The sequence below is a fragment of the Sorangium sp. So ce119 genome (assembly GCF_051524405.1).
In the GTDB taxonomy this organism is placed as follows: Bacteria; Myxococcota_A; Polyangia; order Polyangiales; family Polyangiaceae; genus Sorangium; species Sorangium cellulosum_G.
The window spans coordinates 11691045-11732089 of sequence record NZ_CP150310.1 but is presented as its reverse complement, the minus strand read 5'-3'; the positions used below and the strand labels follow the sequence as shown (position 1 = coordinate 11732089).

The window sequence follows — 41045 nt, the reverse complement described above, 5'->3', positions numbered from 1 at the left end:
CGCTGCTCTGAAGTCCGCTCCACGAAAATAGGTTTCGGGGGCGACCGCAAGAACCGTCGCCCCCAACTTATCCACAGGTCTCACAGCGAGGACTCGCCTCTAACCCCTGGAGATCTCTATGTTATTCTGAATGTAATCGAAGGGCGCGTCGACTTTTCAACAGTCCGCCCACGGCCGCTTCGCCCTCGGGAATTCGTCCGCGAGCCTCCAGGGAATGCGGGTGAGAAATACGGCCCCACTGGACTGGCGCTCGGCTCGGCTCCTGCCAAGCACGCCGATCGAGGTGGGGGTGCAACCGTCGCGTCGAGGTCCATTGCATTGGAAGACAGATCGGCACAGCCGTCCCCCATACCGCCTCACAGAGCTCGGTAGCCCGCAGCGCCCCTTGCGGGGCCACCCTTTGGAGGACTCGGTGCGGCGTCGGACCGCCCCGAGGACGAATCCGAGGTAGCACCGGGTGAGTCCGGGCGTCTATCCCCAACTGCGAAACCTGAACCAAGTATCGGTTTTCATTGGCATAAATTCAGTCCATTGCGCACTGCGAAACCGGCTTCGCGTCATCCGCGCTCAGACCCCCGGACACCAGGCACGAAAACTCCCGACGCCAATCGGTGATTTTCACGACGCGCCCTCGATTCCAGAGCAAAACCCGCTCATCTCGGCGTCAAGGGCTAAGTTGGCCTATTTTCCAGCTTTTTTTGAAACGCGAAGGTCGTCCAGTACACAGCGATCGGGTCGAGCCGATTTCATGATCCGAGAATTTGCCCCCAGGGTCGCGGTCTGCGGTATGGCGAGGCGATGCCGTCGAGGATCCGGTTGACAGAGGGGGCACTCCTGGCGCAGCAGCCGGAGCGGTCGCGCCGGGCGGCGACGACCTCCGCGCGCGCCAGGGTCCTGGCGGCGGCGGCCGCGCTCTCGCTGACCGCGTCCGCGGGGCCCGCGGCGGCCGAGCCGTCGTCGCTGCCGCCGCAGCTCGCCTACGCCTACGGCGAGAACGAGACGCCCCGCGCCGCGGCCTTCGGCGGCGCGCTGCGCGCCCTCGGGAACGGGACGTCGGCCGTCTTCCTGAACCCGTCCGCGATGGTGGAGACCCGCGTCTACCACCTCCAGGGGCTCTTCCAGGGGAGCCCGGAGGCGGGCCGGCACACGTACGGCGGCGTCGTCGTCGACTCGGTCACGGGCAAGCTCGCGGGGGCGATCTCCTTCGTCGGGGGCTTCGTCGACGCCGAGGGGATCGACCGGCAGTCCCTCGATGCCCGGGTCGGCCTCGCCTACCCCATCACCGAGCGCCTCTTCGTCGGGCTCACCGGCCGCTACGCCAAGATCACGCAGGACGGGACGCCCATCTCGGGAGGCCTCCACGACAGCAAGGGGGAAGACCCGGTCTCGGGCGGCCTGATCGAGAGGGAAGATGGGAACATCGTCGGCCGGCACTCCTTCGTCAACGAGTTCACGTTCGACGCCGCGGTCACCGTCAAGCCGACGGACAACCTGTACATCGCGGCCGTCGGGCAGAACCTCTCGTACCCGGACCACGGGCTGCTCCCCACGACGATCGGCGGCGGCGTCGGGTTCGGCACCCCGGACTTCTCGATCGAGGTCGACGGGCTCGTCGATCTCAACTCCTACCGCGACACCACGTACCGCCTCATGGCCGGCGGCGAGTACCTCGTCGCCGATCACTTCCCGCTCCGCGCCGGATACCGCTTCGACCAGGGCGCGGACCAGCACGCGCTGTCGCTCGGCGTCGCCTACGTGGGCACCCAGTTCTCGGTCGAGGGCGCCGTGCGCCGTGCGCTCGCCGGCGGCGGGCCCACCACGTTCGTGGTCGGGCTCTCGTACCACCTCGAGTCGAGCGGGCTGACCCGCGCGTCGTCCGACGGGCTCTAGCCTCATCTCCCCGGGGCGCCGCCCCGCTCCGCGGCCGCCCGGGTGCCACGGCGCGTCCGGCACGGAAGCGTCGAGGCCCGCCTCCCCCTTCTCGCCGCGGCGCGCCTGCTCTAGGTCGGCCCTGCGTGCTGTGCCTGACCCTACCGACCGATCCACGCTGGGCTGACGTGGCGCTCGCCGACCTGCCGGCGCTCCTGACCGACCACGCCCACTGCGAGATGAAGGCCGCGTCGAACGCGCTGTCGCTCGCCGCGCGCTGGCCGTCGATCCCGCGCCTCGCGAGGGCGCTCGTCGATCTCGCCGAGGAGGAGCTCCGGCACTTCCGCGCGCTCCTCGACGTGATCGAGCAGCGCGGCCTCGCGCTCGGCAAGCCGGAGACCGACGCCTACGCCAGCGAGCTGCGCAAGGCGGCGTCCAGCACCTGCGCGCGCAACGCGCGGGCCGCGCTCATCGATCGGCTGCTCGTCGGCGCGATCATCGAGGCCCGCTCCTGCGAGCGCTTCCGGCTGCTCGCCGACGGGCTCGCGGCGCGCGAGCACGAGCTCGCCCCGCTCTACGAGGAGCTCTTCGCGTCGGAGGCCCGGCACTACCGGACCCTCGTCGACCTCGCCGTCGAGGTCGCCGGCGACGAGGACGCGACGCGCGGGCGGCTCGCCGAGCTCGCGCGCGCCGAGGGCGAGATCGCACAGCGGCTCGGGACGGCCGCCGCGGTGCACGGGTAGGTGCGCATGGACGTCGATCTGATCCGCCTCGATCGGGAGGTTGCCCGCGCGGCGCGCGCGTGGCGCGCGGCGCTCGACGACCTCACCCGGCGCGGCCCGACCCCGTCCGCCGTGGACCAGGACAGCGCGACCGCGGCGGAGGCGAGGGCCCGGCTCGAGAACCCGCTCGATCCGTTCCGGCGCGTCAGCGCGCGGACGACCTACCTCGAGCTCACCGGCAAGACCCCGAGCCTCGGCGCGGAGCTCGGGTACGCGGGCGAGCCGGAGGCCCCCGCGCCGGACCCGACCGGCCTCGCGGCCCCGCTCGCCGACTGGGTGCACACGCTCACGCTGGAGCGGGTCGTCTGGGCCGACCGCGTCCGGCTCGCCACGGCGTGGCACGCCGCATCGATCCTGATCGACGTGCCCGAGCCGGCGCGGATGTCGCCCCACGAGGCGCGGCTCAGGCTGCTCGCCGACCCGACCGACGCCGGACGGCAGACCTTCGCCGAGGTGCTCGCCCGCGGCGCCGGAGCGGTCGCCGACGCCGCGCGCATCCTCGTCGAGCGGCGGCACGAGGCGGCGCGCCTGCTCGACGAGGCGCGCCTCGCCGCCGTCGAGATCCCCTGCGATCCTCCGGGCGCCGCGCTCGGCGCCGCCGAGGCGCTGCTGCACCGGACCGAGCCGATGCTGCGGCCGGAGGCGACCTGGCACGGCGCGCTCGGCCGGGCCGTGGGGCGGGACGCCGCGTCGGGGTGGCCGGCGCGGCTCGGCCCGCGGTGGATCGAGGAGCTGTTCCGCGCGACGAAGCTCACCGAGGGCCTCGCGATCGATCTGGGACCGCTGCCGCACCCGCTCGGCGCGGCCTCGTTCGCGCGCGCGCTCGCCCGCTTCGGCGCGGCGCTGTCGCGCGCCTCCGCGCGCGGGCCGTTCGCGCTCGCCCACGCGCCCGCCGATCTCCGGCGCGCGCGCCGCGCCGCGCTGTTCGGCGGCCTCGTCGCCGATCCCGTGTTCTGCGGCCGCGCGCTCGGGCTCGGCCGAGGCCGCGCGCTCGATCAGGCGCGCGCGACCGCGCAGAGCCTCCTGCTCTCGCTGCGCCTCGACGCCGCGACCGTGTCGCTCGTGGGTCATGCCGGCCAGGACGGAGGCGGGCACGTGCTGCTCCGGGCCGCGCGCGATCGCAGGGATCGGTTCGAGGAGGTGACGGCGCGCGCGCTCGGCGCGCCGATCCCGGGGACGCTCGCCGGGGTCGTCCCGGCGCTCGAGCCCGACATCGCCGTCCGGCTCGCCGGGGCGCTGCTCGCGGCGCGCGATCGGCGCGATCTGATCGAGCGCTTCGACGAGGACTGGTTCCGCAATCCGCGCGCGGCCGAGGCCCTGCGCGACGAGGACAGCGCGCCGCGCTCGCCCGCGTCGAGGCGCGCCAGCGCCGACGACCTCGAGGCAGGCCTCGGTGAGATGATGCGCTCGCTCGCGAGCTTGTAGCGCCCCCGCCACGGCGAGCGCGGCGCCCCCTGAACGAGCGCGGCGCGGCGCGGAGAGGCGAGCCCGACCGCCCTGCCGAGATCCCTTCCAGCTTCGACTGACACGTGCTAGTGCCCGCGCGACGAAAACGCCCTCCCCAGGGGGCGCGCGGCAGCGAGCGGCTCCCGCTGCTCCGCCCTCGTCGCCGAACAAGCACCCGTGAATCCGAACGCCATGCACCCCCTTCTCGCGTCCGGCGCCATCGCCGTCGACTTCGATCTGACGTTCCTGGCGCAGGTCGTCCTGTTCTCGACGTTCATCGTCGTGCTCAAGCCGCTGCTGTTCGATCCGCTGCTCCGCGTCTTCGAGGAGCGCGAGCGGCGCACCGACGGCGCCAAGCGGGAGGCGCGCGAGATGGACGAGCGCGCAGGCGAGCTGCTCACCCGCTACGAGGCCGAGATCGAGCAGGTCCGGCGCGAGGCGGGGATCGAGCGGGAGCGCCTCCGCGCCGAGACCATGAAGGTCGAGGCGCAGATCATGGCCGAGGCCCGGGCCGAGACCGCCCGCATCCTCGAGGACGGCAAGGCGAAGATCGCGGCCGAGGTCGCCCGCATGCGCGGCGAGCTCGCCGCCGCCCAGCCCGCGCTCGCGGCGGAGATCGCCGCCAGCATGCTCGGCCGCGAGGTGCGCCAGTGAAGAAGCCGCTCCGCCGCTCCTCGATCGCCCTCGGCCTGACCGCGGCGCTCGTCACCGGCACCGCGCTGGCGCAACAGCCTGCCGCGCAGCCCGCGCCTGCCGCGCAGCCCGCGATGCCGCCGGGGCACCCGCCTGTCGGCGCCGCCCAGCCCGGTCAGCCCGGCGCCGCCCAGCCGGGCGCGCAGATGCCCGCCCGCCGCGACGTGCAGCCCGGCCGGCCGCTCGGGCCGGGCGGCCGCCAGCTCCCGCCGGGCCACGGGCCCCGGCCGCAGGGCGGCCAGCTCGGCCGCGCGCGCCCCGCGCCGCCGCCGCCGGAGACCACCGAGCACGCGTCGCACGGGGAGGAGCACTGCCCCGGCCACGGCCCGACCGACCCGCCGCCGCACGTCAACTGGTGGCAGGGCCTGATCGGCGTGAACAACGAGGCGGCCGCGAAGGGCGGCATCAACTCGCTGCTCTGGCGCTACCACAACGACAAGAACCCCTGCGACCCGAAGAACCAGCCGCCGCCGTTCCTGGCCTCGGTCCTGAACTTCGGGCTCCTCGCCTTCATCATCGTCCGCTTCGGGAGGAAGCCGATCGCCGAGGCGCTGAAGAAGCGCAAGCAGACGATCACGCAGGAGCTCGACAACGCCTCGCGCCTCAAGCGGGAGGCCGAGCGGCGGCTCGACGAGTATGAGGACAAGCTCACGCGGCTCGAGGAGACGCTCGCGGAGCTCAAGGCCGAGCACGCGGCGCAGGCCGAGCTCGAGAAGGCCCACGTGCTCGCCGAGGCGGAGCAGCGCCGCGTCCGGATGCGGCGCGACGCCGAGTTCCGCATCGAGCAGGAGCTCAAGGCGGCGCGCGCCATGCTCCTCCAGGAGGCGGTGCAGAACGCCGTCACCGCCGCCGAGGAGCTGCTGCGGCAGCGCGTCGGCCGGGACGACCTCGACCGGGTCAACGAAGAGTACCTGAAGGCCATCCCCGCGGCCGTCTCCGCCGGCGCCGCCCGCGGAGCCCAGACCACCGGAGCAGCGACATGAGCTACGAGGCCGTCGCCCGACGCTACGGGCGCGCGATCTTCGAGATCGGCAAGGAGACCGGGACCCTGGCGAACCTCTCCAGGGAGATCGGGGACGCGAGCGCGATGTACTCGGCGAGCGAGGAGCTCCGCCTGGTGCTCGACAACCCGCTCATCCCCGAGGCCCAGCGCGATGAGATGCTCGGCGAGCTCGGCGCCCGCGCCGGCTTCTCGGAGGTGACGAGGAACACGCTGCTGCTGCTCGCGCGGCGCCGGCGGCTCGCGGCGTTGCCCGAGATCGCCCGGCAGCTCGCGCTCCTCGTCGATCAGGACCAGAACGTCGCGCGGGCCGTGGTCACGAGCGCGGGCCCGCTGAGCGACGGTTACCTCGACCGCCTCCGGGCCGAGCTCGAGAGGTCGACCGGCAGGAAGATCTCGATCATCCACAAGCAGGATCCCTCGCTCATCGCCGGTGTGGTCACGCAGATCGGCGATCAGGTGATCGACGGCAGCCTCCGGACGCGGCTGTCGGCCTTCCGCGAGAACCTGCTCCGAACCTGAGGGGACGCGACCCCGCCCCCCTGTTTCACGAGTGGTCGGGGCGCAGCGCGCGCTGCCCCCTCGACCTTGACGACGTAGATTTCGAAGCCCAAGCGTCTCCCGACAGAGGACTCCGCATGCAGCTCCGCGCCGAAGAGATCTCTCAGATCATCAAGAAGCAAATCCAGAACATCGACAAGGCCGCTCAGGTCACCGAGACGGGCACCGTGCTCACCGTGGGCGACGGCATCGCCCGCGTGCACGGCCTGAGCCGCGCCATGGCCGGCGAGCTCGTTGAGTTCACCGGCTCGGAGGGGTCGAGCCTGATGGGGCTCGTGCTGAACCTCGAGCAGGACAACGTGGGCGCCGCCATCTTCGGCGATACGAGCGTCATCAAGGAGGGTGACGCCGTGAAGCGCACCGGGCGCATCATGGAGGTGCCCGTCGGCGAGGCGACCCTCGGGCGCGTCGTCAACGCGCTCGGCATGCCGATCGACGGCAAGGGGCCGATCGAGTCGAAGGAGCGGCGCCGCGTCGAGGTGAAGGCGCCCGGCATCATCCAGCGCCAGCCGGTCACCGAGCCGATGCAGACCGGCATCAAGGCGATCGACGCGATGATCCCGGTCGGCCGCGGCCAGCGCGAGCTCATCATCGGCGACCGGCAGGTCGGCAAGACCGCCGTCGCCGTCGACGCGATCCTCAACCAGAAGGGCAAGGGCGTCATCTGCGTCTACGTCGCCATCGGCCAGAAGCTGTCGACGGTGCGCCAGGTCGTCGACCGGCTCGATGCGCACGGCGCGCTGGAGTACACGATCATCGTCGCCGCGACGGCGAGCGAGACCGCGCCGCTCCAGTTCATCGCGCCGTACACCGGCGTGACCATCGGCGAGTACTTCCGCGACAGCGGGCGCCACGCGCTGTGCATCTACGACGACCTGTCGAAGCAGGCGGTCGCGTACCGCCAGCTCTCGCTGCTGCTCCGCCGCCCGCCGGGCCGCGAGGCGTACCCGGGCGACGTCTTCTACCTCCACTCCCGGCTCCTCGAGCGCGCCGCGAAGATGGCCGACATCTTCTACGTCGTGGCGAAGGGGACGAAGATCGAGGGCGGCGACCCCGCGTACCGCGGCGTCGACGGCAAGGCGCACGTCGGGGCGCACGGGATGCACTCCGCGAAGGACTCGCTCTGGAAGACGGTCGATGCGGCCCTCTTCGAGAAGCTCGAGCAGGCGCGCAAGGAAGAGAAGAAGGACGAGATCAAGAAGCTCGAGCAGCAGCTCTCGGACAAGGGGAAGGCGAGCGACTACGAGATCGTCCGTGACCCGAAGTCGGGCGGCTCGCTCACGGCGCTGCCGGTCATCGAGACGCAGGCCGGCGACGTGTCGGCGTACATCCCGACGAACGTCATCAGCATCACGGACGGGCAGATCTTCCTCGAGGCCGACCTCTTCTACTCCGGCGTCCGCCCGGCCATCAACGTCGGCATCTCGGTCAGCCGCGTCGGCGGCAACGCGCAGATCAAGGCGATGAAGTCGATCGCCGGCACGCTCCGCCTCGACCTCGCGCAGTACCGCGCGATGGCGGCGTTCTCGCAGTTCGCCTCGGACCTCGACGCGAAGACCCGCGCGCAGCTCGAGCGCGGCGCGCGCCTCACCGAGATCCTGAAGCAGGGCCAGTACGTGCCGCTCGCCGTCGAGAAGCAGATCCTCATCATCTACGCCGGCACGCAGGGCCTGCTCGACGACCTGCCGGTGAGCTCGCTCGCGCGCTTCGAGGACGAGCTCTACAAGTTCATCGAGGGCAAGCACGCGCAGATCTTCGCGGACATCCGGGAGAAGAAGGCCCTCGACGACGACCTCAAGTCCCGCATGACCAAGGCGATCGAGGCGTACAAGAAGCGGTTCGTGGTGGAGCAGGGCGGCGCCTCGACCGCCAGCGCGGCGGCGACCGACGAGGACGCGGACGACGAGGAGCCGGCGCCCAAGGCGAAGTCGAAGAACGGCAAGAGCGCCTCGAAGGCCAAGGAAAAGTAGGCAGCCGTGCCCAGCCTCAAGTCCATTCGCAAGCGGATCTCGAGCGTCAAGTCGACGCAGAAGATCACCCGCGCCATGAAGATGGTCGCGGGCGCCAAGCTCAACAAGGCGCAGCAGCGCATCACCGAGCTCCGGCCCTACGCCGTCAAGGTGCAGGAGGTGCTCTGGGAGATCACGCGCGACGCGGCCGCGGCGCCTTCGGCCGACGCGCCCGCGGCGGAGAGGATCGGGGCGGAGGGCGAGGCGGCCGTGATGACCGGGGGCGAGACGCCGGCGCACCCGCTGCTCGTGACCCGCCCGGAGCGGCGCGTGCTGCTCCTCGTGCTCACGAGCGACCGCGGCCTCTGCGGCGCCTTCAACACGAACATCAACAAGCGCGCCGAGCGCGAGTGGAAGAGCCGGACCGAGGCCGGTCAGGAGGTCCACCTCGCGATCATCGGCCGCAAGGGGCGCGACTACTTCAACCGCCGCAACGCCCCGATCCGCGAGTACCTGTCCGGGGTCTGGGACAAGCTCGGCCTCGAGACGGCCCAGGCGGTCGGCGCGAAGATCCTCGCCCCGTTCAACAAGGACGAGATCGACGCGATCTACCTCGTCTACAACGAGTTCAAGAGCGCGATCACGCAGACCGTCGTCGTCGAGCGGCTCCTGCCCGCCGGCGCGCCGGCGCGGAGCGAGGCAGACGAGGGCGACCGCGCCGGACAGGCCGCGGAGTTCCTGTTCGAGCCGGACCGGGGAGCGCTCCTGGAGCGGCTCGTCCCGATGTACGTGGACATCTCGGTGCTCCGCGCGCTCCACGAGTCGATGGCGAGCGAGCTCGGCGCGAAGCTCACGGCGATGGATGCCGCGAACAAGAACGCCAAGGAGATGATCGACAGCCTGACGCTCGAGTACAACAAGGCGCGGCAGGCGGCGATCACCAAGGAGCTGATGGAGATCATCGGCGGCAGCGAGGCGCTCAAGGAGTAGCGCCGCGCGCCGGCAGCCCTGCCGGATCTCCGACCGCTGCCTCGAACCGGTCGCCCGTGGCGATCGGTTCGAGCGCGGGCTTTGCATCTTCCACCCCATCGACCGCTCGCCGGCTGCCCAGCGCTGGCCGCGCTTCGTGCGGCCAGCACTGGCGAAGCCGGACGGGCGACCCCATGGTCCCGTTCCCGTGCTCCAGCCCATCAACGCCGACCATCCGGAACCACGCAAGATCGCGCGAGCCGTCGACCTCATGCAGAAGGGCGAGGTCATCGGCTACCCGACCGATACCGTCTACGGGCTCGGGTGCGATCTGATGAACAAGCAGGCGATCGAGCGGATCTACCAGATCAAGGGGATGCGCCAGAACAAGAACCTCGCGTTCATCTGCCCTGATCTGAGCGACATCGCGCGCTACGCCATCGTCGAGAACCAGGCGTACCGCATCCTCAAGCGCTTCCTGCCGGGGCCGTACACGTTCATCCTCCCGGCCACGCGCGAGGTGCCGAAGTACGTGCACCTCAAGCAGAAGACGGTCGGCATCCGGGTGCCGAACCACCCGGTGGCTATCGCGCTGGTCCGCGCGCTCGGGCGGCCGCTCATCAGCACGACCGCCGCGCCGCCCGGGGAGGATCCGATCATCGATCCCGGGGAGATCGACGACCGGTTCCCGGGGCTCGCGCTCGTCCTCGACGCGGGGACCGGCGGGGGCGTGCCGACGACCGTGATCGACCTGAGCCAGGGCGACATCCAGGTCGTCCGCCAGGGCGCAGGGCCGACGGACGAGCTCGTCTGAGATGACGTCGCGCTCCGCTGCGCCTGCCAGCGGTGGACGCAGCGGAGCGCCGGCGGCTCACGCCTCCTCGGCGCGCGCGGGATCGGCTTCCCGCCCGCCGGGCACCTCGATCACGCTGTAGGCGATCGCCTCCCGGTCGAGCCGCTCCCGGAACGTGGCGAACGCGAGTTGGCTGCGATCGCCGCCGACGAAGCGGCGGCCGAGCCGCGCCGCGGCGACGAGCGTGGTGCCGCTGCCGCACATGAGATCCGCGACGGTGGCGCCGGGCGCGGACGAGGCGCGGACGATCCGCTCGAGCAGCTTCTCCGGCTTCTGCGTCGGATAGCCGGTGGCCTCGCGGCGCAGCGGGGTGTTGGCGACCATCCCCGGGATGTCGGTCCACACGCTCCCGAGCCGGCGGCCCTCGTCGGCGTAGTACCGGTACGCCTTGCCGCCGAGGATCCGCTCGCGGTAGAGGCGGCCGTCCTCGTCGCGGTGCTTGAAGTGCATGGCGAGGCTGGTCTCGGCGTAGGGCTCACGGAGCGCCGGGTCCGAGGCGTTGTAGACGACCCGGCCGCGCTCGCTCGCCGCGCGCGCGTAGAGGAGGATCGTCTGGTGCGTGACCGAGAAGCCGCGCGCGCCCCGGCCGCCATTGCCAGGCGCCCAGATGATCTCGCCGAGGAACGCGCCGCGGCCGAAGAGGCGATCGCACGCGACCTTCGCGTCGTGGACCGCGCGGTGATCGAGGTGCAGGTAGAGCGTCGCGCCCTCGGCCATGCGATCGCGGATCGCCGCGAGGCGCGGCGCGAGCGTCGCGACGAGCGCGTCGGCGCTCGCGCGATCGTCGTACGCGTCGGGGCCGCTCTCCGGCCTGCGCCGGCCGCGCGCCTCGCCGCGCGCCGACCGCGCGGTCATCGTCGTCCCGACGCCGAACGGCGGGTCGAGGTAGACGAGATCGAAGCGCACCTCGGAGGGGAGCGCCGCGCAGACGTCGGCCGAGTCGCCCAGCGCGACGAGGTGGCTCACAGCGCGCTGTCGGGCGCCGCGACGCGGGGGCCCGCAGCGGCGCCGCCGGGCAGGAGGTCGTCGAGGATCGCGGCGGCGAGGTCGCTGTCCGCCGGCGCGACGAGCTGCGGCACCGCCGGGAGCCACGGCCAGTAGGGGCCGCCGCCGAGGCAGCCGGAGAGGAACGCGTCCGGCGTGCACGCGACGCGGAGGTGGAGGTGATCGGCGTGCGCCGTGCTGTCGCCCGGCTGGAGCAGCACGCTCTCGGCGTACCAGATGAGCTCCGGGTCCTCGTCGCGCGCGCGGGCATACTCGATGACCAGCGCCTCGAGCCAGCGGGCGAAGAAGAGCCACTGGACGTGCGCGTCGGGCGAGCGGACGAGCGATTTCACGAGGAGCCACGTCCGCTCGACGTCGAGGCGGACGTACTCCTGCGCGCCGGGGAGCGACGCCCCGCGCTCCGCGTCGCCGCCGTCGTCGATGCGCGCGAGCCCGTCCGGCCCGAACTCGATGAAGCCCGGCGAGCGCACCGGGCGGCCGTCCGGGGTCAGCGCGTAGAGCAGGAGATCCGCGTCGCGCCCCGTGCGGTGCGACCGGTGCCCGCGCGTCGCCCCGCCGAAGCGCGCGGAGAGATCGCCGACGAGGAGCGGCTCGCCGCCCGGGCGCGCGCGCGCGACCTCCGCCGCGGCGCGCTGGACGGCCGCGACGAGCCCCGCCGTCCCCCATCGGACGCCGTTGCTGCGGAGCAGGCGGTAGCCCTCGCCCTGCCTCGGGAGCTCGACCGCGTCGGTGATGACGCCGTGGTGCGGGACGCCGATCGAGCCGCGGAGCGCAGGGGCGAGCGGCGTGGGAGAAGAGCCGACGCAGGCCGCGCAGCACAGCGCGACGAGCCCCAGCAGGATCGTGGTGAGGAGGGTGCGGCTCGGCATGACAGGATCGGACGCGACGCCGCTCCCCCGCCGCGCCGGCCCGCTGGATGCCCGCGGCGACGGCCCGGCGTCGCTCCTGCCGCCGATAACCTCGCTGGCGCCGGAGGGAAAGTTCTCGTGGATGCCGTCGAGCTCGCCGTGGGCCGGCGCCCGCGTCAGCAGCGGGAGCGATGCGGTCGAGCCCGCCGCGCCCTGGCGCTCCCGCGCCGGCGACGGGAGATCGGCTGGACCAGCGCGCGCGGTCGCCACCCCCTGCCCTCACGGCGCGATCAGCGCTAACACCCCCCGCCCATGGAGCCCAACCACCGCGCCCCCCAGGGGAACTCGAGCGCGGATCGACGCTCACCGACGGCGGATCAACGCCCCCCGACGGCGGATCGACGCCCGCCGACCGAGGACGAGCCCGAGGGCGTCGCCTGGAAAGGGGCCCTCGCGGTCGCGCTCGTCGTGGGAGGCCTCGTGGTGTGGCGCGCCTGCTTCACCGCGCCCGAGGACGCCGAGAGCAGCGCCCCCGCGCCGTCCAGCGCGACGTCCGCGGCGCCCGCGCCGGGCGATCCGAGCGATCCAGCCGCGCCGGGACAGACGCCGCCGCGCTGCGCGCCCGCGGGCCCCGCGCCGTTCGTGATCGGCGACGCGCCGCCGGCGCCGGTCGCGAAGGACGCCGGGCCCGAGCAGGGCGCGGGGGGCGGCGCCGCTGACAGCGTCGAGGACCTCGCGCCGTTCGCGGTCGAGGTCGGCCGCGGGACGGCGTTCGCCGGCGGGTTCGCGGTGGGCGCGCAGCGGGAAGCGGAGGGCGGGACCATCGCGATGGTGGCCACGCTCTCGGCCGACGGCGCCCAGGGGAAGCTCGTGCGGCTCGCGCGATCGCGGGGCGACATGGATCCGCCGGTCGTCGCGGGCGCGGGCGGCGCGATCCTCGCCGCGATGCTCGAGCCGAACGCCGGCGGGCGCGCGATCAAGATCGCGAGGATCGAGGGAGAGCACGTCACCTGGGGCGCCGAGCTCGCCGAGGGGCGCGACGAGTCGCTCGCGCTCGACATCGCCGCGTCGGGCGAGCGCGCGGTCATCGTCTGGGACGACGTGACCCGCGACGGCAAGCGCTCGCGGATCATGCTCGCCTCCGCCGACGCGGGCTCGCTGCGCTCCGTCACCTCGGCCCGCCCCGTCTCCCAGCCGAGCACCGACGCCGAGCTGCCGCGCGTGATCGCCCGGCCCGGGGGCTACTGGCTCGCGTACATCGCGCGCGCCGAGGAGCCGGCGCGGCGGGCCGCGGCGGAGAAGGGCGACGACGCCGACGAGGACACCGCCGCGGCCGGCGAGACGATCGCCCACCAGTGGATCGAGGTGGTCCCCCTCGACGAGGCGGGCGCGCTCACCGCCACGCCGCGCGCGGTCACGCCGAAGGACGGGCACGTGCTCGCGTACGACCTGACGCTCGGCGAGGACGACGGCGTCATCCTCGCCTTCCGGGACGACGATACCCCGAGCGGCTCGATCGGAGGGCGCATCAGCGCCGTGCTGGTGCGGCTCGGCGGCGTCGGAGAGCCGCGCGTGCTCGTCGGCGATCGGGAGCAGGACGCCCCGCCCGAGGCGGCCCTCGGCGTGGGCGCCGGGGTGCCGGCGCTCCTCCGGGGCGCGGGCGCGCCGGGGCCGGGCGCGCACGACCCCGCCAGCGGCCGCGCGGGCGCCGTGTGGCTCGCGATCGCGAACGCCTCGGGCCCGACGCAGCTCGCGGCGCTCACCGCGCGGGGCGAGCTCCAGGGGGGGCTGCACGCGGAGCCGGCGCTCGGGCGTGGCGAGCCGATCGCGGCCTCCGCGGAGGCGCTGCTGGTGGCGCACCCGGCCGGCAAGGCGATGAAGCTCGACGTGCTGCGCTGCGCGCCGGCCACGCCCGGCAAGTAGGCCGGCCCCCGGTTCGAGGAGGTGCGCCGAGCACCGCATGAGGCGCGGCGCGGCGGGATGCATCGCGTGGCGCGAAAAAAGCCGTGAGCCTGCTCGCGCGCGGCTCGAGATGCGCGCGGCGTCGGTCGAGCAGGCACATGGACGTGGATTGAACGCGCGCGGGTGTGTAGCATCCGCGCCGGTGCACGGGGACGATCCGCAAGAAGGAGCGTCGCGCCGGCCTGGCTTGCCCAGCTTGTCCGGATCGCCGGACGAAGCTGGCTGGGAAGCCAACGCCGACAACGCTCAAATCGCGCGCGTGAGCGCGCAACCTCAGCCCGGCGCGAAGACGCTGCTCGTCGGCAGCGCAGGCGCGTCGAGGCTCGGCACGCCGAGCGCGAACGCGCCACCTGGCGACGAGGCGCCGCCGGCCGCGAACGCGCCGCCAGAGGGCGAAGCGCCGCCGGCCGCAAACGCGCCGGCGGCGACGACCCCGCTGCCGACGCCGCACGCGCCGCTGGCCGCGACCCCGCCGCCGCCGCCGACCGCGCCGGCGGCGACGACCCCGCTGCCGACGCCGCACGCGCCGCTGGCCGCGACCCCGCCGCCGCCGCCGACCTCGCTGCCGCCGCCCAACACGCCGCTCGGCGCGGGCCCGCTGCCGCCGTTGACCCCGCTGCCGCCGCCGAGCGTGCCGCCGCCGGGACCGAACCGGACCCCGACGCCGAGCGTGCCGCCCCCCGGCGGGGGTCCGAGCAGGCCGCCGCCGCTCATCCGCCGCAAGGACGGCAGCGTCGCGAGCGGGCCGCTGCCGCCGCCGCTGGCCCCGCCGTCGAGGCCTCCGCCGCCGCTGCCGCCGGGCGCGAAGGCGCCCGCGTCGACGCCGGGCCAGATCAGCGCGCCCGGCTCTGGCCAGGCCGCCGCGACCGCGCCCCGGGAAGAGCAGCCGCCGGTCCGCTCGCCGCGAGGCGCTCCCGCGCGCCCGCCGACCCCGAACCGCGCCGTGCCGCCTGCTCCGGGCTCCGGCGCGGGCGCAGGGAAGCCGGCGCCGAGCTCCCAGCCGGGCGTGCCCACGCTGGCCTCGCCGGCGGTCGCCGCCTTCAGCGCGACCGCGACGCCGATGCCCATCTCGGTCGACCCGACGGCGACGCCGATGCCCATCTCGGCCGAGCCGATCTCGTCGCCCACGCCCATCTCGGTCGAGTCGATCGAGCCGCTCGTGACGCCCGCGCCCGCCTCGGCCCCCCAGCCGTCGCCGCTGACGCCGCGCTCGGCCACGAGCGAGCCGAGAGTCCCCGCGCAGAGCCTGAAGGCCCCCGCGCAGAGCCCGCAGGCCCCGCAAGCCGTCGCGCCGAGCCCGCAGGCCGCGCAAGCCGTCGCGCAGAGCCCGCAGGCCGCGCAAGCCGTCGCGCAGAGCCCGCAGGCCCCCGCGCACAGCCAGCAAGCTCCCGCGCAGAGCCCGCCGATCGCGGCGCCCGACCTCGCCACGGAGCTCCAGCAGCGCGCCGAGCGGCTCAAGGCCAGCGACCCGGTCGGCGCGGCGCGCGCGCTCGTCGAGCTCGGCATCCACGAGGAGCGGGTGCTCAGGGACCCGACCGCCGCCCGCCGCTCCTACGAGCGCGCGCGGCAGCTCTCCCGCACGCTCGAGCCGGCGCTCTCGCGCGTCCATCGCCTGATCGACGCGCGCACCGAGCTCGCCCTCGCGTTCGAGGTCGTCGAGGACAAGCTCCGCGTCGCCGAGAGCGACGCCCTCCGGGCCGACCTGCTCGCCGAGCGGGCGCGCCTGCTCCAGGCGCTCGGGCGCACGCCGGAGAGCTGCGACGCCTTCACCGAGGCGCTGCGGCTCGTCCCGCTCCACGCCGCGTCGCTGCGCGGGCTCGAGATCGCCCTCCGCCGCGAGAGCGCGCGCAGCACCGAGCAGGCCGGGCGGGACCTCGCGGCGCACCTCGATCGGCTCGCCGACGCGTACGCCCCGGGGCGCGGTCGCCCGGACGGCGACGGCCAGCTCACCGCCTGGATCCACGTCGAGCGCGCCGCCGTGCTCGATCGCAAGCTCCACAAGCCCGAGCTCGCCCTCGCGTCGCTCGAGGGCGCGATCGCGTTCGACCCGGGGCCGGGCCCCGTGCGGGAGGCGCTCCGCCGCCACCTCGTGCACCACGACGGCATCGTCGGCCTCGTCGGCGCGCTCTCGCTGGAGGCCGAGCACGAGCGCGACGACGAGCGCGCGTCGCGGCTGCTCTACACGGCGGCGCGGCTGCTCATCGACAAGATCCGCTCCCCCGGGGACGCGGTGCCCCTGCTGACGCGCGCGTCGACGCGCGCCCCGGCCGGGTCGCCGACCGCGCGGCGCATCGTCGGCGAGCTGATCCGCCTCCTGGAGGCGAGCGGCGCGCTCGAGCAGGCCGCCAGCGTGCGCCAGAAGGAGCTCGCCCTCCTCACCGACCGGGAGGCGATCGTCTACGAGCACGTCCGCCTCGCGGAGATCCACGACACGCTCGGGAACTCGGAGCAGGCCTCCTTCCACGCGACGCGCGCGCTGGAGATCGAGCCCGAGGACAGCTCGACGCGGGAGCGGCTCGACCGCGCCCTCCAGCGCCTCGGCCACCACGAGGAGCGCGTGGAGGTGTGGACCGCCGTCGCCAACGCGAACCGGCCCACGCAGGTGCGCGTCGCGGCGCTGCTGCGCGCCGCGGACATCTCGGAGCACCACCTCAAGCAGCGGGACGAGGCGCTCGCCATCCTGCGCGCCGCGTGGGCGATCGACCCGGGCAACACCACCGTGTTCGACGCGCTCTCGGCCCTGCTCGCGCCGGCGCCGCAGTCGGTCGACGAGGAGGATCCGCGCGGCGTGCGCGAGCGGATCGACCTCTACACGCAGGCGGCCAGCGCGACGGAGGACCCGGCGCGCAAGGTCGGGCTGCTCGAGAAGCTCGTCTCCATCTGGGAGGACGAGCTCGCCCAGCCCGCCCGCGCCATCGAGGAGATCGAGAAGATCCTCGAGATCGACCCGGAGCGGCGCGCCGCGATCCTCGCGCTCCAGCGCAACGCCGCGCGCGCGAGCGACGCGCAGCGGCTCGCGCGCGCGCTCTGCGCCGAGGCCGAGCTCACGAGCAACCCGGCCCAGCAGCGCAGGCTGCTGCTGCGCGCCGCCGACATCACCGAGATCAGGCTCGGCGATCGCGACCGGGCCTCGGCGCTGGTCGATCGCGCGCTCGCGATCGATCCGGCCGATCCGGACGCGCTGCGCGCGCGCTTCCGCCTCGACGAGCGGTCCGGCCGCTACGAGGAGGCGCGCCGCGCGCTGCTCAAGCTCATCCAGCGCGACCCCGCGTCCGACGCGGCGTTCAGCCTCTGGATCGAGGTCGCGGCGCTCGACGAGCGGCGGCTCAAGCGGCCGCACAGCGCCGTCGAGTCGTACCGCGAGGCGGCCCGGCGGAGGCCCTCCCACCCCCAGCCGCGGATCGAGATCGCGCGGCTCCTCCGCGAGACCGGCAACTACGAGAAGCTCGTCGAGGTGCTGAGCTCGCTCGCCGACGAGACGCAGCGGCCCGAGGACCACGCGCGGCTGCTCTTCCAGGCGGCCGAGGTGCAGGAGCTCGCGCTCGGCCGCGATCAGGACGCGCTGCGCCTCCTCGCCCGCGCCGACGCCGCGCTCGCCTCGAGCCAGCCGGACCCGGCCGTCCTCGACGCGATGGAGCGCATCTACGTCCGCGCCGGCGGCGCCGGCTTCGGCGTGGGCCTCGGCGCGCCCGCCGCGCAGCGGCCGGCGACCGGCACGCGCCCCGCGTCCAGCCTGCCGGGGATGTCCCACTCGATGATCGCGAGCGAGCTCGCGGGGCTCTACGCGCGCTGGCTCGAGCGCAAGCCGCCGGCGCTCGTCGATCACGCGCTCCGGATCTCCCTCGCGCTCGTCCTCGCGGAGAGCAGCCCGCGCCACGCCGTCGAGATCCTGGAGGGGCTCGTCGCCGTGGTGCCGAACCACGTCCCCGCGCTCCGCATGCTCGAGCAGCTCTACCGGCTGCTCGAGGCCCCGACGTCGCTCGCGACGGTGCTGCGCGCCGAGGCCGACGTGTTCACCTCGGCCGTCGCGCGCGGCGGCGCCCTCTGGGAGATCGCGTCGCTCGAGGAGCAGCTCGGGCCGAGCGCCGCGCTCGAGGCGCTCGCGCGCATCGTCAAGGAGTCGCCGCGCGACGCGGCCGCGCACCTGGCGATCCTGCGCCTCGCCGGCAAGGTGGCCCCCTCCGATCCGGCCGCACCGCGGGGGCAGGCCCTCTTCACGAGCGCCGTCCGCGACAGCCGCGAGCTGACGAGCGACCCGATCGCGCGCGCCCTCTACAGCATCGAGGAGGCGCTGCTCGCCGAGGCGCAGGCCGACGCCGACCCCGCCGCCGCCCGCGCGGCCCTCGCCGGCTTCCGCGACGCCCTCGCGCTGTGGCCGGAGAGCCTGCTCGCGGCGCGCGGGCTCGATCGGCTCGCCCAGCGCGTCGGCGACAAGGCGAGCATGGTCACGGCCCAGCTCGCGCTCGCCAAGCTCGTCCTCGGGGAGCCCGCGCGCGCGACGCACCTCGTCCGCGCGGCGGAGCTCACGGCCGAGGACACCTCGCCCGAGGGCAACGCGCGCGCGCTCGAGCTGTACGAGAGCGCGCTCCGCGCCGATCCGAGCAGCGTCGCCGCGGCGCGCGCGCTCGCCCAGAAGCTCGCGGGCGACCCGCACCGGCTCGCCGACCGCCTCGGCGAGGCGCTCAACCGGGCGGCGAGCCGCGAGGCGATCACGCTGCTCGGCACGGAGATCGCCCGGTCGGTGCTGCAGCACCAGGGGCGCCCCGGCGCCATCGACCCCGGCGTGGGCATCGCGGCGATCCGGCGCGTCATCGACGCGACCCCGAACGACGCGGCGGCGCTGCTCCTCCTCGCCCGGCTGCTCACCGCGCAGCGCGTCTGGCTGGAGGCCCGCGACGCCCTGAAGCGCGCGGTCGCCGCGGCGACGGACGCCGAGACCAAGATCGCGGCGCAGTTCCTGATCGCCGACCTGTACGAGGGGCCGCTCGCGAACCCGGCGCTCGCGCAGGACGCGCTCCAGGCGGTCCTGTCGATCGACGCGCAGAACCGGCCCGCGCTGGAGCGGCTGCACAAGCTCGGCGTCGCGCGCGGCGATCACGCGCTCGCGCTGCGCGCGCTCGGGCGCCTCGTCGAGCTGTCGCCCGACCCGAACACCCGCGTCGACGCCGGCTTGCGCCTCGCCGACGCCTACCGCGACGCCGGCGACAGCGCGGGCATGGTGCGCACGCTCTGCGACGTGATCGTGAGCTCGCCGAGCGGCGACACGCGCGGCTGGACGGCGCTCGCCCGCCTCTACCGCGTCGACACGAGCGAGGGCGCGGCGGCCTACGCCAAGGCGCTCACGCAGCTCCTCGAGATCGCCGGCACCCGCCGCGTCGCGCTCGACCCGCGCTGGCTGACGACGCTCGGCCTGCTCGAGTCGACGCTGCTCATCCGGCCGCGCGACGGGCTCGCGCGCCTCCAGCAGGCCGTCGCGCTCCCGAACGCCCCGCCGGAGTCGCGCACCGCGCTCGGCCGCGGCCTCGAGGCCGCGGGGCGCAACTCGGAGGCGGTCCAGGTGCTGCGGGACGTGCTCACGTCCGACGCGGAGGTCCTCACGCGGCTCCCGGATCTCGGCCCCGCGCTCGCCGCGCTCGAGGCGGCGCTCGCCAAGGACGGGCGCGCCGAGGAGCGGGTCACCGTCGAGGAGGTCCGCGCCTGCCTCGGCGAGGTGTCGTCCGACCGCATGGCCCGGCTCAGGAGCCGGCGCGTGCCCTCCGAGGCGCCCTACGTCGGGGCGTTCGCCGGCCCCGAGATCGGCCGGCTGCTCGTCCCCGAGGCCCGGAGCTCCTGGATCGACGTGGCGCTCGCGATCGCGCCGATCGCCGCCAAGGCGGTCCGCTTCGAGCTGAGCAACCTGGGGGTCAGCTCGCGCGAGCGGCTCGGCCCGCGCGACAACCACCCGACGCGGCAGCTCGCTGAGCGCGTCGGCCGCTCGCTCGGCATCGAGGCGTTCGAGCTCTACCTCGTCCCCTCGTGGCAGGGCGCCGCGCGCGTCTTCCCGGGCGATCCGCCCGCGATCGTCGCGCCGACCTCGTTCACCGAGCTGCCGGAGCTCGAGCAGACGTTCGCGCTGGCCCGCCTCTTCGCGCGCGTCGCGGTCGGCTTCACCTTCCTCGACGAGATCCCGGCCGAGGCCACCGACGGCCTGCTGCTCGCGGCGATCCGCACGCTCGATCCCGGCTTCGGGTCGGGCGCGATCTCGCCCGCGCGCGAGCACGCCGCCCAGCAGATGCTCCCCGGCATCCAGCGGGCGATCGGGCGTCGCCAGCGCAAGCTGCTCGAGGAGATCGCGCCGAACGTCGCGGTGGCGTACGACGCGCGCGCGTTCGTCATCGGCCTGCGCCGGAGCGAGTACCGCATCGGCTACCTGCTGTCCGGCGACGCGCTCGCCGCGATCGACTACCTGCGCCGGTACGATCGCGACATCGCCCGCTCGACCGAGGAGCCGCGCCTGCTCCTGCAGCACCCGGTGTCCAACGAGCTCCTGCGCTACGCGCTCTCGGCCGAGGCCTTCGCCGAGCGCCGCCGCGCGGGCTCGATCTGGCCAGCAGTCTGAGCTGCGCTCACCCGCTTCGGATACGGGCCCACCTCGACGTTTTCGGTGCTCGGCGTACGTGAGTACGCCTGCGCGCCGAAAACGCCGATCTGGGCCCGTCTCCTGTGCGGGTGAACGCAGCTCGGCGCAGCTTGTGCGAGAACGATGTTTTCGCGTCGCGGCAACGACAGCGACGTACGGATGTCCCCGACACTGCTGCGACGCTCACATAATTGTTTGACCTGAGCGGTGTAGTAGCGCGCTAGACGCGCGGGGCGCCGGCTCGGCGGGCGGCGCGTGGTATCCTGTCTCCGCGTGACCAACACTCTGGTCCCGGGCGCCCTGGTGGCGAGTCGCTACCGGGTCGATCGCCAGCTGGCCGAAGGAGGCATGGGGGTCATCTGGGCCGCCACCCACCTCTCGAGCGGCGAGCGTGTGGCGCTGAAGCTGCTTCGTCCCGGCGCGACGGAGGACGCCTCCACCCGCCGGCGCCTCCTCCGGGAGGCGCGCGTGGCCGCCGCGGTCGATCACCCGAACGTGCCGGGCATCCACGACGTCCTGGAGCTCGACAACGGGACCCCGTTCCTCGTCATGGATCTGCTCGAGGGGGAGTCGCTCCGCGACAAGCTCCTGCGGGAGGCGCAGATACCGCTCCCCGAGCTGGCGCGCATCCTCCTGCCCGTCATCTCGGCGGTGGGCACCGCGCACGCCCTGGGCATCGTCCACCGCGACCTCAAGCCCGACAACATCTTCCTGCTCACGCCCGATGCGGCGGCGCCGCTGGCCGCGTCGACGGCGCCCGCGTCCGGCCCCCGCGCCGTCGACGCAGGCAGCGGCGCCGCGCCCGCGTCCTCCCCCGACGGGGCGCCTGCGGCGCCGTCGCCCGTCCGGGCGCCGCTGCACGACGAGGCCGCCCGGGTGCGGGTGCTCGACTTCGGCATCGCCAAGCTCACCGCGGCGCACGGCGAGACCGCGTGGACCTCGGGGCGCACCGGGACCGGCGAGATGCTCGGGACCCCCTACTACATGTCGCCCGAGCAGATCCTCGGCGAGCACGACGTGGATCACCGCGCCGACATCTGGTCGCTCGGCGTCATCCTCTACGAGTGTCTCACCTCGGTCCGGCCCAACGAGGCCGCGAGCATGGGCAAGGTGCTGAAGCGCATCCTGACGGGCGCGATGCGGCCGATCGGGGAGGTCGCGCCCGCGCTGCCCGCCGACGTCGCCGCGATGGTCGATCGCATGCTCAGCCCGGATCGCGCGCAGCGCCCGGCAGATCTCCGCGAGGTCGGCGCGCTGCTCGAGCGCTACGCGGACGTCGCGCTCCGCCCGTTCGGCCCGCCCGCGGCGCCGAGGGAGCCGGAGAGCGACGCGCTCTCCTTCGAGGCCCGCGCCGGCGACGCGCTCTCGGCCGGCGCCGCCGACCTGGACGGCGAGGCGTCGGTCGCGACGCTGCGCGCGGGCAGCCTCCTGCCGGCGCCCCCGTCGAGCGTCCCGCTGCCCGCGCGCCGCGCCCCGGCGTCCCCGCTGGAGGCGCCCGGCGCCGCGGCGGCGGACGCCGACGGCGCCGCCGCGGAGGGCGGCGAGGGAGCCGCCGCCCCGGCGGCGGGGGCGCGCGGCGCGAAGAGCGCAGGCGTCAAGCTCGCCGCCGCGCTGATCGTCGCCGCCGGAGCTGCCCTGTCGCTGCTCCGCTGCTCGACCTCCTCGGCGCAGGAGCCGCCGCACATCCTCCTCGTCGCCCCGGGCGCCAATGCGCCGGGCGACGCCGACGCTCCGCTCGATATCGAGGTGCAGAAGTCAACTCCGGACAGGCCGGAGATGCCTTGAGGGAACTGCCTGAAATACAGGCGTGAGGCCCCTCCTGACGCCTGTCGTGACGCGACGAGACGGTGTTCGGGTAACGTCGGATTCCTGTTGCGCCGCGCTCTTGAACAGGGTGAGTCTCTCTCACCCTAGGAGAGAGGCATGCCTACAGAAGTCATCGTCCGCATCCGTTCCCCTCGCGGGATCGTCGACCTGCCCGGCACGGTGGATACCGTCGGGCCGGCCGCGTCCGCTGCGTTCGAAGGGCGCAAGTCCACACCGGGAATTCGCCTGCTCGCGGTGGCGGTGAACGACAACGACTATGCCATCTCGCTCCAGGCGCCGGTGCCCGCGGAGCACCTCGCGGCGCTCCGGGAGCGCGAGGGCAAGGCGGTGCTCATCGTGTTTCCGGGGCGCACGCCGGTGCGCCGGCGGCTCAAGGCCGTCGCCGCCTCCACCTTCGAGGTCGAGCCGGATCAGGGCGTCGCGTCGCAGGCGGCGCCGATCGACCTGACCGCCGGGCGCCAGGGGGCCGCGCCGCTCTGGCTCTTGCCCGTCGGGGCGTTCAGCGCGAGCCCGGCCCTCGCCGCCGACGGGATCGCGGCCAGCGACGCCCTCGTCACCGCGGCCCGGTGGATCTCCTCGCGCCGGACGAGCACCTTCACGCAGCTCTTTCCGCCGAGCGCGTTCCACCCGGAGGAGCCGCTGCGCAAGGAGCGGCTCTCGGCGGGCCGGGGCATGGCGCTGCTGGAGCAGGCGCGCGCGGCGCTCGAGGCCGCGGCCGTCGGCGGCGACGAGGCGCGGCGCGATCCGACGGCGGCCGCGACGCTCCGCTCGTCGGCGCTGACCATCCTGTCGCACCTCATCGCGACGTCGCTCGACGACCGCAGCTTCGCGCCGGTCGCCGACCGCGCCGCCCAGGAGATCTTCGCGCTCATCGACAAGGAGGCGGGCGACGAGACGGCCCGGCCCGCGCTGCGCGCCCACGCGATCCAGCTCCTCCAGCTCCGCGCGCCGGGCCTCACGGCGGACCAGCAGGAGCGCGCGCGGGGGCTCGTGCGCGGCCTGCTCCGCGAGGCGCCGCCGTACGACGAGCTCACGGGGCCGTGGAATTTCGCCGTGTGCAGCGCCTCGGAGTTCCACGAGGGCGAGTGCCGCATCCTCGTGTCGGCCTACGAGTTCAAGGAGATAACGCCCCCGCCGGACACGCCCCCATCGCCGAGCGGCTGGAGCCCTTACCGCGTCTTCGAGGCGCCCTTCAAGACGCCCTCCGGCGAGCCCATCCGCATCTTTGCCCGCACGGCCACCCCGCGGGACGAGAACCTCGAGATGGGGGTGAAGTTCTTCATCGGGCTGCTCATCAACCGGCACGCCCAGCTCGGCTCGTTCGACCTCCGCGCGGCCGCGGTGAAGGTGCGGCAGGACGGCTACAAGCTGATGATGAACTCGCAGTGCGCCGGGCTCACCACGCGCTTCGCGATCTCTCAGATGTTCCCCGACGCGGACATCTATTCATCCTGGGACTCGACCTATTTCCGGGTCGGCCAGGGCGGCGCTGTCACCGCCTCCGAGGGGATCGATTGCTTCGTCGCCGCATTGCGCGGGATGAGCGAGCGCGCGTCGCACGCCGAGCTCGACGCGCGCATCCGGAAGGCGCAGTGGCACCACCCGCAGGCGCAGGTCCCCGGGTTCTCGCAGTTCGTCGGGCCCTCGCACCCGCTCGTCGTCGCCCGCTACTCCGACGTGAACCGGGACGGGCGCGCCGATTATTACGACGGCTTCCTCGACTTCCAGCTCACGGAGATCGCCGAGGACATCCAGGGCTCGATGACGCCGCGCGACCCGGGGGTGAGCGCGTCGCAGATCAGCGGCGACGCCGCGGCGGGGCTCAACTGGGCGGCGGGCAGCCTCAACCGCGTCGCGCAGTACTCGGAGATCTGGGCGGGGCTCGCGGGCCAGAGCGAGCTCTATTATGTCTTCCAGTCGGGGGGCTTCTTCAGCCACCGCGAGCCGCCGCACGACGTGCCCACCGGCAACGCCGTGCGGCAGGATCTCGGGCGGCTCCCGGCCGTCACCCGGTTTCACGAGAGCAAGGACGCGCCCGGCGGCCTGTCGGTCGACGTCATGTTCCACAGCCACCTGAGCCACGCGGCCCAGGAGCTGAAGCGCCTGCTCTGCGCGGCCGACGCCATGCGCCGCGCCTTCGATCTCGGCTATCTCGAGGGCGAGGACGCGCTGTCGACGCCGAGGGGCCAGCGCTGCGCCATGCTCCTCACGATGGCCGGTCTCCTGGAGTTCCCCGCGGATCAGAACTTCATCGACGGCCTGTGGTCGATGGCGCTCAAGGCGCTGCGGCTGCCGCAGATCTCCCGCAGCGCGGTGCGCGCCTGCATCACCGAAGAGGACCACGAGCTGTCGAACTACTACGGTTCGCGGCGCGGCCTGGGCCAGCTCCTGGCAGCGCTCCAGAAGAGCGATCCCGTGACGTTCGAGCAGCTCGGCACCGAGGATCCGCTGGTCGGCCGGCTCGCCGAGCTCGACCTCGGCGCCGCCTGACGCCGCCCCCATCGCGCGAGGGCTCCGCGGCGGCCTCTCTCCACATCACGGAACAGGGCTACTCCCGATCGCGGGAGCTCGGGAGTCGCGCCGTCAGCCCGCACCGGTTTCAACCAGGGACGGTCTGCGCAACGGACGACCGGACGATTGCGCCAGCATTGAAGGGAGCGCGGCGCGCGCCGCGAATCGCGAAGCGCCGCCGAGCGCGTCGGCCACAGCGCTGGCCGAGCCGCCGGGCGTTGCTCAGCGCGGTCGCCCGAGCATTGGCCGAGCGGCGCCGGGCGTTGCTCTGGGCGGTCGGTCCAATGCTTGAGGCCCCCTGTTCGTCGGCGTACACTCGACAGGGATGAAGTTGTTGCAGGCCGTCGCTCGGATCGGGCTGAGGTCGGGGGACGATCCGCGGCTGCGCCAGCACAAGAGGATTCTCACGCTCACGGCCGCGCTCAAGGCGTGCGCGTGCCCCGCCTGGGTGATCGCCTATGCGGCGAGCGGGGATGTCCGCTCGGCGGCGATCCCGCTCGGCTACACGGCGTGCACGGCCCTGAGCCTCGTCCACTTCGCCCGGACGAAGGAGTTCGCCGGGTTCCGCTTCCGCCAGGCGCTGCTCATCTTCGCGCTGCCGTTCCTCATGCACGCGAGCCGGGGCGGGTTCGTCGCGTCGAGCGGCGTCGTCCTGTGGGCGCTGCTCGCGCCGCTGACCTTCTTGCTGTTCCACGGGTCGCGGGCGTCCATCCCGTGGTTCGCCGCCTACGCGCTCCTCGTGGTGATCGCGGGCGCCATCGACCCCCTGCTCTCGGCGCGGGCGCCGGAGACGCCCGAGGCCCTCATCGCCTGCTTCTTCGCGATGAACATCCTCACGGTGTCGGCCATCGCCTACGCCGCGGTGCAGTATTTCGCGCGCCAGCTCGCGGAGGAGCAGGAGAAGCTCGCGGAGCTCGTCGCCTCCTCGGCGCAGGCGCTCGACGACGTGGCGCGGTGGTCGTCCGCCGCGGCGACGCAGATCACCGAGGCCATCGGGGCGCGCGAGATCGCCGTGTGGAAGGCCGAGGCGGAGCGGATGGTCAGCCTCACCGCGACAACCACCGAGGCGCCCTCGGCCGAGGCGCTGCGCGGCGCCGCGCTGGCGAAGCGGCCGCTCCCGAGGTCGTCGGACGTCGTGATCCCCGTCGTCGGCATGTCGGGCGACGTCCACGGCGCCCTGGTCATCGTCGGCAGCAGCGTCGTGTGGACCGACACGACGAGGCGGCTCGTCGACTCGTTCGCTCACCACCTCGGCAGCGCGCTCGAGCTGTCGCGCATGCGCAAGGAGCTCGCCGGCGCGGCCGAGCGCCGGAAGGCGACCCTCGAGGACATGGTGAGCCGCGGAATCGACGTCCTGCAGATCTGCCCGAGCTGCCATCGTTGTTACGATCAGAACGCACCGCTGTGCAGCGACGACGGAGCCGCGCTGAGCATGCCGCGGCCGTTCCCTTACCGCGTCGCCGGGCGATATCGGCTGACCCAGGTCGTCGCGGAGGGCGGCATGGGCCGCGTGTTCCGGGCCCAGGACGAGCGGCTCGGGCGCGACGTCGCGATCAAGGCCATCAGGGCAGAGCATTTCAACAACGACGATGTGCGCGTGCGGTTCGCGCGGGAGGCGCGCCTCGTCGCGCGCATTCAGCACCCGTCGGTCGTCGAGGTGTACGACTCGGGCGAGCTCGAGGACGGGTCGCTCTACATCGTCATGGAGTGGCTGGAGGGCTGCAACCTGGCTCATGCCATGAGGCACAACGGGCCCGGGACGCCTCCGCAGGTGGCGTTGCTCCTGCGCGAGGGCGCCTCGGCGCTCGCGGCCGCGCACGCGGCGGGGCTCGTGCACCGCGACGTGAAGCCGGAGAACATCTACCTGGTTCCGTCCACGTCTCCGGGCGGCTTCCGCGTCAAGATCCTCGATTTCGGCATCGCCAAGGAGATCTCGGCGGACGTCAGCGCGACGTCGACGGGCATCTTCCTGGGGACTCCGCTGTACATGGCCCCCGAGCAGGCCAGCGGCAGGCCGGTGGACGCGCGCAGCGATATCTACTCCTTCGCGGCCGTCGCGTACCAGGCGCTCACCGGGCGGCGCGTCGCGGCCGGAGACGACCTCTCCACCGTCCTGTCGAGCCTCTCGCGCGTGGCCCCTCCGCCCGTCTCATCGCTGCTCCCGGGGACGCCGCCGGCGATCGACGACGCCTTTGCCCGGGCGCTCGCCCTGTCGCCCGACGAGCGACCGGACGAGATCGAGGCATGGGTGAGCTCCTTCGTCGACCACCTCGACGCGCTGCCCCGGCGGTGCCGTGGCTGGCGCGCCGCGGGCGTCACGCACGACCTGGACGACTTCAGCCGCGTCGAGACGGTCCGGATCAACGAGCCCGGGGCGAAGCTCCCGTCGGTGGCGCCGCGCGCGTCGTGACCGCGCCCGCGTCGTGACCGCGCCTGCGTCGTCGCTGCGCGAGCGCCCCGGGCCGCGGGGAGGTGGGGCCTTGCAAAGAGGGCGGTGGAGGGGGTATGCCCGGAACGGGACCTCCATGCTGTGCCCTCGTTGCCACCGGCGGTACGCGGATGACCACCGCTTCTGCCCGCACGACGGGGAGAAGCTGGTCAAGAGCCTCGACATCCGGCGGATCCGGTCGCAGCCGACCGAGCACGTGGGCGCCGTCATCGCCGAGCGGTACCGGGTGCGAGGCCTGATCGGCAGCGGCGCCATGGCGCAGGTGTTCCTGGCGGAGGACACGCAGGGGGGCGCGCCCGTCGCGCTGAAGCTGCTGGAGCCGAGGTTCCGCCGCGAGCCCAAGGTGAAGGCGCGGTTCCTCATCGAGGCCAAGGCCGCGGCCACGGTCGTGCACCCGAACCTCGTCGAGGTCCTCGACATCGGCCTTCACGACGGGTCGCCGTACCTCGTGATGGAGCTCCTCTTCGGAGAGTCGCTGAGCTCGCTGCTCCTGCGCGACAAGCGGCTGTCTCCGGAGGCCGGCGTGCCCATCCTCCTCCAGGCCGCGGCGGGGCTCGGCGCGGCGCACCGCGCGGGGATCGTCCACCGGGACATCAAGCCGGCCAACGTGTTCCTCGTGGGCGAGAAGGGCGACGCCTGGGCGGCCAAGGTCGTCGATTTCGGGTTCGCCAAGCTGTACGAGCACTCGGGGCTCACCCAGGCCGGGGTGACCGTCGGCACGCTCGAATACATGGCTCCGGAACAGACCATCAGCGACCCGCCCGACGCGCGCACGGACGTCTACGGCTTCGGCATGCTCATGTACCGCGCGTTCTCCGGCAAGCTCCCCTTCAGCGTCGCGCGGGGCTCTGGCCACGCGCTGACACCCGCCATGGAAGAGGCGATGGTGCTGGGCCATCAGCTCATGACGCCGCCCCCGCCGCCCGGCCTGGGCGCGAGCCCGGCGTCGAGGTCGCTCGAGGCGGTGATCATGAAGTGCCTGCGCAAGCGGCCGGAGAACCGGTATCCGTCGATGGAGGCGCTCAGCGACGATCTCGGTCGGATCGGGCGGCCTGGCGCGCTCGCGGCGGACGCGCCGATCGCCTCGCCCGACGTGTATGTCGCGAGGACGCCGTATGGAGAGCACGCGGCGCGGTTCCTGTACAAGCAGCTCGGCAAGGTGTACGGCGCGGCGCCGTAGCCGCGACATGCCCGGCATGCGGCGCCCCGCACGGTTCGCACGACGCCGCGCCCCGGCGCTGGCCGCCTGCGCCGCCGCCCTCGGCTGGCCGCTCGCCGCGGGCGCGGCGCCGGGAGCGCCGCGCGAGGCCGTCGCGGGCGGAGCGCCGCGCGAGGCCGACGCGGGCGGAGCGCCGCGCGAGGCCGCCGTGAGCGGCTCCGCCACGGAGCCCGGAATCCGCCTCACGCTGCCGTGGCTGCTCGTCCAGCTCGTGCCGAGCCCGGAGCTGTGGATCGGGGCGAGCGGGGCGCGCTTCGGGGTCCGCTGGCAGGTGACGCCGCTGCTCTACTCGTTCGGGATCAACCGCAAGCTCTCGCCGTGGCGCGCCTTCGTCGTCGAGCCGCTCACGCGCCACGCGGGCTCCATCGAGCTGTTCGGCTCGCCCGAGTACGTCGCTGGCCCGGGCGCGGCGGCCGGGGGCTGGATGGTGCGCGGCGGCGTACGGTCCTATTTCCCGCTCCTCGACCGGGGAGAGGCCCTGTCCTGCTCGCTCGGCGCGTCCGTGGTCCACGCCCGCGATCAGGTGGCCGCCTCGTACGAGGCGGGGATCTACACGCTGTTCGGCGGCCTCGGCGCTCAGGTGACCGTCACGCCGACAGCCGCCTTGCGGTCGACCACGATCACGCTCAGCATTCGCTACTTCTGACGCCGCGCATGGCCAAGCGCATCTCCTCGTCTCCCGCACGATCGCCCGCGCTGTCAGCCACGCTGTCACGCGCGCTGTCGGCGGCGGGGTCGCTCGCGCGCCCGCTCGCCGCGGCGCTCCTCGCGATCGCCGGCCTGTCGAGCTGCGTGCCCGCGCGCATCCTCGGGGACAACGTCGCCATCCTGTTCGACCGGCCGCTGCCGGTGCCGGACAAGGTGCGCGAGCCTCGTCGACCGGAGGCGCGGCTCGCCGTCCTCTGGGTCGGGCACGCGACCGTGCTCGTGCAGATCGACGACAAGTTCATCCTGACGGACCCTGTCTTCACGTCGAATGTGGGGATCATCGTCAAGCGGCTCGTCGAGCCGGGGCTCGACCCCGAGGACCTGCCGCCCATCGACGCCGTCCTCGTCTCGCACATGCATTTCGACCACCTCTCGCTGGGGTCGCTGTCGCTCATCGAGCCGAAGGTACGGACGCTGCTCGTACCGCAAGGCGGGCTCGTCTACGTGCCGAATCACGCGTTCGAGTCGATCGAGGTCCCTACCTGGACGACATGGCAGCAGGGCGATCTGAAGATCACGGCGGTCCCGGTGAGGCACGCCGGATACCGGTACGGCCTCGACCGGGACTGGATGACGACGAGCTACACCGGATATGTGATCGAGTATCACGGGATCACGGTGTATTTCGGCGGCGATACCGCGTACCAGCGCGATTATTTCGAGGAGACGCGCGCGCGGTTCCCCGGGATCGATCTGGCCCTCTTGCCGATCGCGCCGGTGGGGCCGCGCGAGTTCATGGCGCCGAAGCACGTGGACCCGGCGGCGGCGGTCCAGGCCTTCCTCGACCTCGGGGCGCGCCGGATGATGGCCATGCATTTCGATACCTTCATCAACAGCACCGACACGTTCGGCCAGGCGCCCCGCGAGCTCCGGCGCGTCATGGCGGCGCGCGGGCTGGGGCCCGACCGGGTGATCGTCCCGAGGCACGGAGAGCAGCGGATCCTGATCGCGAGATGGGCGCCGTGAGGCCGGTTCAAGGCCGGCCGGCGGGGGCGCCGGCGCCGCAGGAGAGATGGCCCGATCAGGGGACCCGGGAGCGTCTGGCAGGAGGCGCGAGCGTCACGACCCGCGCCTCCCCTTGAGGCGCTCGATCTCGGCCAGCGCCTCGGCGAGGCGGCGCTCGATCTCCTCACGCTGGCGCGCCTCCTCCTTGCGAAGGCGCGCCTCCTCCTTGCGAAGGCGCGCCTCCTCCTTGCGAAGGCGCGCCTCCTCCTTGCGCTTGCGCGCCTCCTCGGTTGCCCGCTCCTCGGCCGCTCGAGCGCGCACCTCCAGGGCGTCGAGCATGGACTCGAGTGAGCCGATCATCTCGTCCGCCTCGAGCAGCGCCGAGGTGCCGTGGAAGAAGCGAAGGCGCTCGTCCTCGATGGCCAGGTCGAGCCCGAGCACATGCGAGACGTACCGGCCGCCCTGCGGGATGATCGGCTCGTACCGGCGCGGCCCGGCGCCGGACCGCCCGCCCGCCAGGGGCAAGCGGAAGCCCGAGAGCTTGAGCCGTGCCCGGTCGAACACGTAGTACTCGGGGATGCCGAGGCGCGCGTACCGCTCGACGTTATCGGCCAGATCCTTGCGGCGGCGGCCGGAGACGATCACCTCGAGCGCGAAGTCGAGCCCGCGCCCCTCCACGCTGACGACCCACTTCTCGCGCCGGTGCACGGGCACGTCGAGCACGGCCATGACGTCGGCCGCGAACATCCGCTCGCCCGGGTAGTACACGGGCAGCTCGCACGCGAGGTACACGCGGCGCCCGATCCGGGCGAAGTAACTGCCGAGCGCGGAGCGGGCACCGACCTTCGCGCCGAAGTGCTCGTCGCCCTCCGGCGGCGACGCCTCGGAGACGGGGAACTCGGAGGGGAGACTCGCGACCACGCGGGCGCGGCCAGCCGGGCTGAGCCGAGTCCAGACCTCCTCGGAGGGCGCGCGCGGGTCGTCGGGATCGACGCGGTACAGGGCAGCCGGCTGGCGCATCACCGCAAGAATACCCGGTGCGGCCGGTCCGTCCCAGGCCTCGGTTTCACGGGCGGCCGGCCGAGCCTCCCGGCGCGAGGTCCTCCGCGGCGTCGAGCTCACGCAGGGCCGCCGCGTAGTCCTCGGGCGTGTTGAGGTTGCGCAGCGACCGCAGCGCCAGATCCGCCTCGCGGAGCCGCGGCTCCGCGAGCAGGAGCTCCGGCTCGGCGACCAGCGTGCGCGTCCGCTCGAACAGGGAGGACAGCCGCAGCGTGCCCTCCGCGAGCAGCGCCGCCGCGTCGGCGCGCACCGAGCAGGCGTACACCGCGCCGAGCGGGTGATGGTGCCCGTCCGCCCACGGGACGGCGACGGCGTGGCCGCGCGCCTGCAGGTCCGCGAGGCGCCGCACGAAGGCGGGGTGCAGGAACGGCGCGTCGGTCGCCGAGACGTAGGCCCGCTCGGCGAGGGGCGCGACCGCCTCGAGCCCCACCGCGATGCCCTGCAGCGGGCCGCGGCCCTCCTCCGGGTCGCGCACGACAAGCACCCCCTCCGGCAGCGGCGGCAGCTCCTGCCCGGGCGCCGCGACCACCGCGATCGGCCACGCCGCCTCGCCGAGGCGCCGCACCACCCGCTGGAGCAGCGCCTCGCCCCCGAACGGCAGCCACGCCTTGGGGCGCCCCATCCGGCTGCTCCGACCGCCGCACAGCACCACGCCCGCCAGACCGGCGGCGCGACCGGTCGCGCCGCGCTCGCCGTCCAGCGCGCCGGGCATGCCGGGTGCGCCGGGTGCGCCGGGTGCGGTCGAGATCTTCCCCTGATTCATGAGGATCGCGCCGCGTCCGAGCATGGGCGCGCGCCCGGGCGCCGGCCACCGGGATCGCGCCCCTCGCCCGGATTGTTGGGCGCCGGCGCGCCCCCGTGGATAATGCGGCCCGAGAAGCCGCCTGCGATGCGCCACGCCCCTGTCCTCCTCGCGATGTGCGCTGCGGCCGCGCAGATCGGCTGCGAGCGGCCCGCCAACGTGGGCGCCGGGCTCGCTCCACCGCCCGCCGTCGCCGCGGCCGCCCCTGGCGCGCCCGCGGCCGCCCCCATCGCGCCCGCGGCCGCCCCCATCGCGCCCGCGGCCGCCCCTGGCGCGCCCGCGGCCGCCCCTGGCGCGCCCGCGGCCGCCCCCATCGCGCCCGCGGCCGCCCCTGGCGCGCCCGCGGCCGCCCCTGGCGCGCCGGCCGACGCGATCACGCTCCTCGCCGGCGGCGACGTGTGCCTCGGCAAGGCGCTCGGCCAGGAGCTGCTCCGCAACCCGGCGCACGACCCGTTCGCCCCGGTCGCGGCGCTGCTCGCCTCCGCCGACGTGCGCTTCGTCAACCTCGAGAACCAGCTCAGCGACCAGGGCGGCGAGACCCAGCACAGCCGCCAGCCGCTCGTGTTCACGGGCCCGCCGGCCGGCGCGGACGCGCTCGCGCGCGCCGGCATCAGCGTGGTGTCGCTCGCGAACAACCACATGTGGGACTACGGCAAGGGCGCGTTCCTCGAGACGCTCGGCCACCTGGAGCGCGTCGGCGTCGCCTACGTGGGCGCCGGCCGCACGCGGCGCCAGGCGTACGCGCCGGCCGTCATCGAGCGCCGCGGCTTCCGCGTGGCGGTGCTGGCCGTGACCGGCATCTGGAACCAGGGCTCGCTGTGGGAGCACCCGGCGCGCGAGTTCGTCGCGGCCGCGGAGCGGTACGGGCTCGCCGCCGCCGTGCGCGCCGCGCGCAAGCAGCCCGGCGTGGACGCCGTCGTCGTGAGCTACCACGGCGGCACCGAGTACCTCGACACCCCGCTGCCCCAGGCGCGCGCGGTCGCCGCCGCCGCCATCGACGCCGGCGCCGACGCCTTCCTCGGCCACCACCCGCACGTGCTCCAGGGCATCGAGCTCCGCCGCGGCCGGCCCATCTTCTACAGCCTCGGCAACTTCATCATGAAGGTGAAGAGGACCGGCCCCGCGGTCGAGCTCGCGATGCTGGCCCGCCTGCGCCTGCGGCGCGGCGCGCCGCCCGTCGCGGAGATCTGCCCCGTGCGCAGCGAGGGCCTCGGGACCGTCCCGCTCGCGGCCGACCCGCGGCGCGCCGAGACCGAGGCGGCGTTCACCGCGCGGATGCGCCACGTCGCGGCGTTCGTCGACGGCGAGCCGGCGATCGGCCCGTTCGCCGCCGACGGCTGCGCGCCGCTCGAGGAGGCCGCGAAGGCGGCCCCCGCCTCGCCGCCGAAGGTCGCCGGGCCGATCCGCTGAGCGACACGCTGGCCATCCGTCGCGCGTGCATTACCGCTCGGGGCGAGCGCTGCGCACGCGCGCGAGCCCCTCACCCGAAGAGCTTCAGCACCACGTTGCCCGTCTTCTGTCCGGACGCAACGTAGGCATAGGCCTCCTGGATCTCATCCAGGGTCACGGTGCGGTCGATGACGGGCCGAAAACGGCGCTCGGTGAGGAGCCGGCCCATCACCTCGAGAAACGCCTTTCGGTCGATGGGTACAGGGAACACGACCCGCTTTCCGCCGAGAGCGGGCGTGAGGAGCGCCAGGAATGGATTCTGCCATCCGGGCCCGGGCTCCGAGGAGACGTACACACCCCTGGGCGTCAACAGGCGCTTGCAGGCGCCAAACGTGCTCTTTCCCACGGCGTCGAACACGTAGTCATAGGCCTGGTCGTCCCGGGTGAAGTCCGCTTCCTCGTAGTTGATGACCCGATCGGCCCCCAGCGACTTGAGCAGCTCCAGGTTCCTGGTGTTCCCCACCGCGGTCACGGTGGCGCCCCGGTATACGCACAGCTGCAGCAGCGCGGATCCGATCGCGCCGGTAGCCCCGTTGATCAGCACGCGACGACCGCTCTCGAAGGCCGCTCGCTCGAGGATGCTGTGAGCATACCAGGCGCCCTCCAGGGAGGCAGCAGCCTCTTCGAAGCTCAGGCCGGCGGGCATGCGCGCGACCGAGTCATCTCCGGAAATGACGAGATACTCCGCATGAGACCCCGTCCCGAGATCGTTGATCCCCCAGACGTCGTCGCCGACCGCAAAGCTGCCGACGCGCGCGCCGACCGCCTCCACCCGCCCCGCGAAGTCGGTCCCGAGCGACTGGGTCCTGGGTCTGCGGAGACCGGTCATGAACCGCATGATGAACGGCTGGGCCGAGAGCAACGCGCAGTCGGTGCGGCTCACCGTGGCTGCGTGGACCCGAACCAGTATCTCGTCATCGGCCGGCGTGGGCACCGCCACGTCTTCGATCCGGATGACTGCCGGTGTTCCATACCGTTCCCGTCGGGCGGCTCTCATGGCTACGTGATACCGGAGAGAGCTGAGCGCGTCCATGTCGCTCACCGGATCGTGTGTCGCCGTATCAACCCAGGCAACATCACCTCAATACTCCATGTCCGCTGCGTGTGCTTCCCAATCGATGGCCAGGAGCTGCGTGACCACGGCCGGGTCGACCGGGAACGCGAAGTCATCCTGGAACCAGATCACCACCAGGCCGGAGAAGTGGCTGCTCCGGTCGCGAGCCGGATCGAGCGAATCGAACCGGCCGATGCAGGTCACCCGCGGCAGGGCCGAGGGGGTGCCGAACGGGTACGGGTCATCCTCGGGGAGCTCGATCGGCGCCTCTGTCGGCCGGATCAGGTACGGTCCGCCGGGGTACGGCTTGTCCCGGTGCTCCGAGACCAGCTCCTCGATCTGCTCCTTGTTCCGCTCGACGGTGGGCAGCCCCTCCAGCATGCCCTCGTAGGTCAGGTACTGTCGAAGCTCGCGAAGGTACAGCCGTCGCCCCGAGGGCATGTCGAATTCGCCGACGCTGGTCATCCGTGTGCCTACGCCTCCACCGCGGAGATGGGTGCCACCCGTCTTTTGCTGGAGGCACGTCCACCGGGAGATGGGTGCCACCCATCTTTTTGCTGGAGGCACGGCCACCAGGAGACGGGTGCCACCCGTCTTTTTGCTGGAGGCACGGCCACCAGGAGACGGGTGCCACCCATCGTTTGCTGGAGGCACGGCCACCGGGAGACGGGTGCCACCTCTCGCGGACGCGTCGCGGCCCTCCGTGCTTCCTCCGAGCCAGCCCCCCGGCGCCGCGCGCCTCACGCCCGCCCGCGCCGCGCGCCCCCCACCTCGTCGACCGCCTCGAGCGCGCTCTCGATCTCGCGAACCAGCTCGTCCGCCGCCTGCTGCTCCCTGTCGGCGCGCGCCTCCTCGACCGACGCGTCGAGGCGCACCTCCACCCGCCGCAGCAGCTCCGCGACCCGCTTCCCCTCGGTCGAGGCGGCGTCCACGCGCCGCTGCTTCAGGGCGCCCAGCGCGGCCTCCACGGCGGGCAGCAGCGGCGCGGCCACGACGGGGTCGGCGGCCCTCAGCTTGGCCCGGGTGCGCTTCGCCAGGCCGAGCAGCCGGCCGAGCGGCGAGCGGGCGCGCCGGCGCTGCACCACCCACCCGATCGACGCGATCACACCCGCGCCGAGCAGCACGGCCGCGCCCTGCACGTAAGGCACAACCGCGGGCGCGACGGGCGGGAGCACGGCGTCCGGCACCTCGACCGTGATGCCGCCGTTCAGGCAGCTCGTCAGCTCCTGCGCCGTCTGGAGCCGCGCGCGCGCGAGCGGGAGGAGCCGGAGCGGAAGGCAGGGCGCCTCCACACCAGCGAGCGCGCAGGCGGGCGCCGGATCCCCGGTCGCGATGGCGTGCACCTCGTGGGCCACGGGGTCGCGGCTCGTCACGTGGAAGCCGCCCTGCGCGAAGTCGACGAGCCCGCCGCTGTCGACCGAGGCGCCGCCCGGCGCGCCGGCCGGCCAGGTCGTCGTCGCCGCGTCGATGACCGAACCGTCGGTCGAGCAGACGAGCTTGCCGCGGAGGACGATCTCGCCGCCCGGCGCCACGTCGACGTGCTGCGCCACCCGATCGCGCCGGAGAGGGAAGGTCTGGGTCATGGGCTCGCCTCGAACGTGCCGGTAGGTCGCCGCGCCCGCGGCGTCGTCGCCATGCGCACGGCCCTCAGTGGAGGTGCGCCCGCGAGGCGGTCTCGAGCAGCATCGCGAGCACGAGCGGATCGCCCAGGCCGTCCGGGGCGCCCGTGTGGCTGCGGAGGCGCGCGAGGCGGTCCGCGTCCTTCAGGAAGAGCGGCTCCTTCAGCGCGTCGGCGGCGGCGCGCAGGATGCCCTCCCGCTCCGCGAGCAGCGCGGCGGCCCGACCGCGGTCGCCGAGCGCGATGTGCCGGGAGGCCTCCGACAGCGTCTCGCCCGCGGCGAAGCCCTGGATCGTGCGGGCCACCGACGGGTCGACGCTCGCCGCGCTGTCGGCGTCGCCGGCCGCGTACACGACCTTGAGCGGCGCCTCGTCGACGACGTTCTTCCTGGCGACGCGGTCCTTGTACTTGAGCTCGACCGACGCGATCGTCCGCGCGTCCACGCCGGCCGGCAGGCCGAGCTTGAGCAGCAGCGCGTGGCTGTCGTCGCGCGAGAACGCCGGGATGAAGAACCGCATCCCGCCCTCGGCGTCGTCCTTCCGGTCCTGCTCGATGCGATCGCGCTTCTGCGCCTGCGCGTCCGCCGCGACCTCGATCTTCCGCACGCGCGCCGCCTCCGCGTCGCTCAGCCGGCGAGAGCCGTAGACCTGGAGCAGCTTCACGTCCGGCTTCAGCCGCACCCGGAGCTCGACCGCCGTCGCGACCGGGTCGAGCCGCTTGTCGAGCTCCGTCGCGAGCGCCGGGGCGATCTGGTCGGGGTCGCGCAGGTAGTAGTAGCCGCCGGCCCCGTCGCTCGCGATGCCGCTCATCAGCGCGCCGTCGTAGTCGGCGCCGAGCCCGAAGGTGCTCGTCTGGATGCCGCCCTGGAAGGCGTCGAGCGCGAGCCGCGAGAGCCGCTCCGAGCTCGTGATCCCGGCGTTCGCGCGCCCGTCGGAGAGCAGCAGCACGACCTTCACGGCGCCCTCGGGGATGCCCGGCTGGGCGGCCTGCGCGTAGCCGAGCTGGAGGCCGCGGCCGATGTTGGTGCCGCCATTCGCCTCGATGGCGTCGATCGCCGTCTTGATCATCGCGCGCCGCGGGCCGACGGGCCCGTCGGAGATCCAGACCTGGGCGTCGCTCGAGAACGTGACCAGCGAGAAGTCGTCCTTCGCGTCGAGCCGGTCGACGAGCGCCCGCGCCGCGTCGCGCGCCCGCGCCATCGGCTCGCCCTGCATGGATCCGCTCACGTCGAGCACGAGGTGCACCGACAGGTGCGGCCGCGCCGCGGGCGCCTGCGCCGTGGAGCGCAGCGCGACGCGCACGTGCACCGGGCCGCCGCCGGGCGGGACCTTCGCGCGCTCGAGGTCCGTGCGCAGGGCGAGCGTCGCGCCCTTCGGGACGTCGATCGCGGGCGCGTAGCGGGCGCCGACGTCGCTCACGAGCTCGCGCTCGGCCGGCGGGACGATGCCGCGCGCGACGGCCGACTCGAACGCCGCGAGGTGGCCGCCGCCGGGGCGGTAGGTGGTCGCGAAGCGGCCGTTCGGGTCGATGGCCGCGGCCTCGGGGGCCGCGGCGCGGCCCGCCCCCTCGCTCGCCCCCCGGGCGACGGAGGGCGCGGCGGGCGCCAGCTGGCCGCTGGCGCCCACGGCCCCCTTCCGGGCCCCCATGGCGCCCCCGAGAGCGCCGGGCGGCAGCGCGGGCTCCGCCTTGGCGTTCTCCAGGGCCGGGGCCCCGCGCATCGGCTCGGCAGCCCTGGCCTGCGATGCCGCGGGCGCCCCCGCGGGCGCCGATGATTCCGAGGCCTCCTTGACGCCGCACGCGAGCCCTCCCGCCGAGAGCCCCAGCACGAGCGCGCCCCCGAGGAACGCTCGCTTTGCCCACATCATCCCGAGTTCGCTCATGCCTTCTCCCTCCCCGCCGTCCGCGCGGGTGCTCGATAGGACGGGCCAGCGCCGGATCCGTTCTGTCGCCGCGCGCCCGGGACGACGCGCCGTCGCCGCGACGCCCTCGAGGATATCCGCACAGACAGCGACGGTAGAGCGTTGTTCGGCAGGAGATCGCGACAGCCTCGCGGCGCGAGCCCGGAGGCGCCGCCGGGCCCGCGCCGCGCCCGTCTCCGGGGCGAGGGCGCAGGGCCGCGCGCTAATCCATGAACTTCGGGGGCATGAGCGGATCGTGCGCGCCCGCGGCCGCGCTCGCCTCGGGCGGGGCCGCGCTCGCCGCGGGCGGGGCCGCGCCCGCCGGCGCCGCGGGCGGGCGCTTCCTCGCCGGAGCGGGCCGCCAGGGCGCCGGCAGCTCCAGCTTCGGGGGGAGCGAGCCCGCCTCGGTGATGGAGACCTTCTCCTCAATCGCGCGGCTGCCCTTGACGACGCGCACCTCGCGCACGCTCCCGAGCGTGCCCGTGAGCTCGACCTTGCCGTTCTTCATGCGCGCAGGCGCCCCGTCGACCTCCACCGCGGCGTCCGCGGGGACGATCGCCAGCTCGACCCGGTGCTCGACGGGCACCTCGGGCGCCGGCGGGGGGGCCGCGCTCGGGACGGGGGGCGTCCTCGGGAGCTCCCGGGAAACGATGTGCATGCCGGTCACCGCAGCGGTCGGCGGCGCGCTCGGCTGGAGCATCGCGAGCGAGCCGAGGCCCGCGGCCACCAGCGCGGCGACCGCCACCTGCAACCGGCGCGAGGGGGGGCGCGGCGCCGGCGCCTCCTGGCTCGCCCGCGGCGCCTCGGCCGTCTCGAGCGCGGGCGCCGTCGCGCCGTCGGTCGACTGGTCCCGCCAGCGCTCGGCGGCGCTCCCCGGCGCGACGAGCACGGGGCCGCTCCGCCGGGGCGCGCGCGGGGCCGCCGGGAGCTCGAGCCGCGGCGCGACGGTCTGGCGCTCCGACGGCGAGAGCGGGACGAGCATGCCCTCGTCGAGCGAGAGCGGGTCGTGGCCCGGATCGTCACGAAGCAGCGGCAGGATCGCGTCGAGCATCACCGACGCGCCCGGGTAGCGGGCGACGGGCTGGTACTGGAGCGCGCCGTCGACGACCGCGGCGACCTCGGGCGCGACCCACGGCGCGAACTCCTGGACGGGCGTGGGCAGCTCCGCGACCAGCGTGGCGATGAGATCGCCGAAGGCCTCGACGTCCTGGGTCGGCGTGCGCCCCGCGAGCGCGTGGTAGAGCACGATCCCGAGCGCCCAGATGTCGGTCCGGTGATCGATGTCCTTGATGCCCCGCGCCTGCTCCGGGGACATGTAGCGCGGCGTCCCGAGCATGCTCCCGGACCGGGTGAGCCCCGTCGTGTCCCGGCGCGGCTCGTGGGCCGGCTTGATCTTGGCGATGCCGAAGTCGAGCACCTTCACGATGAGCCCAGGCCCCTGCTCGCGCCGCGCGAGGAACAGGTTGCCGGGCTTGATGTCCCGGTGCACGACGCCGGCCTCGTGCGCCTTCTGCAGGCCGACGCAGGCCTGGGCCACGATCCGGAGCGCGAGCCGCGGCGGCAGCGGGCCGAGGCGCTCGAGGAGCTGCGCGAGATCCTCGCCCTGGAGGAGCTCCATCACGAGGAACGGCGAGCGCGTCTCCTCGTCGACGCCCGCGTCGAGCACGCGGACGATGTGCTCGGTCTGGATGGCGCTCGCGGCCCTCGCCTCGCGCTCGAACCGCCCCACCGCAGACCGGCTGTGGAGGATGTCCGCGTTCATGATCTTCACGGCGACGCGGCGCTGCAGCTCCGTGTCGTCGGCCTCATGGACGACCCCCATCCCTCCTCGGCCGAGGAGCCGGCCCAGGATGTACCTGCCGCTCAAGGTCTTGCCGTCCACAAGCAAGGTTTACCCCAGTGGTGCTGTAGGCGGGGCTTCAATCCTGATGCTAGCTCGACCCGAAACCAGCGACATCCGTGCTCCGCAGCTGGATTCTTGCGCTCGCGCGCGACGGGTCCTGCCGGCGGCATCGCCCGTCGCGCGCGCCTCAGAACGCGTAGCGCGCCCCGATCCCGGGCGCGATCGCGACCATCACCTCGCCGACGAGCGACTCCTGCTCGAAGCGGGCGAAGAACCCGCTCTCGGCGTCGACCCTGCCGTAGACACCTTCCGGGGGGTTCGCCCACACCGGCTCCTTCAGCCGGACCAGGACCACCGCCGCGAGGCCGGCCGTCAGCTCGAGGTGGTCGCCGAGCCGCAGGCCCGCGCGCACCTCCGACGTCAGCGCGAGGAAGCTGGCGGAGTCCCGCGCGACCGTCCGGTCGAGGTCGAACTCGAGGCCGCTGCTCGAGGTGAAGGTGCCCCTGCGCTCGTCGCTCACCGCGCCGAGCAGGGCGCCGGCGCCGAGCCGCATCGAGAGCCGGTGGCGATCGCCGAGCGACAGGCCGGCCCAGCCGCCCGCCAGGACGCCGCTGAGCGCCAGCGCGTCGTCGGCGGTGCCGGAGGCCTCCGGCGGGCGGTCCTGGATCTCCACGGACATGCGCCGCTCGGTCACGGCCTGGCGCACCTGGAGGTAGCCGGTCGTGAGGCCGAAGCCGAGGCCGGACCAGAGCTCGTAGCCCGCGTGGACCACGCCGACGCCGCCCGCGCCGATGCCCTGCGAGCACGCCCCGCTGCACCGGACCGCGGCGCTGCCGCCGAGGCTCGACACGAACGCCGGGGACGCGACGAGCTCGACGAGGAACCGCCCCGGCGGGGTCCCGAGCTGGACGCGCTCGAGCGCGATCGGGACGACGACGCGCGTGTCGCGGGCGAGGCGCACGTCGCGCCGGCCGGTGACGAACCCGCCGGCCGCTACCTCGACGCGATGCCAGCCGGGGCTCAGGCGCCCCTCCCAGATCCCGCTGCCGAGCGCCACGCCGTCGATGGTGATGCTCGCGCACACCGGCGTGGGCTCGATCCGGAGCG

At 74.0% G+C, this 41045-nt stretch carries 29 protein-coding genes (1 of these 29 only partly in view); 18 read left to right on the top strand and 11 right to left on the bottom strand.

The window, feature by feature from the left end:
* Positions 1–816 precede the first annotated feature (816 nt).
* From WME76_RS44310 to WME76_RS44270, 9 genes are all read left to right on the top strand, one after another.
* Positions 817–1890, top strand: a complete 1074-nt coding sequence (locus tag WME76_RS44310; RefSeq protein WP_437958176.1) for a hypothetical protein — start codon at positions 817–819, stop codon at positions 1888–1890.
* Between the two features lie 125 nt (positions 1891–2015).
* The gene (miaE, locus tag WME76_RS44305; RefSeq protein ID WP_437958175.1) at positions 2016–2612 is read left to right on the top strand and encodes a tRNA isopentenyl-2-thiomethyl-A-37 hydroxylase MiaE; all 597 of its coding nucleotides are present in this window, start codon (positions 2016–2018) and stop codon (positions 2610–2612) included.
* A 6-nt stretch (positions 2613–2618) separates the two neighbouring features.
* Positions 2619–4076 (top strand): hypothetical protein, encoded by a 1458-nt coding sequence (locus tag WME76_RS44300; protein ID WP_437958174.1) that lies wholly within the window; start codon positions 2619–2621, stop codon positions 4074–4076.
* A 213-nt stretch (positions 4077–4289) separates the two neighbouring features.
* Positions 4290–4751: an ATP synthase F0 subunit B gene (locus WME76_RS44295; RefSeq protein WP_437958173.1), complete on the top strand. Its 462-nt coding sequence runs from the start codon at positions 4290–4292 to the stop codon at positions 4749–4751.
* A complete protein-coding gene (locus WME76_RS44290; protein WP_437958172.1) occupies positions 4748–5773 on the top strand; it encodes a F0F1 ATP synthase subunit B family protein in 1026 nt (341 codons plus the stop codon). The genes WME76_RS44295 and WME76_RS44290 overlap by 4 nt, the downstream gene beginning before the upstream one ends.
* Complete coding sequence (locus WME76_RS44285) at positions 5770–6312, top strand: F0F1 ATP synthase subunit delta (RefSeq protein WP_437288132.1); 543 nt, start codon at positions 5770–5772, stop codon at positions 6310–6312. The genes WME76_RS44290 and WME76_RS44285 overlap by 4 nt, the downstream gene beginning before the upstream one ends.
* Positions 6313–6428: 116 nt before the next feature.
* Complete coding sequence (gene atpA, locus WME76_RS44280) at positions 6429–8321, top strand: F0F1 ATP synthase subunit alpha (RefSeq protein WP_437958171.1); 1893 nt, start codon at positions 6429–6431, stop codon at positions 8319–8321.
* A gap of 6 nt (positions 8322–8327) precedes the next feature.
* Positions 8328–9290 carry an ATP synthase F1 subunit gamma gene (gene atpG / locus WME76_RS44275; protein ID WP_437958170.1) on the top strand — a complete coding sequence of 321 codons (963 nt, stop codon included), beginning with the start codon at positions 8328–8330 and terminating at the stop codon, positions 9288–9290.
* Positions 9291–9477: 187 nt separating this feature from the next.
* Positions 9478–10083 (top strand): L-threonylcarbamoyladenylate synthase, encoded by a 606-nt coding sequence (locus WME76_RS44270; RefSeq protein WP_437958169.1) that lies wholly within the window; start codon positions 9478–9480, stop codon positions 10081–10083.
* 57 nt (positions 10084–10140) lie between these two features.
* Here the strand turns inward: WME76_RS44270 and WME76_RS44265 are convergent, their stop codons facing one another.
* Both WME76_RS44265 and WME76_RS44260 read right to left on the bottom strand, forming a co-directional pair.
* Positions 10141–11088: a DNA-methyltransferase gene (locus WME76_RS44265; protein WP_437958168.1), complete on the bottom strand. Its 948-nt coding sequence runs from the start codon at positions 11086–11088 to the stop codon at positions 10141–10143.
* Positions 11085–12245 (bottom strand): penicillin-insensitive murein endopeptidase, encoded by a 1161-nt coding sequence (locus WME76_RS44260; protein WP_437958167.1) that lies wholly within the window; start codon positions 12243–12245, stop codon positions 11085–11087. Before WME76_RS44260 ends, WME76_RS44265 begins: the two co-directional genes overlap by 4 nt.
* 42 nt (positions 12246–12287) lie before the next feature.
* Between WME76_RS44260 and WME76_RS44255 the strand changes: the two genes are divergently transcribed.
* A complete protein-coding gene (locus WME76_RS44255) occupies positions 12288–13898 on the top strand; it encodes a hypothetical protein (RefSeq protein WP_437958166.1) in 1611 nt (536 codons plus the stop codon).
* Positions 13899–14210: 312 nt separating this feature from the next.
* Here the strand turns inward: WME76_RS44255 and WME76_RS44250 are convergent, their stop codons facing one another.
* The gene (locus WME76_RS44250; RefSeq protein WP_437958165.1) at positions 14211–15065 is read right to left on the bottom strand and encodes a hypothetical protein; all 855 of its coding nucleotides are present in this window, start codon (positions 15063–15065) and stop codon (positions 14211–14213) included.
* Here WME76_RS44250 and WME76_RS44245 point away from each other — a divergent pair.
* The 7 genes from WME76_RS44245 to WME76_RS44215 all read left to right on the top strand — a co-directional run bounded on the left by WME76_RS44245 (position 15031) and on the right by WME76_RS44215 (position 30236).
* Positions 15031–20535, top strand: a complete 5505-nt coding sequence (locus WME76_RS44245; protein WP_437958164.1) for a cellulose synthase — start codon at positions 15031–15033, stop codon at positions 20533–20535. The genes WME76_RS44250 and WME76_RS44245 overlap by 35 nt on opposite strands.
* Positions 20536–20829: 294 nt before the next feature.
* Positions 20830–22341 carry a serine/threonine-protein kinase gene (locus tag WME76_RS44240; RefSeq protein WP_437958163.1) on the top strand — a complete coding sequence of 504 codons (1512 nt, stop codon included), beginning with the start codon at positions 20830–20832 and terminating at the stop codon, positions 22339–22341.
* Positions 22342–22479: 138 nt separating this feature from the next.
* Complete coding sequence (locus tag WME76_RS44235) at positions 22480–24873, top strand: hypothetical protein (RefSeq protein ID WP_437958162.1); 2394 nt, start codon at positions 22480–22482, stop codon at positions 24871–24873.
* Positions 24874–25219: 346 nt separating this feature from the next.
* Complete coding sequence (locus tag WME76_RS44230; protein ID WP_437958161.1) at positions 25220–27304, top strand: serine/threonine-protein kinase; 2085 nt, start codon at positions 25220–25222, stop codon at positions 27302–27304.
* A gap of 115 nt (positions 27305–27419) precedes the next feature.
* Positions 27420–28523 carry a serine/threonine-protein kinase gene (locus WME76_RS44225; RefSeq protein ID WP_437958160.1) on the top strand — a complete coding sequence of 368 codons (1104 nt, stop codon included), beginning with the start codon at positions 27420–27422 and terminating at the stop codon, positions 28521–28523.
* 16 nt (positions 28524–28539) lie between these two features.
* On the top strand, positions 28540–29208 hold the full coding sequence (locus tag WME76_RS44220; protein ID WP_437958159.1) for a hypothetical protein: 669 nt from the start codon (positions 28540–28542) through the stop codon (positions 29206–29208).
* An 8-nt stretch (positions 29209–29216) separates the two neighbouring features.
* Positions 29217–30236, top strand: a complete 1020-nt coding sequence (locus WME76_RS44215; protein ID WP_437958158.1) for an MBL fold metallo-hydrolase — start codon at positions 29217–29219, stop codon at positions 30234–30236.
* 93 nt (positions 30237–30329) lie between these two features.
* Here the strand turns inward: WME76_RS44215 and WME76_RS44210 are convergent, their stop codons facing one another.
* Together WME76_RS44210 and mobA are read right to left on the bottom strand one after the other, a co-directional pair.
* Entirely contained in the window at positions 30330–31235 is a 906-nt protein-coding gene (locus WME76_RS44210) for a Uma2 family endonuclease (RefSeq protein WP_437958157.1), read from the bottom strand.
* Between the two features lie 46 nt (positions 31236–31281).
* Positions 31282–32037, bottom strand: a complete 756-nt coding sequence (gene mobA / locus WME76_RS44205; RefSeq protein ID WP_437958156.1) for a molybdenum cofactor guanylyltransferase — start codon at positions 32035–32037, stop codon at positions 31282–31284.
* Positions 32038–32163: 126 nt separating this feature from the next.
* Between mobA and WME76_RS44200 the strand changes: the two genes are divergently transcribed.
* Positions 32164–33486: a CapA family protein gene (locus WME76_RS44200; RefSeq protein ID WP_437958155.1), complete on the top strand. Its 1323-nt coding sequence runs from the start codon at positions 32164–32166 to the stop codon at positions 33484–33486.
* A gap of 70 nt (positions 33487–33556) precedes the next feature.
* Here WME76_RS44200 and WME76_RS44195 read toward each other — a convergent pair whose 3' ends face one another.
* The 6 genes from WME76_RS44195 to WME76_RS44170 all read right to left on the bottom strand — a co-directional run.
* Positions 33557–34522: an NAD(P)-dependent alcohol dehydrogenase gene (locus WME76_RS44195; protein ID WP_437962232.1), complete on the bottom strand. Its 966-nt coding sequence runs from the start codon at positions 34520–34522 to the stop codon at positions 33557–33559.
* 84 nt (positions 34523–34606) lie between these two features.
* Positions 34607–35044, bottom strand: a complete 438-nt coding sequence (locus tag WME76_RS44190) for a hypothetical protein (RefSeq protein ID WP_437958154.1) — start codon at positions 35042–35044, stop codon at positions 34607–34609.
* Positions 35045–35319: 275 nt separating this feature from the next.
* Positions 35320–36162 carry a hypothetical protein gene (locus WME76_RS44185; protein WP_437958153.1) on the bottom strand — a complete coding sequence of 281 codons (843 nt, stop codon included), beginning with the start codon at positions 36160–36162 and terminating at the stop codon, positions 35320–35322.
* A 64-nt stretch (positions 36163–36226) separates the two neighbouring features.
* Complete coding sequence (locus tag WME76_RS44180) at positions 36227–38077, bottom strand: vWA domain-containing protein (protein ID WP_437958152.1); 1851 nt, start codon at positions 38075–38077, stop codon at positions 36227–36229.
* Between the two features lie 241 nt (positions 38078–38318).
* Complete coding sequence (locus WME76_RS44175) at positions 38319–39977, bottom strand: serine/threonine-protein kinase (protein ID WP_437958151.1); 1659 nt, start codon at positions 39975–39977, stop codon at positions 38319–38321.
* A gap of 148 nt (positions 39978–40125) precedes the next feature.
* On the bottom strand, positions 40126–41045 hold the 3' portion of the coding sequence (locus tag WME76_RS44170; protein ID WP_437958150.1) for a kelch repeat-containing protein. Its footprint extends 3145 nt past the window's final position; only the last 920 of its 4065 coding nucleotides appear in the window; its start codon lies off the right edge, out of view — the gene reads right to left on this strand; the stop codon is at positions 40126–40128.

Coding starts and splice junctions, on each gene's coding strand:
- WME76_RS44215 (WP_437958158.1), top strand. CDS start 29,217: ATGGCCAAGCGCATCTCCTCGTCTCCCGCACGATCGCCCGCGCTGTCA.
- WME76_RS44245 (WP_437958164.1), top strand. CDS start 15,031: ATGCCCATCTCGGCCGAGCCGATCTCGTCGCCCACGCCCATCTCGGTC.
- WME76_RS44235 (WP_437958162.1), top strand. CDS start 22,480: ATGCCTACAGAAGTCATCGTCCGCATCCGTTCCCCTCGCGGGATCGTC.
- WME76_RS44190 (WP_437958154.1), bottom strand. CDS start 35,044: ATGACCAGCGTCGGCGAATTCGACATGCCCTCGGGGCGACGGCTGTAC.
- WME76_RS44220 (WP_437958159.1), top strand. CDS start 28,540: ATGCGGCGCCCCGCACGGTTCGCACGACGCCGCGCCCCGGCGCTGGCC.
- WME76_RS44295 (WP_437958173.1), top strand. CDS start 4,290: ATGCACCCCCTTCTCGCGTCCGGCGCCATCGCCGTCGACTTCGATCTG.
- WME76_RS44225 (WP_437958160.1), top strand. CDS start 27,420: ATGCTGTGCCCTCGTTGCCACCGGCGGTACGCGGATGACCACCGCTTC.
- WME76_RS44200 (WP_437958155.1), top strand. CDS start 32,164: ATGCGCCACGCCCCTGTCCTCCTCGCGATGTGCGCTGCGGCCGCGCAG.
- WME76_RS44230 (WP_437958161.1), top strand. CDS start 25,220: ATGAAGTTGTTGCAGGCCGTCGCTCGGATCGGGCTGAGGTCGGGGGAC.
- WME76_RS44300 (WP_437958174.1), top strand. CDS start 2,619: ATGGACGTCGATCTGATCCGCCTCGATCGGGAGGTTGCCCGCGCGGCG.
- atpA (WP_437958171.1), top strand. CDS start 6,429: ATGCAGCTCCGCGCCGAAGAGATCTCTCAGATCATCAAGAAGCAAATC.
- WME76_RS44210 (WP_437958157.1), bottom strand. CDS start 31,235: ATGCGCCAGCCGGCTGCCCTGTACCGCGTCGATCCCGACGACCCGCGC.
- WME76_RS44180 (WP_437958152.1), bottom strand. CDS start 38,077: ATGAGCGAACTCGGGATGATGTGGGCAAAGCGAGCGTTCCTCGGGGGC.
- WME76_RS44195 (WP_437962232.1), bottom strand. CDS start 34,522: ATGAGAGCCGCCCGACGGGAACGGTATGGAACACCGGCAGTCATCCGG.
- WME76_RS44285 (WP_437288132.1), top strand. CDS start 5,770: ATGAGCTACGAGGCCGTCGCCCGACGCTACGGGCGCGCGATCTTCGAG.
- WME76_RS44255 (WP_437958166.1), top strand. CDS start 12,288: ATGGAGCCCAACCACCGCGCCCCCCAGGGGAACTCGAGCGCGGATCGA.
- WME76_RS44185 (WP_437958153.1), bottom strand. CDS start 36,162: ATGACCCAGACCTTCCCTCTCCGGCGCGATCGGGTGGCGCAGCACGTC.
- mobA (WP_437958156.1), bottom strand. CDS start 32,037: ATGAATCAGGGGAAGATCTCGACCGCACCCGGCGCACCCGGCGCACCC.